Below are 44,774 nucleotides of genomic sequence, written 5' to 3' on the forward strand. Positions count from 1 at the left end.
CACACCTGTTCCCATACCGAACACAGAAGTTAAGCCCTTCAGCGCTGATGGTACTTAGGGGGTAGCCCCTTGGGAGAGTAGGTCGTCGCTGGTTTAAACAACGGAAATTTCGAGAGTCTTACTCGAAGAAATTTCGTTGGCGTCATGAGCAGTTGCGATAGCAGCATGCGAAATTTTAAAGCGTTCCAGAGTAGCTCAATGGTGGAGCACCCGGCTGTTAACCGGTAGGTTCAGGGTTCGAGTCCCCGCTCTGGAGCCATTTTAAGGCCCATTGGTCAAGCGGTCAAGACACCGCCCTTTCACGGCGGTAACCCGGGTTCGATTCCCGGATGGGTCACCATCTAATATGGGCGCATAGCTCAGCTGGGAGAGCACCTGCCTTACAAGCAGGGGGTCATAGGTTCGATCCCTATTGCGCCCACCATAAAAAACAGTTGACGGTGCACGGTTGACGGTTTTTATGGTGAATGTCTAGAGTCAAAGGCTCAAGAGATAGACCATAGCAACCGATAACTGACAACCAAGAACCGATAACTAAATACTTGCGGGTGTGGCGGAATTGGCAGACGCACTAGACTTAGGATCTAGCGCCACGTGCGTGGGGGTTCAAGTCCCTCCACCCGCACCAAACCATGCGGAAGTGGCTCAGGGGTAGAGCATCGCCTTGCCAAGGCGAGGGTCGCGAGTTCGAATCTCGTCTTCCGCTCCAATATTTTTTTGTGATAGCATGGAGAGGTGTCCGAGCGGTTTAAGGAGCTGGTCTTGAAAACCAGTGACTTCGAAAGGGGCCGTGGGTTCGAATCCCACCCTCTCCGCCATCTATTTGCCCAGATAGCTCAGTCGGTAGAGCAGAGGACTGAAAATCCTCGTGTCGCTGGTTCGATTCCGGCTCTGGGCACCAAAACGAAAAAATACCTGATACAGATCTGTATCAGGTATTTTTTCGTTTTCTTTATGCTCCAAACTTATCTAAACGTTTTGCATTTGACAATAGTAAACCCATCAAATATTTGCTTTCAAAGAAACCAAGGCTGCCCGTATTGCATGCACTCTCATGGAATGCTCTCACATCATCCACATCACAGAATTCACTATGGATAAGGGTTGGCACAGGATGCCAGCTGTGAGAGCGCATTGCACAAGGAGAGGAATGATCCCCAGTAATAGCTAATACATCGGGTTTATGCTCTAAAAGAATGGGCAAAGCTTGATCTACTTTTTCGATACAGCTCACCTTTGCTTCAAAATCACCATCTTCACCAGCTTGATCGGTACCTTTGACATGGATAAAGAAGAAGTCGTATTTTTGACGGCATTCAACATATGATTTAAACAGGTTCTCTATAGAATCAGGAGCAGGTAGTAGATGCATGCCCAATAGGGATGCAATACCTCTATACATGGGATAAGAAGCAATAGCTGCTGATTCTAGCAGATATTTATCCAGCATAGACGGAATCTTTGGCTTTGAAGAAAAACCACGCATTAAAAAGGCATTGGCAGGTCTTTTATCTTTTAATAATGCAAAACCTTTTTGAATGAATTGATTCACGACATGGGCTAGAAATTGAGAACTCTCATTTTGCCCTTTAGCATCAAGGGGAGCCTTTCCTTCGTTTAAAGGATCTGTATCATTAATAAGGGCACCCAATTCATTACTTTTAGATCGAAAAACTGTAACAAATCGATGACCTTTGCCTGGTTCAATAATAATTTCTACGCCATCAATTTCCTTAATTTCTCTTAGTATGTTGCATAATTCCATGGTGGTTTCTGTGGGGATCCGTCCAGCTCTTCTGTCAGTGATAATGCCATGGTCATTCATCGAAGCAAAATTACAACGGGTGGCTACATCTCCTGATTTGATTTCAAAACCTATTCCTACGGCTTCTAATATACCTCTCCCTATGGTATGGACAAGAGGATCATAGCCGAAGATACCTATATGTCCAGGGCCGCTGCCTGGTGTGATTCCTGGCAGGATAGGAATGGAACGGCCAACGGCGGAAGTCATCGCTAGCTGATCTAAGTTAGGGGTATGGGCATATTCCAAAGGCGTTTTGTTGCCAAATTTAGGGTGACGGATATCACCTACACCATCCATAACCAAAAGGACGATTTTTGAGTTGTTTGTTTTTACAGTATCTGCAATTACCTGATCATAGTTCATGATATCACCTCATCATTTTATTTCTTGTACATTTTTTCTGCCGAGGTTGGAAAATGTGTACACTATGATTATCATGGTAAAAAACATATAAAACTATACTTATGACAGAGAAGTTTTATCAGAGTGGGTGCGGATATATAAAGAAAGGTGGAGCTAAGGCTACAAAAGATACAAATATTCGTCATATTTCCCGGGAAATATGGGATAAAGCACATAAAATGATTTTTTCTATATAAAAAGAGGGAAAAGTAGAAAAATATAGAATTAGTTCAAAAATAATCAAAGGGGGATTAGGGATGATTGGACGAATTATGGGTTTGTTTTTTGCGTTTGCAGTTGTATTGAACGGATATTTCTTTTATCTATCCAAGAGCATCATAGGGATACTTATAGGAAGTGCTTTGAGTTTGAGTGCTGGGGGGATACTCTATATCTTAATCATTCCTATAAAACAGATCCTAGAGGATAGCGAGAAAATATTAAATACAAATATTCATAAAAAAATATCATCAAAACATGAGAAGGGTGCACTAAGTCCTATTGTTCAAGCATTAAAGCGGCTTCAAAAAAACAACATGGCCCTTGTGGGAAAGATTTTAACTGCATCTGACAAAATATATTCTTATTCTAATGATATACAGATCTATTCTGAAGAAACAGAAAAAGGATCTAAGGATATTAACCAATCCATCTTTCACATTACGGAGCAAATGGAACGTCAAGCTATTGATGCTGGCAAGACAAAGGAGGATATATCCGTTATCTTTAAGGATATTCAGGAAATGGCGGAATTTGCAAATACCTCAAAAGAGGAAGCAAAAAATATGCAGCATGTTATTACAGAGAGTGTAGCTATATTTGAAAAAATCACTGAACGGCTCCAAGAAGGATCCCACGCCAGTAGATCACTGGCCCAAGAAATTAAAGAACTTGAGAATCAGGCCAATCGAATTGTAGACATTGTGAATGTGGTTACGAATATCAGCAAGCAGACGGGACTATTGGCATTGAACGCAGCCATAGAGGCAGCACGGGCTGGCGAAGAGGGAAAAGGATTTGCGGTGGTGGCCAATGAAGTGAAAAAGCTAGCAACGGAGTCAACCACTTCTATTGAGGGAATAAAGGCGCTTATAGAAAGTATTATCAGGCAGATTGAAGTGATCGTTGGAAAAATGAACCATGAATTGAGTATCGTTGATGGAAACATTCAATTATCTGCTCAAGCAAAGAAAAAATTCTTTGATATTCAAGGAGCTACTGAAACAACGACCAAGGCCATAGATCATATATTGGCTCTCACCCAAAAGGAAGTAGAGAAAATTCGAGGTGTGGACAATTTTATGGGGGCGGTAGCGAATGCAGCGACAGCGTGTAGTGCCACAGCAGAAGAAACTACAACTGCATCCCAACATCAGGCAAAGGCCATGGAAGAAATCTATGAGTCTATCGAAAAGTTTGGCAATATGGCAAGAGAGCTAAAAACAATCATTATGAGCTATGCCCAGGAATTTCATCTGGACGAAGATGATCAAAACCATATAGAAAATGTGAAGAACCTGCTTCAAGGGATTGCAAAGGAGCATAAATTGGAGGAACTAACCAATGGAAAACTCAAAGAGGTCAAAGAAAAGAATACATATCTAGAACTCCTAGCCGTGACGGGTATTGATGGATTGATCAAGGCAGCAACCTTCGAGCTAAATAGTACAATTAGGGACGTTGGCCATAGGGAATTCTATTTAGATGCTATCAAAGGAAATATTTATGTATCGAAGCCCTATATCTCATCTTTAACAGATGATTACTGTGTAACCATTGCCATGCCAATCAAAGAAACCTCAGGTAGGATATGTGGCACATTGATCGGAGATGTGACATTATAGTAGAAAAATACGTCACAACGATAACGGTTGGACAGGGTCGTCCAACCTTACAAACCACAGAAAATCATGTTTTATGTAGGGAACGATGCCCCCATCGTTCCGAACAAGATAGAGATTCAAAAACCACGGAACGGCGAGGGCGCCGATCCCTACTAGATATTGTACACATTGGTTGGGGCGATTCATGAATCGCCCACAGACCCTAGATATCAAGCCAACTGTCATCCTGAACATTGTGAAGAATCTGTACTTAGGTTCTTAAGATTCTTCACTGCGTTCAGAATGACACGAATCTAACATTGCCTTAAATAGAATAGGTCCGCACACTACGGTTGTGTCGTAACATTTATTTATTGTACATCTCGGCTCAGCATAAAAATCAATCCTATAAAGCAGAGCAATCAAATGAAAAGATAAAAGCTAGGGTAATTATCCTAGCTTTTATGCATGTGAATTTCTAAAAATAATATATAACTAGATAACGTTTTCCTCAGGCTCAACAACAGGCTGAGGTTCTTCAGTTAATACGATATTCAATACAAGAGCTGAAATTGTACCTGCACTAATTCCAGAGGAGAAAAGGCTTTTTAATACCTCAGGAAGATGAGCAATAAAATCTGGTCTAACGGTAACACCAAGACCTAATCCAAGAGATACAGCAAGAATCAATAGATTTCTATTACTCATTTCTACATTCTTAAGGGTCTTAATTCCAGAAGCAGCTACGACGCCGAACATGATGATTCCAGCTCCGCCCAAAACAGGATTAGGCATAATGGCAATCAAAGCACCAAATTTCGGGAAAATACCTAATAACATTAAGATGATACCTGCAACTACCACGACAAACTTACTGGCGACCTTTGTTAAGGGAATAAGACCAACGTTTTGACTAAAAGAAGTATTTGGACCTGCACCCAAAAATCCAGCAATGAAGCTTCCTACACCGTCGGCTAAAATTCCTGCTTCAATCTCATCACTGCTTAGTTCTCTACCTGAGGCCTCGCCAATGGCCATCAGCACACCTACAGTTTCAATGGTTGTAACCAGATAGGCGGTAATGAAAGGAAGTACAAATGCGAAGCTAAATGTTACACCAAATTTGAAGATAGATGGCAAAGCAATCCATCCTGCTTCTTTAATGGGTTCAAAATGCAGCATACCCAAAGGAAAACTAATGGCATAACCAAAGATAAGGCCAAGGATAACAGCAGCAGAGCTAACGATACCCTTTCCATAGCGGTTTAATAACATCGTAACAATCATAACAGCCATGGCTACAGAAACATTTTTAAGACTACCATAATCAGCAGAGCCAAATCCGCCAGCAGCCCAGTCAATGGAGACGGGGAGTAGGGTAAGGCCGATTAAAGTTACAACAGTACCAGTAACGATTGGCGGAAAGAATTTTCTCAATGGCTTAATAAATCGACTAAGTATAATTTCGACAAAAGAACCCAAGATTGTAGCACCAAAAATTGCAGGTAATCCACCTGCAAATCCGACGGCTATAGAAGGACCTACAAAGGTAAAATCCGTGCCCATGACACAGGGAACCCTAGCACCGCATTTTCCAATACCTTTTGCCTGAATGAATGTGGCAACACCAGCCATGAACAATGCTGCACTAACAAGATAAGCCAGATCTCCAACAGGTAAACCTAAAACACCTCCAACAACCAATGGAACAGCTACAATACCGCCAAAAGCAGCCATAATATGCTGGAACGCAAGAAGAATGCTGACCTGAAGAGGTGGTACATCCTCAATTTTGTAGAGAATCTCCGAATGAACTTGAGCCGATTGACTTTTATCCATAGAATCAACCTCCTGTTTATAAATATTTTGAAGCGTACTTATTTGAGACCTCCTTTCTAAGAAAAGTCATTAAAATGAAATATTCTTAAAAGAATATGAAGAGTACATATATAAGTTTCTGAATATTTTTAAAATACCTTCGTTGAAAATCTATAATTTTTTGAACAAATATATAGGTATTTTTTATAGGACATAAAAAGAGGTTGTTGGAAATTTGGAAAATAGTACAAACTACATTTGTAGAAAGGTCATAAACGATATGAATGAGATTTGATAAAACTAAGAAGTTGAAAGAAAAATAAAAGATATATCCATAAAATATGATTTATGATAAGATATCCATGTTGTAATGTATATCTAAAGAAGATTGGAAGTGTAGAAGAAAATGTTTGATAAAGTATTACTTTCAGAAAAAATAGCAAATAGCATTAAGTCTTTAATTATAGATCAAAAGCTACAGCCAGGAGGGAAGCTTCCTAACGAGATAGAACTGGCCAACCAACTGAACGTCAGTCGTTCAACCGTCCGTGAGGCCATTAAGACATTGGTTTCTAAAAATGTATTGGAGATTCGCAGAGGAAAGGGGACTTACGTATGTGAAAAGCCTGGCATCGCAACGGATCCTTTAGGGGTTACCTTTATGAATAAAAAAGATCTGCTGTTATATCTTTTTGAGACAAGATTGATCATAGAGCCTGAAATGGCAGCCCTAGCTGCTGAAAGAGCTACTGAGAAGAATATCAAGGCTTTAGAAGACGCTTTCCATATGCTAGAAGTTCTAATACTTGAAGGTAAAGATCATACTAAGGCAGATATCAAGTTCCATAATATCATCGCCAAAAGCACTCATAACCCAATTATCCGAAGAATTGTACCTATCATTAATGATTCTATCGTGGAAGGATATCTGGAAACGAAGGATATCCCTGAAAGCGGAGAAAAAGTATTAGGGCATCATAGAAAAGTATTGGATGCGATTGTAGAAAAGAATGAGGCTCTGGCAAGAAAATATATGAAGGAGCATATCCAAAGTGGCATGGATCAAATTCTTCAAAAATGAAGGTGGATGAATAAGAACACATAGAATGAAGGAACATACTAGCATTATTGACACTGTAAACGTAGTGTGGTAGTATGGTAACGTGCTCTAGAAAAAATGAAACTATTCTTCTAAGGAAGTGAATAAATGAATTTAGAGATAGAAAAGCAAAAAGACGGTACTACCGTTGGTGATTATGTGTATGACACCATTAAAAAAAATATTATTAATCTCAATATGCCTCCTGGCAATCGAGTGAGCGAAAAGGAGGTTTCTGACCTGCTAAATGTAAGCAGGACACCAGTAAGGGAAGCTTTTATTAAATTAGCCAAAGAAGGCTTGCTCTACGTCCTTCCCCAGAGAGGGACTTATATTTCATATATTGATTTAGATATTGTTGAAGATGCCAGATTTATTCGGGAAAGTCTAGAAAAATCTGTACTTAAAATTGCTACAGAAAAGTTCCCAGAAGAGCTATTAGATGTGCTTCAAGAAAATATCAATACACAGAAAAAGCTAATAGAGCAGAGAGCTTTTTTTAAGTTTCTCGAGATGGACGAAGAGTTTCATAAAACCATATTTATAGGATGCAACAAAGCAAGAACATGGTCTTTTATAGAACAAATTAATGCAGAATATAAGCGAGTTCGTATGCTTACCTTTATAGCAGATATCAATTGGAAAGATATCATTGGGCAGCATATGCAGATTTTAGAGAGTATTAAAAACCATGATGAACAAATGGGACAGGAAGTAATTAGTAATCATATCAAAAAGCTGATATTTGAACAGATTGAGTTAAAAGAAAAGTACCCTCAATACTTTAAAGCAGATTAAAGACAGATCACTGTTTAGACAGGAACCTGTCTTGTTTTTTTATTTGATAGGAAAGTTTTACTTTTCTATGAAATAAAAAAGCAGGGGTTGTAAGGAGAAAATCTCCTGCTGCACTCAGGAAGGTGCTCAGACAGCGGAGCTGTCGTCGAAGGAAACCTAGGATTTCCTAGCGAAAGCGGCGTAGACGCTATTTTATACTATAGTATATTCTTTGCTTTATAGTTCAAATCTGATACAGGAGAAGTAGATATTTGGGTTCTGTATATTCTATTGAATTTGAAAAGCTAATAAGAAATATGTATAATGGTAGACACTTTCATGAAAGATAATTTTTAAAATGAACAATCATAAAAGAGCATATTGACAAAATTGCTGAATTATACTAGTATGCTAGTATAGTTTATCGAAAATAGATAAGAGATGGATGCCAATTCTGGTGGATTTGTTCTGCCTGGTTCTGGTCTCTATGATAGAGCTTTAAGGGCAGCCTATCTATTAGGATTATGGGAAGCCACAGAGAAGCCAAATAAGAAATAATTCAAAGCGTGTCAAACGATGACAATTAAACAAACAAACTACCCGATACTTCTATCTAAGGAACTGTCAGGTAGGGCTACATGGATAAATATTATTTATGAATTTGATGGATTATATCTAACAATGGAAAGGGGTTGACTAAATTGAAGTTGAATTTGAAGGGTTTACATGATGGAAAGGCTTGGGAAAATCTGTGGCTTTCCCATGGAGTATGATTGATAAGATTACACCACTTGATATTTTCGGTAGAGAGTATCAAGTGAAGTACCGTTAAGCACACGCTGCTTAACAAGACACTATCTTTTGGAGAAGGAGTAATAATCATGAATAAGCCTTATGTTTTTGCAGAGGATTGTAATTTTGAAATGGTATCAGAGGGAGTAAAGAGAAAAATATTAGCATACGGAGATCAACTTATGGCTGTTGAAGTACATTTTGAGAAAGATGCTGTGGGAGCTCTCCATAGTCATCCTCATACGCAGCTTTCCTATGTTTTGGAGGGTGAGTTTGAGTTTGAAATCAACGGAATTAAAAATATCGTAAAGAAGGGTGATACTCTATATAAGATGCCCAACGTGGTGCATGGCTGTAAATGTACTAAGAAGGGGATACTTTTGGATATATTTACTCCGCATAGGGAGGATTTTATAAATAAAAAATAGTTAAGGTTGTATAGTGCATAGTAAAAGACTGCAAAAGAATTTATCTTATATAATTTCATATAAAAAATTTGAGGGCAGGATTGCTTAATATTATTAAAAAGCCCATTTTCTATTACTAATATATGGGTCATAGAACTGTCTCCTGACATATATATTCGTGAAAATAGCGGCATAGAGGTGAAACAAGTAGCCACAATCACAATGATGGATATGCTATAATTACTGGGATTGTCATCTATGTTTAAGTAGGAGAATTAAAGAATATGAAAAATCAATCGTTTTACGCACAACTTAACAAAGATCAAAGATATATTTTGAATTGCTGCTTTTTTGTTTTTGCAGTCAATGGCGTATATTCTATAATTTTAGGTTCACTGCTCCCTTTAATCAGTATTGAATATGGATTGAACAATACAGTAAGTGGGGGATTAATTTCTGCTCACCAAATAGGTAACTTAATTTCTGGGTTTATTGCAGGGGTATTGCCTTTGTATTTAGGCAGAAAAAAATCAATTATATTTTTATGCAGCTTTGTTGTTATGGGATTTTCAATCATGATTTTAACAGGTAATCCAATGTTATTGATCTTAGGATTTTTATTTACAGGATTAAGTCGTGGCAGCATTTCTAACTTTAATAATACCATTGTAAATGAGGTATCTAATAGTAGCCCAGCTGCCCTTAATGTTTTACATAGTATTTTTGCAGTGGGGGCTTTAACTTCTCCATTTTTAGTTATTCTATCTACAAACATTTCTAGGGAACTTGGCTGGAAAATAGCTGTCGGCATTATTATTGTTCTTGCTACTATTTCTATGCTTCTTTTTTCAAGGATGAAAATAGATAACACTGGGAAAAAGACTGAAAAAGTAAAGATGTCTTATGAGTTTTTGAAGAACAGGGATTTTTGCATTAGTTCAGGAATTATGTTTTTTTATTTATGTGCAGAAGCAGCTATTAATGGATGGATGGTTAAATATTTCATTGACTCAAGTATTATGACCATAGAATATGCCCAAATACTTGCTTCTTTATTGTGGTTAGTTATTCTTGCTGGTAGATTAACCTGTGCATTTTGGGGAGATAGAGTATCAAAGAAAGTGCTGCTGTTAATAACTAGCTGCGGAACCTCTGTTTTTTATTTATTATTACTTTCTACACACAACCTAAAGGTTATTACTATTGCTATAATGGGATTAGGATTCTCTATGGCAGGTATTTATCCTACAACAGTTTCTACAATTGGGAGTATCATTAAGTCTTATCCTATGGCCATGGGTGTCTTACTAATGGTAGGAGGCATTGGCGCTATTATCATGCCAATTATAACCGGTGTATTATCAGATGCTTTCGGTATTTTCGCTGGTATGGGTGCTATCGTAGGAGCTATTGTTTTAATGATAATATGTGTAATTTTAAAAATGTCAGGGACAAATGTACATATTGGAAGTGAAATAGAATAATGAGACAGGGCGGTTTCCTAGCTATGCTTATTAAATAGGAGGGTTATTCATGTTTGTATCTTATGATAAACTGAAAAGTGAACTTAAAAGAGTGCTTATAAGTAGAGGATTTGAAGCAGAAGCTGCGGAGATTGGAGCGTCCATAATAGCTGATAACAGCCGCGATGGAGTATATTCCCATGGCTTAAATAGGTTTCCTGTTATTGTAAAATCTATAGATGAAGGTATGATTAAGCCCGATAGACATCCAGTAAAGTTGAATAGTGCCGGAGCACTTGAACAATGGGATGGACAGCTAGGCTTCGGTCCAATAAATGCGTGTATTGCCATGGACAGGGCTATTGAATTGGCTGGACAATACGGTTTAGGATGTGTTGCTCTTAAAAACACTAATCACTGGCTCCGTGGAGGTACCTATGGATTGAGGGCTGCCAATGCAGGATGTATCGGTATTTGCATGACAAATACATTCCCTAATATGCCACCATGGGGTGGTACGGAAAAGCGTATAGGAAACAATCCTCTTATTATATCTATTCCACATAAAAATGGCGGGCACGTGTTATTGGATATGGCTCAGTCTCAATTTTCCTTTGGAAAACTGCAGACATACTCTCTTGCTGGAAAGAAGCTGCCGGTTACGGGAGGTTATGATGAAGATGGAAATCTTACTGACGATCCTAGTGCCATATTAAATGGTGGGGAGGTTCTTCCAGCAGGATATTGGAAGGGATCTGGACTTTCTATAGCCATTGACATGGTAGTTGCAGCACTATCAGTCGGCAAATCTACCTATGATATGAGGATGAGTAAAAATGATGCAGGCATTTCACAGGTATTTATCGCTATAAATCCCACAGCATATGCAGGTGAGGATTATGCCGACGCTTATATAGAAAATATGTCTGAGTATATTAAGACATCGGCAAAAAAGGTAGGTGTTACAGATATCCTTTATCCAGGAGAAAGAGCTGACAGAGAACGAGCAAAAAATATGAAAGAAAATATTCCCGTAAATGAGGAAATGTGGGAAACATTGTTGAAGCTATAATGAGAGCCGTTGAACTAGAAAATTAATATTCTGCCCCATGGTCCATTTAAAGGTTTAAAATTTCTATTAACATAAATATGGAATGTCTATTACGCTGATTGTATACATTGTATACAATAGGAAAATAATCATAAAATCATTACATATTTTATAAAAAGGAGGGTAATCATGGATATATTTTCATTAGAAGGTAAGGTAGCAATCGTTACAGGCTGTAGAACAGGACTTGGTCAAGGCATGGCTATAGCGTTAGCAAAAGCTGGAGCAGACATTCTAGGTGTAGGATCTACTGATTTAGATGAAACAAAAAATCTTGTAGAAAAAATAGGCAGGAAATTTGTTGGAGTTCAGGCTAACTTAATGGAGATGAGTTTTATTCCAAAGGTTATTGAAGCAGTCATGGATAACTTCGGTAAAGTAGACATTTTAGTCAACAATGCAGGAATTATTAGACGTGAAGACTCTATTAATTTTTCAGAAAAAGATTGGGACGATGTTATGAATATCAATCTTAAAATGGTATTTTTCCTAAGCCAAGCAGTAGCGAAAAAGTTTATTGAACAGGGTAATGGAGGAAAGATCATAAACATTGCATCTATGCTTTCTTTCCAGGGAGGCATAAGAGTTCCTTCATATACTGGCAGTAAATCTGGTGTCAAAGGCATAACCATGTTAATGGCAAACGAATGGGCTAAGTACAATATTAATGTAAATGCAATAGCTCCAGGATATATGGCTACAGATAATACAGCTCCTCTTAGAGCAGACGAGGGAAGAAGTTCTGAAATTCTATCAAGAATACCTGCTAATAGATGGGGAACCCCTGAGGACTTGGGTGGAACAGTAGTTTTTCTAGCATCTAAAGCTTCAGACTATATTCATGGATTTACAATTGCTGTTGATGGCGGCTGGCTTGCAAGATAGAACTTTAAAAAGGAGAGATGTTTAATGAATTTAGAAATAAGATATGCAAATCACCCAGATGATTCCAGATATTATACAACGGAAGAGTTAAGAAAAAATTACCTAATAGAAAAGCTATTTGTAGAAAATGAGGCAGCTTTAGTTTATTCTCATATCGATAGAATTATCGCTGGCGGTATCATGCCTGTAGGAGAGAAAATTAAGCTAAGCGCTGGTAAGGAACTAGGTGTCAGCTATTTCTTTGAAAGAAGAGAGGCTGGGATAATAAATATTGGTGGCAAAGGAAAGGTAATAATAGATGGCAATGAATTTATTTTAGACAATGCTGATGGTCTTTATATTGGAATGGGAAGTAAGGATGTTACTTTTGAATCAGAAAATACTAATAGCCCAGCAAAGTTTTATTTCAATAGTAGTCCAGCCCACAAAGCTTTTCCCACTAGAATGATTACTTTAGAACAAGCAAAAAAAGTAAGACTAGGAGAAAAAGAAAATCTAAATGTAAGGACAATTAATCAATATGTTCATCCAGACGTATGTGAAAGTTGTCAGTTGGTTATGGGAATGACTATTCTTGATCCAGGAAATGTATGGAATACAATGCCTGCCCATACCCATGAAAGACGTATGGAAGTGTATATGTACTTTAATATGGATGAAGGAGCAAGGGTTTTCCATTTGATGGGACAACCTCAAGAGACAAGACATATTGTCATGGCAAATGAGCAAGCCGTTATATCGCCTAGTTGGTCTATACACAGCGGTGTGGGAACTAGCAATTACACCTTTATATGGGGTATGTGCGGTGAAAATATTGAGTTCACAGATATGGACCATATTGCAATAAAAGATATCCGATAATGAGGTCTATAGATACACAAATAAAAACCTTATTGCAGAAAGATAAGGTTTTTTGTTTTTTATCGCAACTAAATTATAAACAAAGATATTGTTAACGTGTGCACCGTATGATATGATATTATTGAGGTGGTAAAATGAGTGTTACAATAAAAGATATTGCAAAGCTTGCAGGTGTCTCTCATACTACGGTTTCCAGAGCCTTAAATGATAGTCCTTTAATTAGTCAGCATACAAAAACAAAAATAAAGACCATTGCTGAAACGTTGAATTATGCACCTAATTATAATGCTAAGAGTTTAGTACTCGATAGGTCTTATAATATCGGACTATTCTTTTCAACAATTAATGAAGGTACATCATCTAGCTTTTTCTATGAAGTAGTTAAAGGTGTAAACAATGTTATACATAAAGAATTTAATCTTATTGTAAGCGGAATCGATGAATATGCTGACCTGAATGCAATCAATAAAAAACATTTTGACGGTATTATCGTTATGAGCCAAAGTACAAAGGATGACTATTTTATCTACAATATATTAGAAAAGAATATTCCTATAGTGGTACTGAATAGGGAAATCCAAGATGCTCATGTCATTAACATTCTCTCTGATGATCGGAATGGCGTTCAAAATGCAGTAGAACACCTGATAAGTGAAGGACATAGAGACATTGCCCTTATTGAAGGGAAAAAAGGATTTAAATCTTCATATGAGAGAAAGGAAGGATTTGTACAGGCTTTAATCAATCACAATATTTCAATTCATAAAGCGTATATGGTTGAAGGAAAATATGATATGGAAAGTGGTTATCAAGCAATGAAACAGCTTCTAAGTCTTACAAATATTCCAACAGCAGTATTCTGTTCAAATGATGATATGGCTGTAGGTGCGATGAAAGCCATTGTGAATGAAGGGCTAAGGGTACCAGAAGATATTTCAATTATTGGATTTGATGACAACGTTTTTTCATCCTTTTTATCACCAGCGCTTACAACTATTAAAAAACCTATTGAAGAAATTAGTATCAAAGGAGCTGCCAAGTTGATAAAGCTCATTGATGATAAGAATCTGGAACGTGAAACGATTTATGTTCCAACTGCGCTGCAAATAAGAGAATCGGTAAAAAAAATAAATGGTATGAGTAGATAATACTTTCGTGCAGAATAAGACTTAAGCGTATTGGTCCCATTAAGATAATGGGTTAATATTTACAATATAGTGCACACGTTAACAAAATAAAGGAGGCTAAGGCAAATGAAAAAAATTGATGAATGCTTTGAAAAGAAATCCTATACGGAAAAAGTGTTACAAATTGGGGAAGGAAATTTCCTAAGGGCTTTTGTAGATTGGATCATTTATGAAATGAACAAAGAAACAGATTTTAACGGAAGCGTAGTCGTAACGCAGCCATTAAAAAATGGGCTTATTGACAAGTTAAATAAGCAAAATGGATTATATACTTTGTATCTAAACGGAATCAAGAATGGAGCTGTTGTGAGTGAGCATGCCATTATAGATGTGATCAGTAGAGGGATTAATCCATACAATGAATTTGATCAATATCTAGAGGTTGCAAATAATCCAGCATTAAGATTTATCATTTCAAATACCACAGAGGCAGGAATTGCTTTTGATGAGAATGATCAATTAGAAGACAAGCCTCAAAATAGCTTTCCAGGAAAATTAACTTTCCTTTTATATCACAGATATAAGAACTTTAATGGGGATCCTACAAAGGGATTTGCCATTATTCCTTGTGAGCTTATTGATAAGAATGGGGAAAAGTTAAAAGAGATTATATTAAAATATGCAAAGCTCTGGAATCTAGAAGATGGATTTGTTGATTGGATCAATAAAGCCAATACTTTCTGCAATAGTTTGGTAGATAGAATTGTACCAGGATATCCAAAAGAAAAAATAGAAGAAATTACAAAAGAATTAGGATATATAGATGATTTAGTGGTGGAGGGAGAACAATTCCATTTATGGGTGATTGAAGGACCTCAATGGGTGAAGGATGAATTTCCTGCTGACAAAGCAGGGTTAAATGTATTGTTTGTAGATGATCTTACACCTTATAGAACAAGAAAGGTAAGAATATTAAATGGAGCTCATACATCGATGGTACCTGTTTCTTATTTATATGGGAAGGATACTGTGAGAGAAGCTGTGGAAGATCCAGTGGTTGGTAAGTTTATTCAGGATGCAGTTTTTGAAGAAATTATCCCAACATTAGAATTATCAAAGAAAGAGTTGCAAGACTTCGCCCAAGCAGTGATGGATCGATTTAAGAATCCATTTATTAAGCACTATCTAATGAGTATATCTCTAAACTCTATGTCTAAATTTAGAACAAGGGTTTTACCATCCATTTTACAATATCAAAACATTAATAATGCGCTACCGAATAGATTGGTATTTTCTCTTGCTGCACTCATTGCCTTCTATAAAGGAGAAAGAGATGGCGTGAGGATTGACTTAAAAGATGATGAAGATATCCTTGCATTATATCAAAATTTGTGGACAGGGTATGATGGAACAAGACAAAGTCTAGAGAAGATTGTTGAGAAAGTATTAGGATATAAGAAAAACTGGGAAATGGATTTAAATAAAATAGACGGACTGCACCAACAAACGACGGATTACCTAGAAATGATATTAGAAAAAGGTATGAAAGAAGCAGTGAAAACTTTCTAATAGTTATAATCAGATAGATATGTTCTAAAAGATATTTTTTTTAAGAAAAACAATAAATCAGTGATTGATTAGGAGGGTAACAATGAAAAAATTTATGGATGAGAATTTTTTATTAGATAATGAAACGGCTATTAAGCTATACCACGACTTTGCAAAGGAAATGCCAATTATCGATTATCATTGCCATTTAAATCCTAAGGAAATCGCAGAAAATAAGCGTTATAGAAATATAACTGAAATCTGGCTTGGTGGAGATCATTATAAATGGAAAGCCATGAGAAGCAATGGCATCGATGAAAAGTATATCACCGGTGATGCAGCAGATAAAGATAAATTTCTAAAGTGGGCAGAGACTGTTCCCTATACAATCGGAAATCCGCTATATCATTGGACTCACTTAGAACTACAAAGATATTTTGGAATAGATACATTACTCAGCCCAGAATCAGCGGAAGGGATTTGGGAGAAGTGTAATGAACTACTTGAAAAAGAGGAGTTTACAGCACGAGAGTTGATTAAAAGATCAAATGTGAAGGTGATTTGTACGACCGATGATCCAATAGATACATTAGAATATCATAAGGAAGTTGCAGAAGATCATACCTTTGATGTAAAAGTATTACCTACTCTTCGCCCGGATAAAGTAATTAATATTGAAAAAGAAGGCTTTACTGCTTGGATTAAAAAACTTGGAGAAGTGGTTGGAAGAGACATACAAGCGATGGATGCTTTACTAGATGCATTAAAAGAACGTGTCCAATATTTTGACTCCTTAGGATGTAAAGTATCTGATCATGCATTGGATCCAATTGTATTCGAAAAGGGAGATAAGGAAGAAATTAATAATATTTTTGTAAAAGCGTTAAACGGAGAAACATTAACAGAATCAGATATTCGCAAATATAAAACATATGTATTGTTATTTTTAGGAAGAGAGTATGCCAAACTAGGATGGGCGATGCAGATTCACATTGGAACCATTCGAAATGTAAATAGCAGAATGATGAGAATGTTAGGCCCAGATACAGGATTTGATACTATTGGGGATTATGTTTTTGCGGAAGCTTTGGCCAAGTTCTTAGATGCATTAGATACGACAAATGAACTTCCAAAAACAATTCTTTATTGTTTGAATCCAAGGGATAACGAAGTTCTAGCTACCATGATAGGATCTTTCCAAGGAGGCGGAATACCAGGTAAGATACAATTTGGTTCTGGTTGGTGGTTTAATGATCAAAAGGATGGAATGATCAGACAAATGATCGCTTTATCCAATGTGGGATTATTAAGTAGGTTTGTAGGAATGCTAACAGACTCTAGGAGCTTTTTATCCTACGCAAGACATGAATATTTTAGAAGAATCTTATGCAACTTGTTAGGTAAATGGGTAGAAAATGGAGAAGCTCCAAAGGATATGGATTTATTAGGAAAGATCGTGAAAGATATTTGCTTCTACAATGCCAATCGTTATTTTGGATTTCATGTATAAGAAGATAGGAAAAAACTAAAATTCATAGAATGGAAAGGGGCATTTATGAAAACCTTTATAAAAGTTCACAATCAAGATAATGTGTTAGTTGCACTTAAGGATTTAAAAGCCGGGGAAACATTAGAAATCGATGGCGCGGTAGTACAAGTTAGGATGGATATCCCCAAGGGGCATAAGGTAGCCATTAAGAAAATCAGCAAAGATGGAGATGTCATTAAATATGGATTGCCTATAGGCTATTCCCTAGAGGATATAGAAGCAGGAGATCATGTCCATGTACACAATACAAAGACGAAGTTAAGTGGAACGATTGAGTATGCTTTTGATCAGAAACTAGTGGATAGAGATATCACAAAAGATAATCGCGTATTTATGGGTTATAAGAGAGAAAACGGCAGTGTGGGTATAAGAAATGAATTATGGATTGTTCCTACAGTTGGTTGTGTAAATGGTATCGGACAAATGATTGTAGATATCTTTAAGAACGAAGTAGATATACGCTTAATTGATAATATTGAGGTTTACAAGCATAATTATGGATGCTCCCAATTAGGAGATGACCACGAAAATACAAAGAGAATTTTGTCAGGTATGGTGAATCATCCCAATTGTGGTGGAGCGCTGGTATTAGGACTTGGCTGTGAAAACAATCAAGTAGCAGAATTCAAAGAGTTTCTTGGTAACATAGATGAAAATAGAGTGAAGTTTTTAGTAACGCAAGAGGTAGAAGACGAGGTAGAAGAAGGGGTTCGCCTTGTAAGAGAGATTTTTGAGGCAATGAAAGGGGATACCCGTGAAGAAGTGCCTTTGTCAGAACTAAAGGTTGGGTTGAAGTGTGGAGGGTCTGATGGCCTTTCAGGTATTACAGCCAATCCATTACTAGGGAATTTCTCGGATTATTTAATTGCCCAGGGAGGCACAAGTGTATTAACGGAGGTTCCTGAAATGTTTGGAGCAGAGACGATATTAATGGAAAGAGCGAAGAACAAAGAAATCTTTGAAAAAATAGTACACTTAATTAATGATTTTAAAGAGTATTTCTTAGCGAATAATCAGCCTGTATATGAAAACCCATCCCCTGGAAATAAAAAAGGTGGAATTACTACGTTAGAAGACAAATCTTTAGGATGCACACAGAAAGCAGGTCATTCTAAAGTTGTAGACGTACTAAAGTATGGGGAGATATTAAAAGAAAAAGGATTGAATCTACTAAGCGCTCCTGGAAATGATTTAGTAGCTTCAACAGCATTAGCTGCATCGGGCTGCCATATGGTTTTATTTACAACAGGAAGAGGGACCCCCTTTGGAACCTTTGTTCCAACCATAAAAATATCTTCAAATTCAGAAATTTACTATAAAAAGAAAAATTGGATAGATTTTAATGCTGGAATCCTTGTAGAAGATAAATCAATGGAAGAAGTATTGGAAGAATTTATTCACTATATTGTTGAGGTTGCCAGCGGCAAGCTTGCTAACAATGAAAAAAATGAATTTAGAGAAATTGCTATCTTTAAAACAGGTGTAACATTGTAAGGCTGGGAAGAAAATAAACTTGAGGAGGATTTTGCATTTGTTGCAAAACTAAACTTATAATTCAAAAAATCTCATCATATATGAGCTATCTCTCTGCACCCTGTTTTTAGTCGTCTAAGAAATTTAATTACTCAATTTCCCCGATTAAATAGATTCTGATGAGAAATCTATCACAATGAAGTCTTTTTGTATCTATTTTGACATATTTCACATCATGATTGACAACAGATATGTTAATATGTTAACATAGTAATATGGTAGTATGGTAGATATGAGTTTGATCCATTTTAAATAATTTCATTGATGATATAATTGACTCAAGCGTACTAGTATGGTAGCATATGTTGTAGATAGAAATGTAAGATAAAAGTCGCTAAGGTATATTAGATTTTGAGGGTATAGATTACTGTATTGATGATTTACTTAAAACGTATAAGTGCTTTTAAATGATGGGTATAATGGAAATGATGAAGTAATAGATGAATTTTATAGCATAAAGCAAAGAGCTTTTTTAGAACTTAGAGAAAACGTTATCTCTATGTAAAGAAGAAAATTGGCATTTATGTAGAAATTTCCTAGATGTGGCTAAGGATCTAATGAAAAGGTTTTTTTAGGAACTTTCTACAATGCAAATATGAAACACAGAAAATTGGAGGGGGTAAAATGAAAAAAGGTTTTAAGGTATTATCATTAAGTCTCGTGCTAGTGTTGATTATTGCAGCATTAGCAGGTTGTGGTATGAAATCACCAACGGAACAACCAGCAAAAGAAGAAGCAAACAAAGAAGGAGCAGCAGCTGAACCAGAGATTACACTTGTATATGCAGAAGTTAATCCACTAGATACGATTGTTGGTCAAACAGATACAGCCTTTAAAGAAAAAGTAGAAGAACTTTCAGGTGGAAAGATTAAGATCGATATTCAGGCAAGTGGTGTTTTAGGCTCAGAAAATGATGTACTTGATACAATGCTTGGTGGCGGCGGAACAATTGATATGTCCCGTATCTCAGCATTTGCCCTTACACCTTACGGTGGAGAAAAGTCAAAACTGCTTTCTATTCCTTATACATTTGTAAATCGTGAGCATTTCTGGAATTTTGCTACTTCTGATTTGGCTCCTGAATTCCTTCTAGAGCCCCATGAAAAGGGTAGCGGTGTTAGAGGTTTATTCTATGGAGAAGAAGGTTTCCGTCATTTCTTTTCAGCGAAACCACTTAATGGTATGAACGATTTAAAAGGTTTGAAAATAAGAGTATCCAATGACCCTGTTATGAATGGTATGGTAGAAGGACTTGGTGCTTCTCCTACAGTTGTATCTTTCGGTGAACTTTATTCTGCATTACAAACAGGTGTAGTAGATGCTGCTGAACAGCCTATTGCTAACTACAAATCAAATGCATTCCCAGAAGTTGCACCAAGCTTAATTCTTGATGGTCATACACTTGGCGCAATTCAAGTAATCATTACAGATGAAGCTTGGGATAAACTTACCGAAGAACAGCAAAATATTCTTGTGGAAGCTGGTAAATATGCATCAGAATTCAATAGAAAGATTTCAGAAGAAGCTGAAAATAAAGTACTAGAACAATTAAAATCAGAAGGTGTTAAGGTTGTAGATGTTGAGGATAAGACACCTTGGCAGGAAGCGGTTAAAGGTGTAATTGAGTCTGCTACAGCAGATAACAAAGAGCTTTATAAAAAAATTGTTGATATGAAATAAGATTTGAATATTTAACAGGAAGATTTTAAAGGCACAGAGGGGGGTTACAACCTTTGTGTCTAACTTTTTAAGGAGGTAAGGTATGCCTACAATTTTTAATACAATTGAGAAGATTAAACCAGCATATGATGTGGCTTATAAGTTTGTACTTTTGTTATGTAAGTTACTTTTAGTAGTGGATATTGCTATTACCACTATGGCAGTGGCTGGCCGATATATACCTTTTATTCCAGACCCAGCCTGGAGCGAAGAAATCGTTTTAACTTGTATGGCATACATGGCAGTTCTTTCAGCTGCTCTAGCCATCAGAAGAAATGCGCATATTCGTATGACAGCATTTGATAGATATTTGCCTAAAAAAGTAATACTCGTTTTGGATATTCTTTCAGATGTTGCTGTTTTAGCACTTGCAGTGGTTATGTTTGTAGTGGGCTGGAAGTATGCAGTGCAAATCGGTGGAAAAGGATCTTATGTGAGTATGCCAGGTCTTTCTAGGTTCTGGATGTATTTTCCGGTTCCGTTAGCAGGTATAGCCATGTTCATTTTCGAAATAGAGATTTTATATAATCATATCAAAGGAATTTTTGCAAAAAAGGAGGATCTATGATGAGTGCTGAAAGTATGGCAATATTGATTTTGCTTGGTAGTTTTTTCATCATGGTGTTTTTAAGATTTCCTATTGCTTATGCAGTGGCGCTTTCATCCTTGTTCACTCTTTTGTATCAAGGACTTCCACTTACAACCATTGTTCAGCAGATGGTAAAGGGGATTAGTTCTTTCAGTCTTATGGCAGTACCTTTCTTTATTACAATGGGAGTTCTTATGGGATCTGGTGGCATCTCTGAAAAACTGATTGCACTGGCCAATGCCTGCGTTGGTTGGATGCGAGGCGGTATGGCGATGGTTAACATCGTTGCATCATACTTCTTTGGAGGTATTTCTGGTTCTGCAGCAGCAGATACTGCATCACTTGGTAGTATTTTAATTCCTATGATGGTAGACCAAGGCTACGATGATGACTTTTCAACGGCAGTTACCATTACTTCATCCTGTGAAGGCCTTTTGGTTCCACCAAGTCATAATATGGTTATTTATGCGACTACTGCTGGTGGTATTTCGGTGGGCAGTCTTTTCCTTGCAGGTTATTTACCGGCAGCACTGCTAGCAGTATCCTTGATGGTAGGTTCTTATATCATTTCCGTGAAGAGAAACTATCCAAAGGGTGAAAAATTCAGCATGATGAATTTGATAAGACAATTTGGTTCTTCCTTTTGGGCACTTGCAGCTGTTCTGATCGTCGTGGTAGGTGTGGTTGGCGGTATTTTTACAGCTACAGAATCTGCGGCTATTGCGGTTATTTACAGTTTGATTGTTAGTGTATTTATTTATAAAGGACTTGACTGGAAGGGCGTTTGGAAAGTGCTTGAAGATTGTGTAAATACGCTTTCTATCGTGCTCATTCTGATTGCAACTTCAAGTATTTTTGGATATTTACTGACACGCTTGCATGTTCCAACTTTAGCAGCAAATGCTATTACGAGCATATCAGATAATCCGATTGTTTTAGCACTACTACTAAACCTTATTCTTTTAATTCTTGGATGTATTATGGATATGGCGCCAATTATATTGATTGCTACCCCAATCTTGCTGCCGATTGCAACTTCAATAGGGATTGATCCTGTTCAGTTCGGGATTATACTTGTCTTAAACTGTGGTATAGGTCTTTTAACACCACCTGTTGGTTCCGTACTATTTATTGGCTCTGCAGTTAGTAAAGTATCCATGGAGCGTCTTGTTAAAGCCACATTGCCGTTTTATCTATGTATGATCGTTACCCTTATACTGATTACCTTCGTTCCTGGATTTAGTTTATGGATTCCATCATTGTTTAGGTAAAGAGAAATATGAAATATAAGTTTACCTATCAAACAACTGCTTTTGATCTTTGGCAGTTATCCATGTACGGTATCTATGGTTCAATGGTAGGGGTATGTAATATGATATTTACGGTTGCCATGGTACTGCTGACAGCAAAGTTTTGGAGCGATGTAAATAGCTTTATGAAAATACTCTTCATAATTGCAATTTGTTTATTTACGGTTATTCAACCCGCAGTCGTTTATATGCGAGCCAAAAGACAGGTAGCAACGGTTCTCCATGATATGGAGATCAGCTTTGATGATCATGGAATTCATGTGAAAACTGAAAAACAAAGTTCGGATTTAAAATGGAATACGATAAAAGGGGTATCAAAAAAACCGAGTATGATTGTTATATTTTCAACGACGAAGCATGGTTTTGTACTAACGAATAAAGTATTAGGAAAACAAAAAGAAGCCTTTTATGACTATGTCATTTCAAAGACTCAAAAATAAATATAATGATCTATTATGCAAAGATGAAGCCGTATTTACAAAAAATGTATTTGCGACTTTGTTTTTGTATATTTTTAGAAAAGTAGGATGAATAATAATGGAACCTGCTAAGAAAGATAACTTATGAAATGAAGAATCATGCTATAACATATTGACAAACAAATAGAAACATACTACCATACTAGTATACTTTAATTGAGATAGAGAGGAGATTGCAAGAATGAAAATGACATTAAGATGGTTTGGAAGCAAATATGATACTGTAACCTTAGGGCAAATAAGACAGATTCCTGGTTGTGTAGGTGTTATTACAACGCTTTATGGTACGAAGCCTGGAGAGGTATGGAGCAGAGAAGCAATTAAAGCTATGAAGGAAGAAATAGAAGCAGTAGGCCTTGAATTGAGTGGTATTGAGAGTGTAAATATACATGATGATATTAAAATTGGTCTTCCCACAAGGGATCAATATATTGCAAACTATATCGAAACTCTCGAAAATCTTGGCAAAGAAGGCATAGACCTAGTATGCTATAACTTTATGCCTGTATTTGATTGGACAAGATCTGATCTTGCAAAAGAGAGACCTGATGGGTCTACAGTCCTTTCCTATGATCAGGAGCTTATCGATAAAATTGATCCTGCGAAGATGTTCGAAGAGATGGATGCCAATTCTGGGGGATTTGTTTTACCAGGTTGGGAACCAGAAAGACTTTCCAGGGTAAAAGAGCTATTTGAAATGTATAAAGGGGTAGATGAAGAAAAGCTATTTGAAAACCTTGTATATTTCTTGAAGGCGATTATGCCAACCTGTGAAAGATATGGAATTAAGATGGCCATTCATATGGATGATCCGGCATGGTCTGTATTTGGTTTACCAAGAGTCGTAAACAATAAGGCAAATATTCAAAAACTCTTAGATGCAGTTCCTGTTGTGAACAATGGGTTAACACTATGTACAGGATCTCTAGGCTCTAATCCTGACAATGATATTCCAGATATGATTAGAAGCTTTGGGGAAAGAATTCACTTTGGCCATGTAAGAAACGTTATCCATCTTGCACCAGGTAAATTCGACGAGGCAGCGCATTTATCTTCTGATGGATCTTTAGATATGTTTGAAATTATGAAAGCATTTTATGATATCGGTATGGCCGGACCTATTCGGCCTGACCATGGAAGGATGATTTGGGGCGAAAAGGCGATGCCTGGCTATGGTCTCTATGATAGAGCTTTAGGGGCAACCTACCTATTAGGATTATGGGAGGCCATAGAGAAGTCAGCTAAGCAATAATAAAACATATCAAAAAAGGAAGTTGTTGAATAAACAATCCTATCAGACATAATGTCCTTATATATGTCTGATAGGATTAGATATATAGATATTGCTTAGTGAACTTTGGGAAAATATAAGAAAGAGGTGGACTAAAATGAAATTAAACATTAGGAATTTAATTGATGCAAAGGCTTGGGAAAATGCAGGATTTAAACTACCTGAATTTGATATTGAGCAAGTGAAAGCCAATACGAAAGCAAACCCTACTTGGATTCATTTTGGTGCTGGGAATATTTTTAGAGCGTTTACAGCCAATGTTCAGCAAAACATTTTAAATAAGGGTAAGAGTGATAAGGGGATCATTGTAGCAGAAGGATTTGATTATGAAATCATAGAAAAAATGAATAAGCCCCATGACAACCTAAGTGTGCTTGTTACCCTAAAGGCTGATGGCAGCATAGAAAAAACTGTGATTGCCAGCATTGTAGAATCCTTGGTTGTAGATCCACAGAATAAAGAAAACTGGAATAGGCTAAAAGAAATTTTTGTCAATCCAAGTCTGCAAATGGTAAGTTTCACAATCACAGAAAAGGGATACAGCTTAAATGATGCCAAGGGAGAATATTTCCCTGCGGTAGTGGAAGACTTTAATAATGGCTCCCAAAGTCCAGTAAGCTATATCGGTAAACTAGCTTCTCTTTTATATGAAAGATACCTCAATGGAAAAACACCACTCGCACTAGTAAGTATGGATAATATGTCTCACAATGGAACAAAGCTTTTCCATGCTGTAAATACCTTTGCCCAAAAGTGGGTAGAGAATGGACTCGTAGATGGAGGCTTTGAAGCATATATTAGTGATCCTAAATCTGTGGCTTTCCCATGGAGTATGATTGATAAGATTACACCACGACCAGATCCAAGTGTAAGAAAGATGTTGAAAGATGTTGGTTTTGAAGATGTAGAGGATGTTGTTACATCAAAAAATACCTATGTGGCGCCTTTCGTAAATGCAGAAGAATCGGAGTATTTGGTTATACAGGACCTATTTCCGAATGGAAGGCCTAATCTTGAAGAAGGTGGAGTTATCTTTACAGATAGGGAAACCGTAGATAAAGTGGAAAAAATGAAGGTTTGTACTTGCCTTAATCCCCTTCATACAGCCCTTGCCATATACGGCTGTTTGCTCGGATATACTTTAATTTCGAAGGAAATGGAAGATCCTGAATTGAAGTCTCTTGTAGAGAAGATTGGTTATGTAGAAGGTTTGCCTGTGGTGGTAGACCCAGGAATTATTGATCCGAAGAAGTTTATTGATGAAGTACTTCAAGTAAGGATTCCAAATCCATTTATGCCTGACACACCCCAGAGAATTGCGACAGATACTTCGCAGAAACTAGGAATTCGTTTTGGAGAAACCATAAAAGCTTATATAGCAAGAGAAGACTTAAATGTTACAGATCTGAAGCTTATTTCCCTTGTTCTAGCTGGATGGTGCAGATACTTAATGGGTATTGATGACAATGGAAATAAAATGGAACTGAGCGCAGATCCCCTTTTGGCAGAAGTAACACCTTACGTAGCGTCTATTTCCCTTGGAGATCAAGGCCCATTCCATGAACAACTTAGACCTATCTTATCCAATGCTACTATTTTTGGTATAAACCTATATGACGTAGGATTAGGCGAAATTATAGAAAACTACTTTGAAGAGTTGGTCGCATCGAAGGGTGCGATTAGAAAAACATTAAAAAGGTATGTTTACTAAATAGTATAGTTATCTGGCTTATAAATATAATGATAGAATGAATTACCAGTAAATGACACAAGACAAACTGTAGAGAAGGTTAAGGAAATTCTTAAATCATTAAAAGTTAAACCCGCCCTGTAAAATTGATAGGACGGGTTTAACTGTATTATAAATCAGATGGAGAGAAAAATATAAGTATCTTAATCATAAGGCACCAGGAGAGGGTGTCTTTTAACGTACAGGAATAATGGCTCCCTTAGCTGCGGAATTTACAAGTTTACCGTAGGAAAAAAGGTACCCTTTGAATTTTGTGTTGGTATAACAATTTACATCTTTACATCTTTCAGAGAAATCTTCTGATTCCACCTCTATGGTTCCTTGATTTACATCGATAGCGATAATGTCTCCATTTCTTACAGCACCAATGGGCCCGCCTTCTGCAGCTTCTGGGGAAATATGTCCAACAAAGCAGCCATTATTTGATCCGGAAAAACGACCATCTGTAATTACACAAACTTTGCTCCCTAGATTCATGCCAACCAGCAGTTTCATGGCTTTATACATCTCTGGCATACCAGGACCGCCCTTAGGTCCTTCATTTCTTATGACTAGGACATCACCTGGTTTAATCATACCGGAAGTAATACCCTGTAGTGCATCTTGTTCACTTTCAAATACAACGGCAGGTCCCCTAAATGTGTGGGCTTCCTTTGGAATTGCAGAAGGCTTGGTTACAGCTCCTTCAGGGGAGAGATTTCCTGTTAGCACTGCTATCCCACCATTTTTGTTTGAAGGATTGGTCAAGTCTCTTATGACGTCTGTATTTTTTACACGTACCTTGCTGCTATTTTCCCCTACGGTTCTTCCGGTTAAAGTAATGGCGTCTAAAGCCAATGATTTTTCTAGCACCTTCATCACTGCCGGTATACCTCCAGCTTCATGCAAGTCAAGGAGGGTATAGGGACCCCCAGGGATTAAAGGCGTAATATGAGGAACTTCTTTACTGATTCTGCCGAAATCTTCAAGGGTTAAATCAATCTCTGCTTCATAAGCAATGGCCAATATATGAAGTACAGCATTGGTAGAACCTCCGATGGCAGAGTTTACTTTAATAGCGTTTTCTAGAGAATCTCGAGTGATGATCTTCCGTGCGGTTAAATTATTCTGGACCAATGACATGATAGCCTTCCCACTTTCATATGCGACTGCCATGCGGGCACTGTATACTGCTGGAATGGTAGAACTGCCAGGCAAAGTCATTCCCAAGGCTTCTGATAGACAGCCCATGGTATTGGCAGTTCCTAACATAGCACAAGAACCGATGGTAGGTACAGCATGGTCTTCTAGCCATAAATAATCCTCTTCATTCATTTTACCTGACTGCAAAGAGCCTAAAGATTGTTGAATGATGGAGTGATCAACATATTCTCCTCCGTAGGGATTATTGGTCTTGAGTTTGCCAGGCAGGGTAGGGCCGCCATTTACTAAGATAGCTGGAATGTCTAGTCGAGCAGCCGCCATTAACATGCCTGGAATAATTTTATCACAGGAACCCAGTAATACCATGCCATCCAAGCGATGGGCCTGGATCATCATTTCAATGTCATTTGCAATTAATTCCCGGGTTGGAAGAACAAATCGCATACCGTCATGACCCATTGCCATGCCATCACAGGCCCCAATGGTTCCAAATTCTACAGGTGTACCTCCAGCAGCTCGAATTCCTTCTCTTACATGCTGGGCCAAACTTCTTAAATTGAAATGACCGGGACATATGGTACTAAATGAATTCACCACTGCAATGATTGGTTTCGATAAATCATCATCTGTATATCCACTAGACTTATACAAAGCTCGAACATTGGACCACTCAGGTTGTTTAAGTATATCTTTACTTCTCCAATACATGGCAATTACATCTCCCCTCAAATGATTGTTCAGTCTATATATAAATTACTGAAATGTGTTGTCATACAACTAATTATTTTCAATATAGCATAGGTGAGGTTGTAATACAAGTTAAACTACAGAATATTATAACAATAATGGTTTGGATAGAGAAAACACAGAATAAATCGAAAAAATACTGGAAAAAGCAAAGAATTTTTTGAAGATTATGGATTGACAGTTTAAAAACCGTAATATAAAATAAAAACAAGTCATAAGTTGTAATACAAGTTGGAGGGAATTATGGAGAATAGAAAATTAAATACCAGTGATATTGTATATAAAGCCATAGAGGAAAAGATTCTCAAACAGGAATGGACACAAGGGATGAAAATAGCGTCTGAAAATCAACTAGCTCAAGATTTAGGGGTTAGCAGGATTTCTGTAAGGGAAGCGATAGAAAAAATGGTAGCATTAAATGTTCTCACAAAAAGACAGGGGGAAGGAACCTTTGTAAATGAACTTTCTCCATCCATCTATCTGAATAACCTAATCCCCATGATACTTCTTGAGAAGGATAATCTAATCGATATTCTGGAATTCAGAATATTGATGGAGGTAGACAGTGCAAGACTATGTGCTGAGAAGTGTGATGATGATACGATTGAGTTTTTAGAAGAATGCTATGAAGAAATGTGCAATAGCAAGGATGAACCCTTAAACTTCACCTATGCAGATTATAATTTTCATATGGGTATTGCAAGAGGAACAGGGAACTCGTTGATTATAAAAGTGAACAGTATCTTAACGGACTTATGGAAGTTTCATCAGCAAGAGCTAAATCGATATCTTGGACCCGATGGAGGATTACATGGACATAAGAAAATTTTAGATGCAATCAAAGAGAGGGATTCAGAATTAGCAGCTCTTTTTATGAGGAGACATATAGAAAGAACCCTCACTGAGATCAGGAGTATTAAGGCTGTTGAAAAAGATTCACCAACGGATGGGAATCGGTAAAAGGGTGGGGACGATATGAATAAGATAATGGTTAAATTTCCGAATTATACGATAGGGGAAAACGTTTTGAAAGACCTTGGAAATACGGTAAAAAAGTACGGCCAAAGGGTTCTGATTGTAGGTGGAAGAAAGGCTTTAGAAATGACACAAAGAGAAATCGAGATCACACTTCAAGAGAATCGGATAGATATCATTGATTTTCATTGGTATGGAGGAGAGTGTACAAAGAAAAATATAGATATGGCGGCGGAAAAGGCCCAGCAAACAGCAGCAGATATTATTATAGGTGTTGGGGGAGGGAAGGCTATTGATACTGCCAAAGGTGCAGCTCAGAGAGTCGGGTTACCTGTGATAACAATCCCTACCATCGCAGCAACATGTGCAGCCACTACAGCGCTTTCTATTGTATATACTGAACAAGGCAGTTTCGATTTCCTTTTTCATTTATCTGAACCGCCTGTACATATCTTTATGGATAGCCATGTAATTGCCAATGCACCCACAAAATATCTATGGGCAGGCATTGGAGATACCATTGCTAAATACTACGAGGTTGGTGTCACCACAAGAGGAAAAAAGCTTTGTCACAGCGCTTCCATGGCGAAAGAATTGAGCAGTATGTGTGCATTTCCTCTTATCGAATATGGGGTGAAAGCCTTGTCGGACAGCGAAAATAAAGTATCCTCTTTTGAATTGGAGCAAATCATTTTAAACAATATCATTAGTACTGGAATCGTGGCCATGCTAGTGGGCGATGAAAACAATGGGGCTGCAGCCCACGGATTATTCTATGGACTTACGTTACTAGAAGAAATAGAGAAGCATCATCTTCATGGAGAAGTGGTAGGCTACGGTGTGTTGGTGCTTCTTGTGATGGATGAACAGAAAGAAGAGTTTGAAAGACTATATCCTTTTTATAAACAGGCTAAGTTGCCAACATGCTTAAGTGATATAGATGTAAAGGATGACAGAATGTATCTGGAATCTGTGCTAGAGAAGGCAGTGAATGCGCCAGATATGCTGAAGATGCCATATAAGGTGACAAAAGATATGTTATTCAATGCGATTCAGGATTTAGAAAAGTTGAATAAATAAAAAGATTTTAAATAGGGTAGTCTACAACAATTCTTAAACTTTGAAGTGCGAATTAAAGTGAAGTCTAGAGAATTCAATGTAGATATCCAGTTTAAATATAAAAACATGAGAAATGGGAGGGGTTTTAGTGAAAAGAAGTTTAGCGATTTTATTAACACTAATGTTAGTTGTAGGTCTTTTTGCGGGATGTACGCCTAAGCAGCAAACGACTACAGAAGGTGGAAACACACCAGCAGAAACCAAACCAGTTGAGAAGAGAGTTATGAGAATTGGTATTGGTCTAAATGAAGACCATCCACAGTTTAAAGGCTTAGAGAAGTTTAAAGAAGAGTTAAACAAGAAAGTAGATACAATAGATGTACAATTATTCGCAAATAGTGCATTGGGTGATGACCGAGCTATGATGGAAGGGTTACAATTAGGAACACAAGAAGGTACATGTCCATCGACGGCTCCAATTGGAAACTTCGTAGAAGAATTCAAAGTATTTGACTTCCCATACTTATTCCCTGATGAAGCATCTGCTGATAAGGTACTAGATGGTGAGATTGGTCAAGAGTTATTAGACTCTTTATCTGCTAAAGGAATGAAAGGATTAGTTTATTGGGAAAACGGATTTAGAAACCTAACAAATAGACAAGTAGAAGTAAGAAAGCCTGAAGATATGAAAGGCTTAAAAGTTAGAACAATGGAAAACCCAATCCATTTAGCAGCGTTTAGAGCATTTGGAGCAAATCCGACACCAATGGCTTTTGGAGAACTATTTACAGCGCTACAACAAAAAACAGTAGATGGGCAAGAAAACCCAATTGCTACTATCTACTACAACAAATTCTATGAAGTACAAGGATATACAACGTTAACAAAGCACTTATATTCTCCATTCGTATTCATGATCAGCCAGAAGTTCTGGGATGAATCTACACCAGAAGAGCAAGAAGCGATCATGGAAGCAGCGAAGATTGCAAGAGACCATGAAAGACAGTTAAATAGAGAAGCAAACGAGACATTATCAAAAGAGCTAGAAGCAAATGGTATGAAGGTAATCGAATTGACTCCAGAAGAGCAGCAAGCTTTCCAAACAAAGGCCCAAGCCATCTATGGAGAATTTGCACAAGGAAAGATTGCTGAATACTTAGACAGAGTACAAAAAGAATTGGCAAAATAGCAGCTCTATCGATAGATGAAGAAAAGGGTTGAATATAATATTATATTCAACCCTTTCATATAAGTATTGATAGTTGGAATATTATGCTATAAGACCATTTGTGAGGAGTGATAAAATGAATCTATTAAAACGTATAGAGGATAAATTTGAAGAATATCTTGCAGCTATACTCCTTTCCTTTATGACGATTTTTATATTTTTTCAGGTTTTATCGAGGTTTGTTTTTGATATGCCATTGGCATGGTCGGAGGAGGCGGCAAGATTTATATTTGTTTGGACGATCTATATTTCAGCAGCACTTGCGGTGAAAAAGAGGGAACATATAAGCGTAGAAGTAGGAATTATGTTTTTAAAGGGAAAGGCGAAAAAAGCTGCCCACATATTTGCAGACTTGATTTTTCTTGCATTTACATTCTTCTTACTTAAGGATGGGATCTATTTGGTGCAGCATCTAGGTTCCAATAGACAGTTATCGCCAGCAATAGGATTACCAATGAATGTGGTATATATGATTATTCCATTGGGTTATGGATTGATGATGGTTAGATTAATTCAGAGAATCGTCATAGATGTAAAACGTATTAATGATTCGGATGGGGAATAAGACAGCTTAGAAGTATAGGAAATGGGGTGAAACAATGTCAATATCACTAGTGTTATTTGGAAGTTTAACGGTTTTTCTTTTATTAGGGGTGCCAATAGCAATATCCATCGGTTTTGCATCATTATTGGGACTCGTATTTAGTAATATGCCAACTGTATATTTGGCCCAGGGATCTTTCGTAGCGGTAGACTCGTTCCCTTTGATGGCCGTTCCTTTTTTCATACTGGCCGGAAATTTGATGGAAACAGGAGGTTTATCAAAAAGGTTGGTAAGGGTTGCTAATATAATGATGGGTTCTTTCACAGGTGGTTTATCGACAGTTACAATTATAGCATGTGCTTTCTTTGCAGCAATTTCTGGCTCTGGTCCTGCTACCGTTGCAGCCATTGGTTCCATCATGATTCCTGCGATGATTAAGAAGGGTTACAGCAAGGATTTTGCATCAGCTGTGGCTGCATCCGGTGGGGCATTAGGAATTTTGATTCCACCGAGTATCGTCATGGTTGTTTATGGTGTTGTGGGAAGTGTTTCTATTGGAGATTTATTTATAGCTGGGATATTACCTGGTATGGTAATTTCAGCAGTATTGATTGCAGTGGGCTATATAATTGCTAAAAAGAATGGGTATAGTGGTTCTGGGGAGAAATTCACATTTGGAGAATTTGCTTCTGCGGTAAAGGATGCAGTTTGGGCTTTACTCGCCCCGGTAATCATATTAGGCGGCATTTATGGGGGAATCTTTACACCGACAGAGGCAGCAGTTGTGGCCGTTGTGTATGGTTTTGTCGTGGGTGCGTTCATCTACAAAGAATTAAAATTTGATCAGATTTACAATTCACTCTATAAAACGGCTATTACAGTGGGTTCGGTAATGATTATTATAGGGGTTGCTACAACTTTTGGTCGATTGATGACAATGTACCAAATACCTCATAAAATGGCAATGTACTTATCCAGTGTATCCCAAAATAAATTTGTGATTTTGATGCTTATCAATTTGTTCTTACTATTTATAGGAATGTTTATGGAGACGTTGGCGACGGTGATTATCCTAACACCTTTATTGTTGCCTGTGGTTACAAATTTAGGAGTAGATCCGATCCATTTCGGTATACTATTGGTTGTTAACTCTGAAATAGGGTTCTTAACACCTCCTCTTGGAGTAAACCTTTTTGTTGCTTCCAATATTTCTAAGATTTCTATAGAGAAGATTACAAGGGCTATTTTTCCGTTTATTCTAGCTTTATTTGCAGCAGTGACTTTGCTGACATTCATACCAGAAATTTCAACTTTTTTGCCAAAACTGTTGAAGTAGAAATGTAGATTTTGGTTAAATAGGTAGGAGGACTTCATATGCTAAAGAGTCAGAAAATGAGAAGTGTAGCCGTGGAAATGGATGCACTGAAAATGGGGATGGGGTGGACTAGCGAGGACCTAGATAAACCTCAGATATTTCTCCAAAGTACTTGGGGAGATAGTCACCCAGGTAGTGCCCACTTAGATAAATTGGTTCAGGCAGCGGAAAGTAGACTGGATAGACTAGGTGCTAAGCCAGCTAAATATACAACCACAGATATTTGCGACGGGATTGCACAGGGCCATGACGGCATGAACTATTCCTTGCTTTCTCGGGAGATGATCGCAAATATGATAGAAATACAAGCATTGGCTACACCCTTTGATGGAGCAATGTTTATATGCAGCTGTGACAAGGGCGTTCCAGCTCATTTAAAAGCGATCGCCAGATTAGATATGCCTTCCGTAATTTTTACAGGGGGATTGATGAAGGCTGGCCCAGACATGTTAACCCTAGAGCAGATCGGAACCTATAGTGCCCAATTAAAAAGGGGAGAGATCACGGAAGAAGCATTTAAAGACAAGCAGCATACAGCTTGTGCTTCCTGTGGTGCCTGTGCCTTTATGGGTACAGCAGCAACGATGCAAGTTATGTGTGAAGCCCTGGGCATGGCACTGCCTGGAACGGCAGTAATGCCTGCAACCCTTCAAGAGATGGAAGAAGAAGCCCAAAGAACGGCTGAACAATTGCTTGCAGTAATAAATCTTGATATAAAACCTTCGCAAATCATGACCATGAAAGCCTTTGAAAATGCCATTATGGTCCATGCAGCCATTGCTGGTTCTACAAACAGTTTATTACACCTTCCAGCGGTTGCCCATGAATTGGGATTTGAAATTTCACCTGATCTATTCGATGAGATCCATCGAAGAATCCCTTATCTAGCCAATATACGGCCTAGCGGATTTTTCCCAGGACAATACTTCTGGTATGCGGGGGGCGTGCCTGCTATCATGGAGGAAATCAAAGAGTTCTTACACCTTGATGTGATGACTGTAACAGGGAAAACATTAGGTGAAAACCTAGAGGACCTAAAGAAGAATGGTTTCTATGAAAGATGCAAGGGGTATTTAAAGGAATTGGGTGTAGAAAGAGAAACTGTGATTAGGCCAAAGAGCAATCCTATTCAACAAGAGGGTGCCATTGCAATTCTGAAAGGAAATCTAGCTCCTGAGGGTGCTGTAGTCAAACACTCCGCTGTGGCACAAGAAATGATGGAGGCAATCTTAACAGCTAGACCCTTCGATTCAGAAGAAGAAGCCTTTGAAGCAGTGATCAACAAGCAGATTAAGCCTGGAGATGCGGTGTTTATCCGCTATGAAGGTCCAAGGGGCAGTGGTATGCCGGAGATGTTCTACACCACAGAAGCCATCGCCACAGATCCTGAATTGGTATCCTCCATCGCACTGATTACTGATGGACGATATTCCGGTGCAACCAGGGGCCCGGCCATAGGCCACGTATCTCCTGAAGCCAGCGAAGGAGGACCTATCGCCTTGGTGGAAGAGGGCGACTTAATCAAGGTGGATATTCCAAATCGAACCCTAGAGATTATTGGCATCAAAGGCCAGGAAATGATGCCAGATGAAATCGATAACGTATTACAAGAGAGAAGAAAAAATTGGATCAAGCCAGAGCCAAAGTTTAAAAAGGGTGTATTATCCCTATATACAAAATCAGCGGTATCACCGATGAAGGGTGCATACATGGAATAGTTGTCTCAAAAAATAGCCCATCATAAGTGATGGGCTATTATATATATTTATACAAATAAAAGGAGTAATAACAATGAAAAAGATGACAAATCAAGGGGAGTAGGGGCCTTAAAAGCATTGGAATGGTATGAAAAATATAAAGATGTAGACAATATTGAAAACAAAAAATAAATTCTTTGAGTTTATGTAAAGATATAGATTGATTTTTTAAATACATATTATATAATATAGTTATACGATGTCAGACAACATGTAACTCAATTTCGGAGGTGCTTTATGAAAAGAATTGAAACGATTCAAAAGATCGTAGAGAGCGGTGTGGTGGCGGTTATCCGTGCCGAGTCAAAAGAACAAGGAATGAAAATTATTGAAGCAGTAAAGAAAGGTGGAATCAAGGCATTAGAGATCACCATGACGGTACCTGGTGCTGTAGATATCATCAAAGAGTTATCAGAGGTTTACAAAAATGAAGATGTCATCATTGGTGCTGGAACAGTTCTTGATCCAGAGACAGCAAGGGCGTGTATCTTAGCAGGAGCAAAATATATTGTAAGTCCAAGCTTAAATATTGAAACAGTAAAGTTATGTAATCGATATAGAATTCCAGTAATGCCTGGTATTATGACTGTGAAAGAAGCCATTGAAGCATTAGACTATGGTGCTGAAATTGTAAAGGTTTTCCCTGGAAATGCCTTTGGACCATCCATCATCAGCGCTTTCAAAGGGCCTCTCCCTCAAGGAAACTTCATGCCTACAGGTGGTGTGAGTTTAGAGAATGTAAAGGATTGGATTAAAGCAGGTGCCATCGCAGTAGGAACTGGTGGAGACCTTACAAAGGGTGCAAAGACAGGGGATTATGAACTGGTAACAGAAACAGCAAGGAAATTTGTTGAAGAAGTGAAAAAAGCGAGAGCTTAAGGAGGAATATATAATGGCTAAAAAAGTAGTAACCATGGGAGAGATCATGCTAAGACTTTCTGCTCCTGGATTTAAAAGATTTTCTCAATCGGATTCCTTTGATGTAGTATATGGTGGTGGAGAGGCAAACGTTGCCGTATCCTTGGCGAACTATGGTTTAGATGCACATTTCGTAACAAAGCTTCCAAAACATGAAATTGGACAATGCGCTGTAGACAGCTTAAGAAAATTTGGGGTACAAACGGATTATATTGCCCGCGGCGGTGATAGAGTGGGTATTTATTTCCTAGAAAATGGTGCTTCCATGAGACCTTCTAAGGTAGTATATGATCGTGCAAACTCTGCTATTGCAGAAGCTGAAATTAGTGATTTTGACTTTGATGAAATTTTTAAAGATGCAGAGTGGTTCCACTTTACAGGGATAACACCAGCATTAGGCGAAAAAGCTGCTCAGCTTACTGAAGAAGCATTAAAGGCTGCAAAAAGACATGGGGTAACTGTAAGTGTTGACTTAAACTATAGAAAAAAATTATGGACACCTGACCAGGCGAAAAAGGTAATGACAAACCTTATGCAGTATGTAGATGTATGTATCGGAAATGAAGAAGATGCAGAAAAGGTGTTAGGCTTTAAGCCAGGACATACAGATGTAACGAAGGGTGAATTAGAGCTAGAAGGTTATAAAGATATCTTCAAGCAAATGAAGGAGCAATTTGGCTTTAAATACGTAGTAACAACATTAAGAGAAAGCCATTCTGCATCAGACAACAGCTGGTCTGCCCTTATTTATGATGGAAACGAATTCTATCATTCTAAGAGATATGACATTCGAATTGTAGACCGTGTAGGTGGCGGAGATTCCTTTGCTGGTGGGTTGATCTACGGATTGATTTCTGGGAGAGATTTCAAACAAGCACTAGAATTTGCAGTAGGGGCTTCTGCATTAAAACATACAATCCCTGGAGACTTTAACCTCGTATCCGTTGAGGAAGTAGAAACATTGATCAAAGGTGATGCGTCCGGTAGAGTACAAAGATAATAAACGTATAAGTGAGGATAAGTCCATGAGAACATTAGAGCATGTAGGCATTTGTGCAAAAAATACAGTGGCACTGAAAGACTGGTATATGAAGCTATTTAATCTTAAAGTGGTATATGATAACAAAAAAGAAAACCCTACTTTCTTCCTGTTGATGGAAGATGAAAGCATGATCGAAATCTATCATGCTGAGGAAGACGGCATGGTGGCTACCAATAAGCACCAAGGGGTTCGTCACTTGGCCTTTGGAACAGATCAAATCGAAGAAGAGTACAAAAATCTACAGCAGCATAACGTGGAGATTATTGAAGATTTGAAAGTGAATCCAAATGGTGTAAAAACTGTGTTTTTCAGAGATATTGAGGGGAATATCCTCCACTTTATCCAAAGACCAGAACGTTTATATTAAGCTTTCTTCTCCCTAAATATAGATATAATAAAGAAAGAAGAGTTTGTGTAGAAACAGACTCTTCTTTCTTTTTAGGTTTATTTGGAAAGCTTACTGGAATAGTAAGAGAAAGAGTTGTAGAACAATACGTCACAACGATAACGGTTGGACAGGGTCGTCCAACCCTACAAATCATGGAAAATCATGGTTTTCTGTAGGGAACGACGACCCTGTCGTTCCGTAGGATACAGATAAAAACCACGGAACGGCGAGGGCTGTCGATCCCTACGGAATACTGTGCTCATTTAGTAGGGGCGAACAGTGTTCGCCCGCAGACCTCAGATATCAACCCAACTACATTCTTTATCTATTGTGAAAATTAAAAGGATTTAAAAACTTCTTTAATCATACATAAATCATTTAAATGCACTTTGCTAACAAATAAACGATAAATAATCGCATGTATATATTGACGAAAGATGGGGAATAGTATATAGTTTATATTGTGATATATCAGTGATATATCACAGATATATTTGATATTATATCCGATACTTTTCGCCCATAGATTGAATGGGTACTTCAATGGGCTATTCTGGGAAAAATAAAGGTTTCTCATTTTTTTAGAGAAGTATGAAAACGTTTTTTAACTAGAAACAAAAGCTATTTATTTGTATGTATGTGCCTTGGCACATAAATAAATAAAGAGAGGTAGATGAAGATGAAAAGAAGGATTGCAATTTTAATGGTAGCTGTAATGATGTTGGCGTTATTGGCAGCTTGTAGCTCTCCAGCAGCACCACAGGGAGATACAGCGAAAGAGACAAGTGAACCAGTGATTATCCAGATTGGATATGAAAATAATCCTGGCGAACCCCTTGACCTAGCAGTAAATGAATGGAAGAGACTTCTAGAAGAGAAGAGTAATGGAACAATGAAATTAGAAGTATTTCCTTCAAGTCAGTTAGGTTCTAAGAATGACATCATCGATCAAATGTTAGCAGGAGATTCTGTGATCACATTGGCTGATGGCGCTTTCTATGCAGATCGTGGTGTTCCTGATTTTGGAATCGTCTTTGGACCATATCTATTCGATACATGGGAAGATGCATGGAATCTTACAAAAAGCGATTGGTATGCTGAGCAAAGTACGAAATTAGAAGAAAAAGGCTTAAAGCTTTTAACTTCTAACTGGATGTATGGAGATCGCCATACCCTTACAAAAAAACCTGTACGAACTGTAGCTGATCTTAAGGGTATGAAAATCCGTGTACCAAATAATACAATTCAGATCAAAGGCTTTGAAGTATTGGGAGCTACACCAACGCCTATGGCATTAGGGGAAGTATATACTTCTTTACAACAAGGTACCATCGATGGTCTTGAGAACCCACTTCCAGTGTTATATAATGGAAAATTCCATGAGGTTGCTAAATATTTAACATTGGATGCCCATGTGAAAAACTTTACAACTTGGATTTGTGGCACAGAGTTCTTTAATTCTTTAACGCCTGAACAACAACAGATCTTAATGGAGACAGGAAATGAAGCTGGTCTTTACAATAACGATCTTCAAGAGAAAGTAACTCAAGAAACTTTAGAGAAGTTTAAGGCTGAAGGGGTAGAAATTATTGAAGTGAACCAAGATGAATTCAGAAAAGCAGCAGAGCCATTCTACACCCTTCCTGAATTTACATCTCAGTGGTCAGAAGGATTATATGATACTGTAAAAGAGAGCATGAAGTAAACAAATTCTTCCAATAGATAAGAATTGTTTTAACATCCGGAGGCAAGACTTGCCTCCGGCCTATATATTGAAAGGAGTTCAAAAATGAAAACAGAAAATAAAGCATTGAACTACTTGCTAAATTTAGATCTGTTTGTCACAGGAATTGCATTGGCCTTTCTTATTGCCGTTACCTTTATGGGTGTGATCACCCGTTATTTCTTCAGCAGTCCTTTTATGTGGCTAGAGGAAGTTCAGCTTTGGTGTTTTGTATGGATTACCTTTTTCGGCGGCGGAGCAGCCTTCCGCACAGGGAGTCATGTCGCCATAGATGTTCTGGTAGATATGTTTCCAACGAATTTGAAAAAAATAATCGAAGTATTCATCTATGTGGTTGTTTTAGGTGTCCTTATATATTTTACGATTCATGGAAGTAATCTTGTAGGGCAATTGTTAAGAACAGGAAGAACGACAAATATTTTAAATATACCTTATCCTGTTATTTATGCAGCTTTCCCGATAGGCTGTGTCCTCATGATGATCAACTTTACGATAATGACAGCACAATCATTGTTTCTGAAAAATGCTGAAGTAAAAGGAGGCGAGTAAAAATGGGCATAAGTGTTGTGGGTCTTGCTGCAATTGTAATGTTAGCATTCTTATTTCTGAAGGTTCCGGTTTTCATTTCCGTTTTTGCCGGCTCTATTACTTATTTCGCCTTAACACCGAATGTTCCAACGCAAATCATTGCCCAGCGTGTTATTGCTGGTATTGAAAGTATTCCCCTTCTTGCTGTACCTTTCTTCATATGTGCTGGGGTATATATGAACTATTCTGGGGTTACAAAGAGGGTAATGAATTTTGCTGAGGCATTGACAGGGCATATGAATGGCGGTCTTGCCCAAGTAAATGTATTGTTGTCTACTTTAATGGGTGGGCTGTCTGGATCAAACCTTGCAGATGCAGCAATGCAATCAAAGATGTTAGTGCCTGAGATGGAAAGAAAAGGATTTTCAAAAGAGTTTTCTTCTGTGGTTACAGCAGCTTCAGCCATGATTACACCGTTAATTCCCCCAGGAATTGCTATGATCATCTATGGATCTATCGCCAATGTTTCTATTGGAAAACTGTTTATTGCAGGGATCGGGCCAGGCGTATTGCTGTGTCTTTCTATGATGATTCTTGTATCGGTTATTTCCAAGAAGCGTGGCTATAAACCTGTTCGTGAGAAATTTATCGCACCAAGAGAATTTATGTCTGCTGTAAAAGGTGCTGCATTACCTCTTTTACTGCCGATTATCATCATCGGTGGAATTCGTATCGGAATGTTTACGCCTACTGAGGCTGGAGCCGTTGCCATCGTCTATTCTTTGTTCCTTGGTTTTATGTATCGAGAGATGGGCTTTAAGGATGTAGTCAATGGATTAAAGGAGACGGTTGCCAGTACGGCTTCCATCATGCTGATTGTTGGAGCAGCTTCTGCCTTCGCTTGGATTCTTACGAAAGAAAGAATTCCCCAACAAGTTACAGAAATGATCGTAGGAATGATTTCCAACAAATATATATTCTTAATGGCAGTGAATGTATTCTTGATTTTTGTAGGGATGTTTATTGAAGGTAATGCGTCTATGATCGTATTGGTACCATTGTTGGCGCCTGTGGCTGCAGCTTATGGGATTAACGAAATTCACTTTGCTATGGTATTTATCTTCAATAGTGCTATCGGTTGTATTACGCCACCTATGGGGACATTGATGTTCGTAACTTGTGGGATTACAAAATGTAAGATTAAAACATTTATTAAGGAAGCTATACCTTTCTATATCCTGCTGTTTGTATGTCTAATACTATTAACTTTCTTCCCAGTTTTCTCAACGGGAATTGTGAACCTATTCTACTAGAAAAAAGGTTGTAAAATTGTGCTGGAAAATTGTAGAATAAATAAGATATAAGTTATTTTCATTCGAGAAAAGTGATTCGTTCTATAATGAATAGAGATTATTTAAATTAGAATAGCTAGGTGGGATAGTTCATGAAGAATATGATTGAAAAACAATTGCCTTTGAAGGAACGAGCGTACAATCTCATAAAAGAGAAAATTGTAAAATGTGAATGGATGCCAGGTAGTGATATTTCGGAAGCTCAGATTGCAGAAGAACTGGGAATCAGTAGAACACCTGTGAGAGAGGCCATTTTGCGTCTAAATCAAGAAAAGTTTATCACCATATATCCAAGAAAAGGTATGATCGTTTCTCCCATATCAGCGAAGGACATTCATGAAGTATTCCAAATAAGGGAAATGGTAGAGCCACACATGGCAAAGCTGGCTTGTAGACAGATGTCTGCAGAATACCTGCTCAGCCTGAAGGAAAAATTTGATAATGTTAGGCTAGATTTAGGAAAGCCCATAGATGTGAAATATTTTGATTTAGATCTAGAATTTCATAAATATATCGTTCAAAGTGGAAACAATCAGCATCTCATTCGATTTACCAATGAGATATATGATTTAGATTATAGAATTCGTGTGATGTCTACCTTAGAGATAGATGACGTCGAAAGAAGATCAAGACCAGAGCATTTTGCGATCATTGATGCACTGGTTGCTAGAGATGAAGAGAAGATAGAGAAAACCATAAAAGAACATTTATCAAATGCACGAAAAGCAGCCCTAATGAAGATCTTTTAGGTATATGGAGCAGAATCTTATATCTGCTTCATTGCTTTTCACGGCAATGTAGGAGGAAATAAACATGGAAAAAATGAAAGTCGTTCACATAAAAGAAGCTGGTAAAGTTGAAGTTGTTGAAATGGAGAAGCCTATTCCTAAAAATGGAGAAGCCCTTTTAAAAATAAAATATTGTGGTATTTGTGGTTCGGATATTGCAACGTATACAGGGAATCAACCTTTCGCAACTTATCCCCGAATACCAGGACATGAATTTTCTGCGGAGATCGTAGAAATTGAAGCAAATGATTTTGGTTTGGAGAAGGGCATGATCGTAACGGCAAATCCATATTTCAATTGTGGAAACTGTTATTCTTGTCAAAGAGGGCAGGTAAACTGCTGCGAGTCCAATGAGACCATGGGCGTTCAAAGAGATGGCTCTTTTGCAGAATATATCACCATGCCGATAGAGAGGATCTATAACGGAAATAGACTATCTGCAAAGACATTGGCCTTGATAGAACCTTTTTCTATTAGCTATCATGCAGTCAATCGAGGAGATATACAAAAGGGAGATAATGTATTGGTATTAGGGGCAGGAGCCATCGGGATATTCGCTATGATTTCAGCAAAACTAAGGGGTGCAAAGGTATATATTGCCGATGTATTTGATGGAAGATTAGAGCATGCAAAGATGATGGGAGCCCATGGTGTTATAAATATTACAAAAGAAGATTTAAAAGAAAGGGTTGGGGAAATTACCAGCGGTAACGGCATGGATGTATGTATTGAAGCTGCAGGTTTACCTCAGACCTTTTTAAATACCATTGATTGTGCAGCTTTTGGAGGAAAAATCGTACTGATTGGCAATGGAAAGAAAGAAACTACCTTTAACCATTCCATCTTATTAAAAAAGGAATTAGATGTATACGGCTCGAGAAACAGTTTAAATGATTTTGTACCATTAATTGAATTGGTATCGCAGGGAGCGGTAGATATCGATAAGATGGTAACTGATGTGTTTGAATTAGAGCATGTCATCGATGCCTTTGAAGCTTTAAACAATAATGATGGCTCTAAATTAAAGGTTCTTGTGAAATTTGATTAAGGAGGATTTTGGATGAAACTAAGTAAAGAAATCCATAAATATAATAAATATCCTGAGAGAGTATTGCAGTTTGGAGAAGGTAATTTCCTAAGGGCCTTTAGTGATTGGATGATTGATTTGATGAATAAAAAGGCTGGTTTTGGGTCTAGTGTTGTGGTGGTTCAGCCCCTTGAGCAAGGTTTGGTAGATATGCTTAATGACCAAGACGGGCTTTATACATTATATTTAAATGGTATCAAAGATGGTGAGGCTGTAAGAGAAAAAATGGTCGTGGAAGCCATCAGCAGAGGAATTAATCCTTACAGAGATTATGAACAATACAAAGAAATTGCGAGCAATCCAGAACTGCGCTTTGTGATCTCTAATACCACAGAAGCGGGGATTGTATTTGATGAAAAGGATAGATTTGAGGATAAGCCACAAAAGAGCTTTCCAGGCAAAGTAACAGCTCTGCTATATGAACGCTATAAGGAGTTCGATGGTGCCAAAGAAAAGGGGCTAATCTTTATTCCTTGTGAGCTTATCGATAAAAATGGAGAGAACTTAAAGAAGGCGATCCTACAATACGCTGCGTTATGGAAGCTGGAAGATGCATTCATTCGCTGGATAGAAGAATCCAACACATTCTGCAATAGTCTTGTAGACCGAATTGTCCCAGGTTTCCCCAAAGATTCCATTGAAGAAATCACAAAGGAATTAGGCTATGAAGATAAACTTGTTGTAGAAGGGGAGCAATTTCATCTATGGGTGATTGAGGGACCAGACTTTGTGGCAGAAGAATTCCCAGCAGACAAGACAGGGTTGAATGTACTTTTCGTTAAGGACCTAGCCCCTTATCGGACAAGAAAAGTAAGGATATTAAATGGAGCCCATACAAGCATGGTGCCCGTTGCCCTATTATATGGACTTGAAACGGTAAGAGAAGCCGTAGAAGATAAGCTTGTTGGAAAGTTTGTGAGAGAAACTATTTTCGACGAAATCGTTCCGACGTTAGACTTGCCCAAGGAAGAACTGGACTATTTCGCCAATGCGGTTTTAGATCGATTCAAAAATCCATTTATCAAGCACTTTTTAACGAGCATTGCCCTCAATTCCCATTCAAAATTTGAAACGAGAGTACTCCCATCTTTATTGATGTATAAAGATAGAAAGGGCGAGCTCTCTAAAAAGATCGTGTTTTCTTTGGCTTCCTTAATCAAGCTTTATGAGAATAAGGCGAATTTAGAACTGAAAGATGATCAAGAAATACTGGAGATGTATGAAAGATTATGGGCGGCGCATGATGGTACAGAAGACAGTATAGGAAAGATTGTAGAAACTGTATTGGCTCAGGAAAAGATTTGGAAAATGAATCTTAATGCTGTAGCGGGCTTAAAAGAACAAGTTTGTGTTTATTTAAAGAAAATAGAGCAGGTGGGAATGGTTGAAGCAATAAAAGAGGTGAATTAATGAAAAGATATTCGAAAAAACAGTGGATTTAATCAATGATTTTAAGGGATACTTCATCAGTCATGATCAACCTGTGTATGAGAATCCTTCTCCTGGAAACGACCTCGTAGCTTCAGGATGCCATATGGTGTTATTCACAACGGGAAGAGGAACACCCTTTGGCAGCTTTGTGCCGACTATGAAAATATCTACGAATAGTACTCTATTTAAGAAAAAACCGCACTGGATTGATTTTAATGCAGGGGAATTAATAGAGGATGTTTCCATGGATGAAATGCTGGCAACCTTTGTAGAATATATACTAAAAGTAGCCAATGGTGAATTGGTGAATAATGAAAAAAATAATTTTAGAGAAATTACTATATTTAAATCTGGTGTTACGGTATAAAAGGGCGAAATTCTTTGGATATCTAAAGGAATTTGTCCCATAATATAAATAAACCCGTACTGCACTTAATGATATGCTCCCCTTATAGTAGACAGTTAAAATAATATTACTGTTTAATATGAGGGGAGCTTTACTATGGGAAGAAAATCTGATGTATTGCC

The 44,774-nt window shown here is 37.7% G+C and carries 37 protein-coding genes, 7 tRNA genes and 1 rRNA gene; 42 read left to right on the forward strand and 3 right to left on the reverse strand.

The features are described from left to right. From rrf to HNQ80_RS22710, 8 genes are all read left to right on the forward strand, one after another. Nucleotides 1-94 (forward strand): 5S ribosomal RNA (gene rrf, locus HNQ80_RS22675); the annotation flags it as partial. A gap of 90 nt (nucleotides 95-184) precedes the next feature. Continuing rightward, nucleotides 185-259, forward strand: a tRNA-Asn gene (locus HNQ80_RS22680). Between the two features lie 6 nt (nucleotides 260-265). Continuing rightward, nucleotides 266-340, forward strand: a tRNA-Glu gene (locus HNQ80_RS22685). 8 nt (nucleotides 341-348) lie between these two features. Continuing rightward, nucleotides 349-424 (forward strand) — tRNA-Val (locus tag HNQ80_RS22690). Between the two features lie 120 nt (nucleotides 425-544). Then, nucleotides 545-628 (forward strand) — tRNA-Leu (locus tag HNQ80_RS22695). Between the two features lie 6 nt (nucleotides 629-634). Further along, nucleotides 635-709, forward strand: a tRNA-Gly gene (locus HNQ80_RS22700). A 20-nt stretch (nucleotides 710-729) separates the two neighbouring features. Continuing rightward, a tRNA-Ser gene (locus HNQ80_RS22705) sits at nucleotides 730-818 on the forward strand. Between the two features lie 7 nt (nucleotides 819-825). Next, a tRNA-Phe gene (locus tag HNQ80_RS22710) sits at nucleotides 826-901 on the forward strand. A 51-nt stretch (nucleotides 902-952) separates the two neighbouring features. On the opposite strand, the gene HNQ80_RS22715 is transcribed toward HNQ80_RS22710, so the two are convergent. After that, on the reverse strand, nucleotides 953-2,170 hold the full coding sequence (locus HNQ80_RS22715) for a 2,3-bisphosphoglycerate-independent phosphoglycerate mutase (RefSeq protein WP_184312997.1): 1,218 nt from the start codon (nucleotides 2,168-2,170) through the stop codon (nucleotides 953-955). A gap of 296 nt (nucleotides 2,171-2,466) precedes the next feature. On the opposite strand from HNQ80_RS22715, the gene HNQ80_RS22720 reads away from it, so the two are divergent. After that, nucleotides 2,467-4,053: a methyl-accepting chemotaxis protein gene (locus tag HNQ80_RS22720; RefSeq protein ID WP_184312999.1), complete on the forward strand. Its 1,587-nt coding sequence runs from the start codon at nucleotides 2,467-2,469 to the stop codon at nucleotides 4,051-4,053. Nucleotides 4,054-4,527: 474 nt separating this feature from the next. Here the strand turns inward: HNQ80_RS22720 and HNQ80_RS22725 are convergent, their stop codons facing one another. Further along, the gene (locus HNQ80_RS22725) at nucleotides 4,528-5,871 is read right to left on the reverse strand and encodes a uracil-xanthine permease family protein (protein WP_184313001.1); all 1,344 of its coding nucleotides are present in this window, start codon (nucleotides 5,869-5,871) and stop codon (nucleotides 4,528-4,530) included. A 385-nt stretch (nucleotides 5,872-6,256) separates the two neighbouring features. On the opposite strand from HNQ80_RS22725, the gene HNQ80_RS22730 reads away from it, so the two are divergent. The 17 genes from HNQ80_RS22730 (at nucleotide 6,257) to HNQ80_RS22815 (ending at nucleotide 26,101) form a co-directional block, all read left to right on the forward strand. Next, complete coding sequence (locus tag HNQ80_RS22730; protein ID WP_184313003.1) at nucleotides 6,257-6,931, forward strand: FadR/GntR family transcriptional regulator; 675 nt, start codon at nucleotides 6,257-6,259, stop codon at nucleotides 6,929-6,931. A gap of 126 nt (nucleotides 6,932-7,057) precedes the next feature. Next, nucleotides 7,058-7,747 (forward strand): GntR family transcriptional regulator, encoded by a 690-nt coding sequence (locus tag HNQ80_RS22735; protein WP_184313004.1) that lies wholly within the window; start codon nucleotides 7,058-7,060, stop codon nucleotides 7,745-7,747. A gap of 860 nt (nucleotides 7,748-8,607) precedes the next feature. Beyond that, complete coding sequence (locus HNQ80_RS22745; protein WP_184313006.1) at nucleotides 8,608-8,946, forward strand: cupin domain-containing protein; 339 nt, start codon at nucleotides 8,608-8,610, stop codon at nucleotides 8,944-8,946. 263 nt (nucleotides 8,947-9,209) lie between these two features. Next, nucleotides 9,210-10,409 (forward strand): MFS transporter, encoded by a 1,200-nt coding sequence (locus HNQ80_RS22750; RefSeq protein WP_184313013.1) that lies wholly within the window; start codon nucleotides 9,210-9,212, stop codon nucleotides 10,407-10,409. A gap of 49 nt (nucleotides 10,410-10,458) precedes the next feature. Then, on the forward strand, nucleotides 10,459-11,460 hold the full coding sequence (gene yiaK, locus HNQ80_RS22755) for a 3-dehydro-L-gulonate 2-dehydrogenase (RefSeq protein WP_184313015.1): 1,002 nt from the start codon (nucleotides 10,459-10,461) through the stop codon (nucleotides 11,458-11,460). Nucleotides 11,461-11,628: 168 nt separating this feature from the next. Continuing rightward, entirely contained in the window at nucleotides 11,629-12,384 is a 756-nt protein-coding gene (gene kduD, locus HNQ80_RS22760) for a 2-dehydro-3-deoxy-D-gluconate 5-dehydrogenase KduD (protein ID WP_184313017.1), read from the forward strand. A gap of 24 nt (nucleotides 12,385-12,408) precedes the next feature. Next, the gene (kduI, locus tag HNQ80_RS22765; RefSeq protein ID WP_184313019.1) at nucleotides 12,409-13,245 is read left to right on the forward strand and encodes a 5-dehydro-4-deoxy-D-glucuronate isomerase; all 837 of its coding nucleotides are present in this window, start codon (nucleotides 12,409-12,411) and stop codon (nucleotides 13,243-13,245) included. A gap of 134 nt (nucleotides 13,246-13,379) precedes the next feature. After that, on the forward strand, nucleotides 13,380-14,393 hold the full coding sequence (locus tag HNQ80_RS22770) for a LacI family DNA-binding transcriptional regulator (RefSeq protein ID WP_184313021.1): 1,014 nt from the start codon (nucleotides 13,380-13,382) through the stop codon (nucleotides 14,391-14,393). A 105-nt stretch (nucleotides 14,394-14,498) separates the two neighbouring features. Next, the gene (locus HNQ80_RS22775; protein WP_184313023.1) at nucleotides 14,499-15,941 is read left to right on the forward strand and encodes a tagaturonate reductase; all 1,443 of its coding nucleotides are present in this window, start codon (nucleotides 14,499-14,501) and stop codon (nucleotides 15,939-15,941) included. An 82-nt stretch (nucleotides 15,942-16,023) separates the two neighbouring features. Continuing rightward, the gene (uxaC, locus tag HNQ80_RS22780; protein ID WP_184313025.1) at nucleotides 16,024-17,430 is read left to right on the forward strand and encodes a glucuronate isomerase; all 1,407 of its coding nucleotides are present in this window, start codon (nucleotides 16,024-16,026) and stop codon (nucleotides 17,428-17,430) included. A gap of 45 nt (nucleotides 17,431-17,475) precedes the next feature. Then, nucleotides 17,476-18,963 (forward strand): UxaA family hydrolase, encoded by a 1,488-nt coding sequence (locus HNQ80_RS22785; RefSeq protein ID WP_184313027.1) that lies wholly within the window; start codon nucleotides 17,476-17,478, stop codon nucleotides 18,961-18,963. Nucleotides 18,964-19,626: 663 nt separating this feature from the next. After that, nucleotides 19,627-20,682, forward strand: a complete 1,056-nt coding sequence (locus HNQ80_RS22790; protein WP_184313029.1) for a TRAP transporter substrate-binding protein — start codon at nucleotides 19,627-19,629, stop codon at nucleotides 20,680-20,682. Nucleotides 20,683-20,764: 82 nt separating this feature from the next. Continuing rightward, on the forward strand, nucleotides 20,765-21,289 hold the full coding sequence (locus tag HNQ80_RS22795; protein ID WP_184313031.1) for a TRAP transporter small permease: 525 nt from the start codon (nucleotides 20,765-20,767) through the stop codon (nucleotides 21,287-21,289). Next, nucleotides 21,289-22,581 carry a TRAP transporter large permease gene (locus HNQ80_RS22800; RefSeq protein WP_184313033.1) on the forward strand — a complete coding sequence of 431 codons (1,293 nt, stop codon included), beginning with the start codon at nucleotides 21,289-21,291 and terminating at the stop codon, nucleotides 22,579-22,581. The genes HNQ80_RS22795 and HNQ80_RS22800 overlap by 1 nt, the downstream gene beginning before the upstream one ends. An 8-nt stretch (nucleotides 22,582-22,589) precedes the next feature. Next, entirely contained in the window at nucleotides 22,590-23,060 is a 471-nt protein-coding gene (locus HNQ80_RS22805; RefSeq protein WP_184313035.1) for a YcxB family protein, read from the forward strand. Nucleotides 23,061-23,280: 220 nt separating this feature from the next. After that, complete coding sequence (uxuA, locus tag HNQ80_RS22810) at nucleotides 23,281-24,351, forward strand: mannonate dehydratase (RefSeq protein WP_184313037.1); 1,071 nt, start codon at nucleotides 23,281-23,283, stop codon at nucleotides 24,349-24,351. A 136-nt stretch (nucleotides 24,352-24,487) separates the two neighbouring features. Continuing rightward, complete coding sequence (locus tag HNQ80_RS22815; RefSeq protein WP_184313039.1) at nucleotides 24,488-26,101, forward strand: mannitol dehydrogenase family protein; 1,614 nt, start codon at nucleotides 24,488-24,490, stop codon at nucleotides 26,099-26,101. 213 nt (nucleotides 26,102-26,314) lie between these two features. Here HNQ80_RS22815 and ilvD (HNQ80_RS22820) read toward each other — a convergent pair whose 3' ends face one another. Next, nucleotides 26,315-27,991 carry a dihydroxy-acid dehydratase gene (ilvD, locus tag HNQ80_RS22820; RefSeq protein ID WP_184313041.1) on the reverse strand — a complete coding sequence of 559 codons (1,677 nt, stop codon included), beginning with the start codon at nucleotides 27,989-27,991 and terminating at the stop codon, nucleotides 26,315-26,317. A gap of 282 nt (nucleotides 27,992-28,273) precedes the next feature. On the opposite strand from ilvD (HNQ80_RS22820), the gene HNQ80_RS22825 reads away from it, so the two are divergent. From HNQ80_RS22825 to HNQ80_RS22900, 16 genes are all read left to right on the forward strand, one after another. Beyond that, nucleotides 28,274-28,990, forward strand: coding sequence for a FadR/GntR family transcriptional regulator (locus tag HNQ80_RS22825; RefSeq protein WP_184313043.1), 717 nt, complete (start codon nucleotides 28,274-28,276; stop codon nucleotides 28,988-28,990). Between the two features lie 15 nt (nucleotides 28,991-29,005). Next, nucleotides 29,006-30,085, forward strand: a complete 1,080-nt coding sequence (locus HNQ80_RS22830) for an iron-containing alcohol dehydrogenase family protein (RefSeq protein WP_184313045.1) — start codon at nucleotides 29,006-29,008, stop codon at nucleotides 30,083-30,085. A gap of 127 nt (nucleotides 30,086-30,212) precedes the next feature. Continuing rightward, nucleotides 30,213-31,253 carry a TRAP transporter substrate-binding protein gene (locus HNQ80_RS22835; protein WP_207727163.1) on the forward strand — a complete coding sequence of 347 codons (1,041 nt, stop codon included), beginning with the start codon at nucleotides 30,213-30,215 and terminating at the stop codon, nucleotides 31,251-31,253. A 115-nt stretch (nucleotides 31,254-31,368) separates the two neighbouring features. Further along, on the forward strand, nucleotides 31,369-31,857 hold the full coding sequence (locus HNQ80_RS22840; protein WP_184313047.1) for a TRAP transporter small permease: 489 nt from the start codon (nucleotides 31,369-31,371) through the stop codon (nucleotides 31,855-31,857). Nucleotides 31,858-31,891: 34 nt separating this feature from the next. After that, nucleotides 31,892-33,172, forward strand: coding sequence for a TRAP transporter large permease (locus tag HNQ80_RS22845; protein ID WP_184313049.1), 1,281 nt, complete (start codon nucleotides 31,892-31,894; stop codon nucleotides 33,170-33,172). 38 nt (nucleotides 33,173-33,210) lie between these two features. Next, on the forward strand, nucleotides 33,211-34,929 hold the full coding sequence (gene ilvD, locus HNQ80_RS22850) for a dihydroxy-acid dehydratase (protein ID WP_184313051.1): 1,719 nt from the start codon (nucleotides 33,211-33,213) through the stop codon (nucleotides 34,927-34,929). 276 nt (nucleotides 34,930-35,205) lie between these two features. Beyond that, nucleotides 35,206-35,847 (forward strand): bifunctional 4-hydroxy-2-oxoglutarate aldolase/2-dehydro-3-deoxy-phosphogluconate aldolase, encoded by a 642-nt coding sequence (locus HNQ80_RS22855; RefSeq protein ID WP_184313053.1) that lies wholly within the window; start codon nucleotides 35,206-35,208, stop codon nucleotides 35,845-35,847. Nucleotides 35,848-35,860: 13 nt separating this feature from the next. Next, nucleotides 35,861-36,886 carry a sugar kinase gene (locus tag HNQ80_RS22860; RefSeq protein ID WP_184313055.1) on the forward strand — a complete coding sequence of 342 codons (1,026 nt, stop codon included), beginning with the start codon at nucleotides 35,861-35,863 and terminating at the stop codon, nucleotides 36,884-36,886. 25 nt (nucleotides 36,887-36,911) lie between these two features. Then, complete coding sequence (locus HNQ80_RS22865) at nucleotides 36,912-37,295, forward strand: VOC family protein (RefSeq protein WP_184313057.1); 384 nt, start codon at nucleotides 36,912-36,914, stop codon at nucleotides 37,293-37,295. Between the two features lie 700 nt (nucleotides 37,296-37,995). Continuing rightward, a complete protein-coding gene (locus HNQ80_RS22870; RefSeq protein WP_184313059.1) occupies nucleotides 37,996-39,021 on the forward strand; it encodes a C4-dicarboxylate TRAP transporter substrate-binding protein in 1,026 nt (341 codons plus the stop codon). A gap of 84 nt (nucleotides 39,022-39,105) precedes the next feature. Next, entirely contained in the window at nucleotides 39,106-39,609 is a 504-nt protein-coding gene (locus tag HNQ80_RS22875) for a TRAP transporter small permease (protein ID WP_184313061.1), read from the forward strand. A gap of 2 nt (nucleotides 39,610-39,611) precedes the next feature. Next, nucleotides 39,612-40,901, forward strand: a complete 1,290-nt coding sequence (locus HNQ80_RS22880) for a TRAP transporter large permease (protein ID WP_184313063.1) — start codon at nucleotides 39,612-39,614, stop codon at nucleotides 40,899-40,901. Nucleotides 40,902-41,032: 131 nt separating this feature from the next. Continuing rightward, the gene (locus tag HNQ80_RS22885) at nucleotides 41,033-41,689 is read left to right on the forward strand and encodes a GntR family transcriptional regulator (RefSeq protein WP_184313065.1); all 657 of its coding nucleotides are present in this window, start codon (nucleotides 41,033-41,035) and stop codon (nucleotides 41,687-41,689) included. Nucleotides 41,690-41,753: 64 nt separating this feature from the next. Then, nucleotides 41,754-42,776: a zinc-binding alcohol dehydrogenase family protein gene (locus HNQ80_RS22890; RefSeq protein WP_330602996.1), complete on the forward strand. Its 1,023-nt coding sequence runs from the start codon at nucleotides 41,754-41,756 to the stop codon at nucleotides 42,774-42,776. Between the two features lie 12 nt (nucleotides 42,777-42,788). Next, nucleotides 42,789-44,225, forward strand: a complete 1,437-nt coding sequence (locus tag HNQ80_RS22895) for a tagaturonate reductase (protein ID WP_184313067.1) — start codon at nucleotides 42,789-42,791, stop codon at nucleotides 44,223-44,225. Nucleotides 44,226-44,247: 22 nt separating this feature from the next. Continuing rightward, nucleotides 44,248-44,613, forward strand: a complete 366-nt coding sequence (locus HNQ80_RS22900) for a hypothetical protein (protein ID WP_330602997.1) — start codon at nucleotides 44,248-44,250, stop codon at nucleotides 44,611-44,613. Nucleotides 44,614-44,774: the final 161 nt, after the last annotated feature.

It is taken from the genome of Anaerosolibacter carboniphilus (genome assembly GCF_014205875.1).
Lineage (GTDB): Bacteria > Bacillota > Clostridia > Peptostreptococcales > Thermotaleaceae > Anaerosolibacter > Anaerosolibacter carboniphilus.

Coding starts and splice junctions, on each gene's coding strand:
- HNQ80_RS22715 (WP_184312997.1), bottom strand. CDS start 2,170: ATGAACTATGATCAGGTAATTGCAGATACTGTAAAAACAAACAACTCA.
- HNQ80_RS22720 (WP_184312999.1), top strand. CDS start 2,467: ATGATTGGACGAATTATGGGTTTGTTTTTTGCGTTTGCAGTTGTATTG.
- HNQ80_RS22725 (WP_184313001.1), bottom strand. CDS start 5,871: ATGGATAAAAGTCAATCGGCTCAAGTTCATTCGGAGATTCTCTACAAA.
- HNQ80_RS22730 (WP_184313003.1), top strand. CDS start 6,257: ATGTTTGATAAAGTATTACTTTCAGAAAAAATAGCAAATAGCATTAAG.
- HNQ80_RS22735 (WP_184313004.1), top strand. CDS start 7,058: ATGAATTTAGAGATAGAAAAGCAAAAAGACGGTACTACCGTTGGTGAT.
- HNQ80_RS22745 (WP_184313006.1), top strand. CDS start 8,608: ATGAATAAGCCTTATGTTTTTGCAGAGGATTGTAATTTTGAAATGGTA.
- HNQ80_RS22750 (WP_184313013.1), top strand. CDS start 9,210: ATGAAAAATCAATCGTTTTACGCACAACTTAACAAAGATCAAAGATAT.
- yiaK (WP_184313015.1), top strand. CDS start 10,459: ATGTTTGTATCTTATGATAAACTGAAAAGTGAACTTAAAAGAGTGCTT.
- kduD (WP_184313017.1), top strand. CDS start 11,629: ATGGATATATTTTCATTAGAAGGTAAGGTAGCAATCGTTACAGGCTGT.
- kduI (WP_184313019.1), top strand. CDS start 12,409: ATGAATTTAGAAATAAGATATGCAAATCACCCAGATGATTCCAGATAT.
- HNQ80_RS22770 (WP_184313021.1), top strand. CDS start 13,380: ATGAGTGTTACAATAAAAGATATTGCAAAGCTTGCAGGTGTCTCTCAT.
- HNQ80_RS22775 (WP_184313023.1), top strand. CDS start 14,499: ATGAAAAAAATTGATGAATGCTTTGAAAAGAAATCCTATACGGAAAAA.
- uxaC (WP_184313025.1), top strand. CDS start 16,024: ATGAAAAAATTTATGGATGAGAATTTTTTATTAGATAATGAAACGGCT.
- HNQ80_RS22785 (WP_184313027.1), top strand. CDS start 17,476: ATGAAAACCTTTATAAAAGTTCACAATCAAGATAATGTGTTAGTTGCA.
- HNQ80_RS22790 (WP_184313029.1), top strand. CDS start 19,627: ATGAAAAAAGGTTTTAAGGTATTATCATTAAGTCTCGTGCTAGTGTTG.
- HNQ80_RS22795 (WP_184313031.1), top strand. CDS start 20,765: ATGCCTACAATTTTTAATACAATTGAGAAGATTAAACCAGCATATGAT.
- HNQ80_RS22800 (WP_184313033.1), top strand. CDS start 21,289: ATGAGTGCTGAAAGTATGGCAATATTGATTTTGCTTGGTAGTTTTTTC.
- HNQ80_RS22805 (WP_184313035.1), top strand. CDS start 22,590: ATGAAATATAAGTTTACCTATCAAACAACTGCTTTTGATCTTTGGCAG.
- uxuA (WP_184313037.1), top strand. CDS start 23,281: ATGAAAATGACATTAAGATGGTTTGGAAGCAAATATGATACTGTAACC.
- HNQ80_RS22815 (WP_184313039.1), top strand. CDS start 24,488: ATGAAATTAAACATTAGGAATTTAATTGATGCAAAGGCTTGGGAAAAT.
- ilvD (WP_184313041.1), bottom strand. CDS start 27,991: ATGTATTGGAGAAGTAAAGATATACTTAAACAACCTGAGTGGTCCAAT.
- HNQ80_RS22825 (WP_184313043.1), top strand. CDS start 28,274: ATGGAGAATAGAAAATTAAATACCAGTGATATTGTATATAAAGCCATA.
- HNQ80_RS22830 (WP_184313045.1), top strand. CDS start 29,006: ATGAATAAGATAATGGTTAAATTTCCGAATTATACGATAGGGGAAAAC.
- HNQ80_RS22840 (WP_184313047.1), top strand. CDS start 31,369: ATGAATCTATTAAAACGTATAGAGGATAAATTTGAAGAATATCTTGCA.
- HNQ80_RS22845 (WP_184313049.1), top strand. CDS start 31,892: ATGTCAATATCACTAGTGTTATTTGGAAGTTTAACGGTTTTTCTTTTA.
- ilvD (WP_184313051.1), top strand. CDS start 33,211: ATGCTAAAGAGTCAGAAAATGAGAAGTGTAGCCGTGGAAATGGATGCA.
- HNQ80_RS22855 (WP_184313053.1), top strand. CDS start 35,206: ATGAAAAGAATTGAAACGATTCAAAAGATCGTAGAGAGCGGTGTGGTG.
- HNQ80_RS22860 (WP_184313055.1), top strand. CDS start 35,861: ATGGCTAAAAAAGTAGTAACCATGGGAGAGATCATGCTAAGACTTTCT.
- HNQ80_RS22865 (WP_184313057.1), top strand. CDS start 36,912: ATGAGAACATTAGAGCATGTAGGCATTTGTGCAAAAAATACAGTGGCA.
- HNQ80_RS22870 (WP_184313059.1), top strand. CDS start 37,996: ATGAAAAGAAGGATTGCAATTTTAATGGTAGCTGTAATGATGTTGGCG.
- HNQ80_RS22875 (WP_184313061.1), top strand. CDS start 39,106: ATGAAAACAGAAAATAAAGCATTGAACTACTTGCTAAATTTAGATCTG.
- HNQ80_RS22880 (WP_184313063.1), top strand. CDS start 39,612: ATGGGCATAAGTGTTGTGGGTCTTGCTGCAATTGTAATGTTAGCATTC.
- HNQ80_RS22885 (WP_184313065.1), top strand. CDS start 41,033: ATGAAGAATATGATTGAAAAACAATTGCCTTTGAAGGAACGAGCGTAC.
- HNQ80_RS22890 (WP_330602996.1), top strand. CDS start 41,754: ATGGAAAAAATGAAAGTCGTTCACATAAAAGAAGCTGGTAAAGTTGAA.
- HNQ80_RS22895 (WP_184313067.1), top strand. CDS start 42,789: ATGAAACTAAGTAAAGAAATCCATAAATATAATAAATATCCTGAGAGA.